This is a genomic window from Streptosporangium sp. NPDC002544 (assembly GCF_040295965.1).
Taxonomy (GTDB): domain Bacteria; phylum Actinomycetota; class Actinomycetes; order Streptosporangiales; family Streptosporangiaceae; genus Streptosporangium.
Genome location: NZ_JBEOWJ010000006.1, coordinates 56,865 through 114,535, shown reverse-complemented (window position 1 = coordinate 114,535; position 57,671 = coordinate 56,865). Strand labels below are relative to the sequence as shown.

The 57,671-nt window shown below is 71.5% G+C and carries 49 protein-coding genes (1 of these 49 only partly in view); 31 read left to right on the top strand and 18 right to left on the bottom strand.

All coding sequences use genetic code 11. The features are described from left to right. The 12 genes from ABT061_RS10930 to ABT061_RS10875 all read left to right on the top strand — a co-directional run. Positions 1 to 445 carry the 3' portion of an ABC transporter permease gene (locus ABT061_RS10930; protein ID WP_350915110.1) on the top strand. Its footprint begins 566 nt before the window's first position, so 445 of the gene's 1,011 nt are visible here — the last part of the coding sequence; its start codon lies beyond the left edge, outside the window; the stop codon is at positions 443 to 445. Then, a complete protein-coding gene (locus ABT061_RS10925) occupies positions 445 to 1,296 on the top strand; it encodes an ABC transporter permease (RefSeq protein ID WP_350915109.1) in 852 nt (283 codons plus the stop codon). Before ABT061_RS10930 ends, ABT061_RS10925 begins: the two co-directional genes overlap by 1 nt. Before the next feature lie 6 nt (positions 1,297 to 1,302). Then, positions 1,303 to 3,315: a dipeptide ABC transporter ATP-binding protein gene (locus ABT061_RS10920; RefSeq protein ID WP_350915107.1), complete on the top strand. Its 2,013-nt coding sequence runs from the start codon at positions 1,303 to 1,305 to the stop codon at positions 3,313 to 3,315. Positions 3,316 to 3,323: 8 nt separating this feature from the next. Then, positions 3,324 to 5,381: a hydantoinase/oxoprolinase family protein gene (locus ABT061_RS10915; protein WP_350915105.1), complete on the top strand. Its 2,058-nt coding sequence runs from the start codon at positions 3,324 to 3,326 to the stop codon at positions 5,379 to 5,381. Continuing rightward, positions 5,378 to 7,054: a hydantoinase B/oxoprolinase family protein gene (locus ABT061_RS10910; protein ID WP_350915103.1), complete on the top strand. Its 1,677-nt coding sequence runs from the start codon at positions 5,378 to 5,380 to the stop codon at positions 7,052 to 7,054. Before ABT061_RS10915 ends, ABT061_RS10910 begins: the two co-directional genes overlap by 4 nt. Further along, entirely contained in the window at positions 7,047 to 8,759 is a 1,713-nt protein-coding gene (locus tag ABT061_RS10905) for a hydantoinase B/oxoprolinase family protein (RefSeq protein WP_350915101.1), read from the top strand. The genes ABT061_RS10910 and ABT061_RS10905 overlap by 8 nt, the downstream gene beginning before the upstream one ends. Continuing rightward, on the top strand, positions 8,756 to 10,030 hold the full coding sequence (locus ABT061_RS10900) for an amidohydrolase family protein (protein ID WP_350915099.1): 1,275 nt from the start codon (positions 8,756 to 8,758) through the stop codon (positions 10,028 to 10,030). Before ABT061_RS10905 ends, ABT061_RS10900 begins: the two co-directional genes overlap by 4 nt. Positions 10,031 to 10,079: 49 nt before the next feature. Further along, positions 10,080 to 10,505 (top strand): DUF4440 domain-containing protein, encoded by a 426-nt coding sequence (locus ABT061_RS10895; protein WP_350915097.1) that lies wholly within the window; start codon positions 10,080 to 10,082, stop codon positions 10,503 to 10,505. Continuing rightward, positions 10,502 to 10,882 carry a TIGR04076 family protein gene (locus ABT061_RS10890; RefSeq protein ID WP_350915095.1) on the top strand — a complete coding sequence of 127 codons (381 nt, stop codon included), beginning with the start codon at positions 10,502 to 10,504 and terminating at the stop codon, positions 10,880 to 10,882. Before ABT061_RS10895 ends, ABT061_RS10890 begins: the two co-directional genes overlap by 4 nt. 12 nt (positions 10,883 to 10,894) lie before the next feature. Continuing rightward, on the top strand, positions 10,895 to 11,914 hold the full coding sequence (locus ABT061_RS10885) for an LLM class flavin-dependent oxidoreductase (RefSeq protein ID WP_350915093.1): 1,020 nt from the start codon (positions 10,895 to 10,897) through the stop codon (positions 11,912 to 11,914). A 387-nt stretch (positions 11,915 to 12,301) separates the two neighbouring features. Beyond that, on the top strand, positions 12,302 to 13,618 hold the full coding sequence (gene kynU / locus ABT061_RS10880; RefSeq protein ID WP_350915091.1) for a kynureninase: 1,317 nt from the start codon (positions 12,302 to 12,304) through the stop codon (positions 13,616 to 13,618). Continuing rightward, entirely contained in the window at positions 13,615 to 14,955 is a 1,341-nt protein-coding gene (locus tag ABT061_RS10875) for an FAD-dependent oxidoreductase (protein WP_350915089.1), read from the top strand. Before kynU ends, ABT061_RS10875 begins: the two co-directional genes overlap by 4 nt. Positions 14,956 to 15,057: 102 nt before the next feature. Here the strand turns inward: ABT061_RS10875 and ABT061_RS10870 are convergent, their stop codons facing one another. The 4 genes from ABT061_RS10870 to iscB form a co-directional block, all read right to left on the bottom strand. Next, positions 15,058 to 15,687, bottom strand: a complete 630-nt coding sequence (locus ABT061_RS10870; protein ID WP_051753275.1) for a helix-turn-helix domain-containing protein — start codon at positions 15,685 to 15,687, stop codon at positions 15,058 to 15,060. A 128-nt stretch (positions 15,688 to 15,815) separates the two neighbouring features. Beyond that, entirely contained in the window at positions 15,816 to 16,475 is a 660-nt protein-coding gene (locus ABT061_RS10865; protein WP_350915087.1) for a DUF47 domain-containing protein, read from the bottom strand. Then, positions 16,472 to 17,452, bottom strand: coding sequence for an inorganic phosphate transporter (locus ABT061_RS10860; protein ID WP_350915085.1), 981 nt, complete (start codon positions 17,450 to 17,452; stop codon positions 16,472 to 16,474). Before ABT061_RS10860 ends, ABT061_RS10865 begins: the two co-directional genes overlap by 4 nt. 67 nt (positions 17,453 to 17,519) lie before the next feature. Further along, positions 17,520 to 18,875, bottom strand: a complete 1,356-nt coding sequence (gene iscB, locus ABT061_RS10855; RefSeq protein WP_350915083.1) for an RNA-guided endonuclease IscB — start codon at positions 18,873 to 18,875, stop codon at positions 17,520 to 17,522. 678 nt (positions 18,876 to 19,553) lie between these two features. On the opposite strand from iscB, the gene ABT061_RS10850 reads away from it, so the two are divergent. The 4 genes from ABT061_RS10850 (at position 19,554) to ABT061_RS10835 (ending at position 23,626) form a co-directional block, all read left to right on the top strand. After that, positions 19,554 to 20,252 (top strand): RibD family protein, encoded by a 699-nt coding sequence (locus ABT061_RS10850; protein WP_350915081.1) that lies wholly within the window; start codon positions 19,554 to 19,556, stop codon positions 20,250 to 20,252. Between the two features lie 26 nt (positions 20,253 to 20,278). Beyond that, entirely contained in the window at positions 20,279 to 20,776 is a 498-nt protein-coding gene (locus ABT061_RS10845; RefSeq protein ID WP_350915079.1) for a cytidine/deoxycytidylate deaminase family protein, read from the top strand. Positions 20,777 to 21,176: 400 nt separating this feature from the next. Next, positions 21,177 to 22,400 (top strand): glycosyltransferase family 9 protein, encoded by a 1,224-nt coding sequence (locus ABT061_RS10840; protein ID WP_350915077.1) that lies wholly within the window; start codon positions 21,177 to 21,179, stop codon positions 22,398 to 22,400. After that, positions 22,397 to 23,626 (top strand): glycosyltransferase family 9 protein, encoded by a 1,230-nt coding sequence (locus tag ABT061_RS10835; RefSeq protein WP_350915075.1) that lies wholly within the window; start codon positions 22,397 to 22,399, stop codon positions 23,624 to 23,626. Before ABT061_RS10840 ends, ABT061_RS10835 begins: the two co-directional genes overlap by 4 nt. A gap of 595 nt (positions 23,627 to 24,221) precedes the next feature. Here ABT061_RS10835 and ABT061_RS10830 read toward each other — a convergent pair. The 7 genes from ABT061_RS10830 to ABT061_RS10800 all read right to left on the bottom strand — a co-directional run bounded on the left by ABT061_RS10830 (position 24,222) and on the right by ABT061_RS10800 (position 32,166). Further along, the gene (locus ABT061_RS10830; RefSeq protein WP_350915073.1) at positions 24,222 to 24,725 is read right to left on the bottom strand and encodes a GNAT family N-acetyltransferase; all 504 of its coding nucleotides are present in this window, start codon (positions 24,723 to 24,725) and stop codon (positions 24,222 to 24,224) included. Positions 24,726 to 24,817: 92 nt separating this feature from the next. Next, positions 24,818 to 25,999 (bottom strand): ROK family protein, encoded by a 1,182-nt coding sequence (locus ABT061_RS10825; protein ID WP_350915071.1) that lies wholly within the window; start codon positions 25,997 to 25,999, stop codon positions 24,818 to 24,820. A 142-nt stretch (positions 26,000 to 26,141) separates the two neighbouring features. Then, positions 26,142 to 27,605: a hypothetical protein gene (locus tag ABT061_RS10820; protein ID WP_350915069.1), complete on the bottom strand. Its 1,464-nt coding sequence runs from the start codon at positions 27,603 to 27,605 to the stop codon at positions 26,142 to 26,144. Positions 27,606 to 27,790: 185 nt separating this feature from the next. Then, positions 27,791 to 29,293 carry a S1 family peptidase gene (locus ABT061_RS10815; protein ID WP_350915067.1) on the bottom strand — a complete coding sequence of 501 codons (1,503 nt, stop codon included), beginning with the start codon at positions 29,291 to 29,293 and terminating at the stop codon, positions 27,791 to 27,793. An 85-nt stretch (positions 29,294 to 29,378) separates the two neighbouring features. Beyond that, positions 29,379 to 30,338, bottom strand: coding sequence for a LysR family transcriptional regulator (locus tag ABT061_RS10810; protein WP_350915065.1), 960 nt, complete (start codon positions 30,336 to 30,338; stop codon positions 29,379 to 29,381). Between the two features lie 420 nt (positions 30,339 to 30,758). After that, positions 30,759 to 31,337 (bottom strand): P-loop nucleotide/nucleoside kinase family protein, encoded by a 579-nt coding sequence (locus ABT061_RS10805; protein ID WP_350915063.1) that lies wholly within the window; start codon positions 31,335 to 31,337, stop codon positions 30,759 to 30,761. 7 nt (positions 31,338 to 31,344) lie between these two features. Continuing rightward, complete coding sequence (locus ABT061_RS10800) at positions 31,345 to 32,166, bottom strand: patatin-like phospholipase family protein (protein WP_350915061.1); 822 nt, start codon at positions 32,164 to 32,166, stop codon at positions 31,345 to 31,347. A gap of 134 nt (positions 32,167 to 32,300) precedes the next feature. On the opposite strand from ABT061_RS10800, the gene soxR reads away from it, so the two are divergent. From soxR to ABT061_RS10765, 7 genes are all read left to right on the top strand, one after another. After that, positions 32,301 to 32,777: a redox-sensitive transcriptional activator SoxR gene (soxR, locus tag ABT061_RS10795; RefSeq protein ID WP_350915059.1), complete on the top strand. Its 477-nt coding sequence runs from the start codon at positions 32,301 to 32,303 to the stop codon at positions 32,775 to 32,777. Between the two features lie 233 nt (positions 32,778 to 33,010). Continuing rightward, positions 33,011 to 35,950: a cellulose binding domain-containing protein gene (locus ABT061_RS10790; protein WP_350915057.1), complete on the top strand. Its 2,940-nt coding sequence runs from the start codon at positions 33,011 to 33,013 to the stop codon at positions 35,948 to 35,950. A 462-nt stretch (positions 35,951 to 36,412) separates the two neighbouring features. Next, positions 36,413 to 36,949: a TIGR02611 family protein gene (locus tag ABT061_RS10785; protein ID WP_350915054.1), complete on the top strand. Its 537-nt coding sequence runs from the start codon at positions 36,413 to 36,415 to the stop codon at positions 36,947 to 36,949. A 219-nt stretch (positions 36,950 to 37,168) separates the two neighbouring features. Continuing rightward, a complete protein-coding gene (locus ABT061_RS10780) occupies positions 37,169 to 37,543 on the top strand; it encodes a hypothetical protein (protein ID WP_350915052.1) in 375 nt (124 codons plus the stop codon). Positions 37,544 to 37,934: 391 nt separating this feature from the next. Further along, on the top strand, positions 37,935 to 39,134 hold the full coding sequence (locus ABT061_RS10775) for a PucR family transcriptional regulator (RefSeq protein ID WP_350915050.1): 1,200 nt from the start codon (positions 37,935 to 37,937) through the stop codon (positions 39,132 to 39,134). A gap of 340 nt (positions 39,135 to 39,474) precedes the next feature. After that, on the top strand, positions 39,475 to 40,620 hold the full coding sequence (locus ABT061_RS10770; protein ID WP_350915048.1) for an AI-2E family transporter: 1,146 nt from the start codon (positions 39,475 to 39,477) through the stop codon (positions 40,618 to 40,620). Positions 40,621 to 40,665: 45 nt separating this feature from the next. Next, complete coding sequence (locus tag ABT061_RS10765) at positions 40,666 to 40,872, top strand: hypothetical protein (protein ID WP_350915046.1); 207 nt, start codon at positions 40,666 to 40,668, stop codon at positions 40,870 to 40,872. A 13-nt stretch (positions 40,873 to 40,885) separates the two neighbouring features. On the opposite strand, the gene ABT061_RS10760 is transcribed toward ABT061_RS10765, so the two are convergent. Continuing rightward, positions 40,886 to 41,674 (bottom strand): TetR/AcrR family transcriptional regulator, encoded by a 789-nt coding sequence (locus ABT061_RS10760; protein ID WP_350915044.1) that lies wholly within the window; start codon positions 41,672 to 41,674, stop codon positions 40,886 to 40,888. Positions 41,675 to 41,800: 126 nt separating this feature from the next. Here ABT061_RS10760 and ABT061_RS10755 point away from each other — a divergent pair, with 126 nt between their 5' ends. From ABT061_RS10755 to ABT061_RS10740, 4 genes are all read left to right on the top strand, one after another. Beyond that, entirely contained in the window at positions 41,801 to 42,793 is a 993-nt protein-coding gene (locus tag ABT061_RS10755) for an ATP-binding cassette domain-containing protein (RefSeq protein WP_502991415.1), read from the top strand. Positions 42,794 to 42,944: 151 nt separating this feature from the next. Next, entirely contained in the window at positions 42,945 to 43,775 is an 831-nt protein-coding gene (locus ABT061_RS10750) for an ABC transporter permease (protein WP_350915042.1), read from the top strand. 199 nt (positions 43,776 to 43,974) lie between these two features. Further along, the gene (locus ABT061_RS10745) at positions 43,975 to 44,247 is read left to right on the top strand and encodes a hypothetical protein (protein ID WP_350915039.1); all 273 of its coding nucleotides are present in this window, start codon (positions 43,975 to 43,977) and stop codon (positions 44,245 to 44,247) included. 116 nt (positions 44,248 to 44,363) lie between these two features. Then, complete coding sequence (locus ABT061_RS10740) at positions 44,364 to 45,311, top strand: TolB-like translocation protein (protein ID WP_350915037.1); 948 nt, start codon at positions 44,364 to 44,366, stop codon at positions 45,309 to 45,311. A gap of 119 nt (positions 45,312 to 45,430) precedes the next feature. On the opposite strand, the gene ABT061_RS10735 is transcribed toward ABT061_RS10740, so the two are convergent. Beyond that, entirely contained in the window at positions 45,431 to 45,751 is a 321-nt protein-coding gene (locus ABT061_RS10735) for a GroES family chaperonin (protein ID WP_350915035.1), read from the bottom strand. 119 nt (positions 45,752 to 45,870) lie between these two features. Between ABT061_RS10735 and ABT061_RS10730 the strand changes: the two genes are divergently transcribed. Then, on the top strand, positions 45,871 to 47,478 hold the full coding sequence (locus ABT061_RS10730; RefSeq protein WP_350915033.1) for a DUF885 domain-containing protein: 1,608 nt from the start codon (positions 45,871 to 45,873) through the stop codon (positions 47,476 to 47,478). An 80-nt stretch (positions 47,479 to 47,558) separates the two neighbouring features. Here ABT061_RS10730 and ABT061_RS10725 read toward each other — a convergent pair whose 3' ends face one another. Beyond that, positions 47,559 to 48,203 carry a GntR family transcriptional regulator gene (locus ABT061_RS10725; RefSeq protein WP_350915031.1) on the bottom strand — a complete coding sequence of 215 codons (645 nt, stop codon included), beginning with the start codon at positions 48,201 to 48,203 and terminating at the stop codon, positions 47,559 to 47,561. 79 nt (positions 48,204 to 48,282) lie between these two features. Here ABT061_RS10725 and ABT061_RS10720 point away from each other — a divergent pair, with 79 nt between their 5' ends. From ABT061_RS10720 to ABT061_RS10710, 3 genes are read left to right on the top strand one after another with little or no spacing between them, the layout of a single operon-like run. Then, entirely contained in the window at positions 48,283 to 49,647 is a 1,365-nt protein-coding gene (locus tag ABT061_RS10720; protein ID WP_350915029.1) for an FAD-dependent oxidoreductase, read from the top strand. Further along, positions 49,644 to 51,386, top strand: a complete 1,743-nt coding sequence (ilvD, locus tag ABT061_RS10715; protein ID WP_350915027.1) for a dihydroxy-acid dehydratase — start codon at positions 49,644 to 49,646, stop codon at positions 51,384 to 51,386. Before ABT061_RS10720 ends, ilvD begins: the two co-directional genes overlap by 4 nt. 34 nt (positions 51,387 to 51,420) lie before the next feature. Continuing rightward, entirely contained in the window at positions 51,421 to 52,773 is a 1,353-nt protein-coding gene (locus ABT061_RS10710; protein ID WP_350915025.1) for an MFS transporter, read from the top strand. A gap of 32 nt (positions 52,774 to 52,805) precedes the next feature. On the opposite strand, the gene ABT061_RS10705 is transcribed toward ABT061_RS10710, so the two are convergent. The 4 genes from ABT061_RS10705 to ABT061_RS10690 all read right to left on the bottom strand — a co-directional run bounded on the left by ABT061_RS10705 (position 52,806) and on the right by ABT061_RS10690 (position 57,444). Next, positions 52,806 to 53,609: an ABC transporter ATP-binding protein gene (locus ABT061_RS10705; RefSeq protein WP_350915023.1), complete on the bottom strand. Its 804-nt coding sequence runs from the start codon at positions 53,607 to 53,609 to the stop codon at positions 52,806 to 52,808. Continuing rightward, positions 53,606 to 53,941 carry an iron chelate uptake ABC transporter family permease subunit gene (locus tag ABT061_RS10700; protein WP_502991414.1) on the bottom strand — a complete coding sequence of 112 codons (336 nt, stop codon included), beginning with the start codon at positions 53,939 to 53,941 and terminating at the stop codon, positions 53,606 to 53,608. The genes ABT061_RS10705 and ABT061_RS10700 overlap by 4 nt, the downstream gene beginning before the upstream one ends. A gap of 392 nt (positions 53,942 to 54,333) precedes the next feature. Continuing rightward, positions 54,334 to 56,730 (bottom strand): helicase-associated domain-containing protein, encoded by a 2,397-nt coding sequence (locus ABT061_RS10695; protein ID WP_350915021.1) that lies wholly within the window; start codon positions 56,728 to 56,730, stop codon positions 54,334 to 54,336. A 282-nt stretch (positions 56,731 to 57,012) separates the two neighbouring features. Continuing rightward, on the bottom strand, positions 57,013 to 57,444 hold the full coding sequence (locus tag ABT061_RS10690; protein ID WP_350915019.1) for an ATP-binding protein: 432 nt from the start codon (positions 57,442 to 57,444) through the stop codon (positions 57,013 to 57,015). Positions 57,445 to 57,671: the final 227 nt, after the last annotated feature.

Sequence of the window (57,671 nt, the reverse complement as noted above, 5' to 3'; positions counted from 1 at the left end):
GCTGACCGCCAACGGCCCAGCGTTCGTCTCCGCACTGGAGCACCTCGCGCTGCCGGTGGCCACGCTGGTCATCGTCATCGTCGCGCCACTGCTGCGCAGCGTCCGGGCCTCCGCGCTCGAGGTACTGGCCTCCGAGGCGTACACGGCCGCCGCCGCGCACGGCCTGAAGGACCGGCTGCTGCTCCGCGGCTACCTGGTGCGGGCCACGCTGGTGCGGCTTCCCGCGCTGGCGGCCCTGGTGTTCGGCTTCTCCATCGGCTCGACGGTCCTCGTGGAGTACGTCTTCTCCTGGCAGGGCTTCGGGCAGTGGGCGCTGCGCGGCCTGCTCTACCGGGACTACCCGGTGGTTCAGGCGTCGGTGCTCGTGATCGCGCTGTTCTACGTGGTGGTCTTCCTCATCGCCGACGTGGTCCACGCGATCCTCGACCCGAGAGTGAGGATCTGATGGCCGCAGCGCCACGAGCCCGGGAGGCGGGCGCGGACCGTCGCTTCGCGTCGTCCCTGATCACGGTGGGCTCCGCCATCCTGGCCGTGGTCGCGGTGGCCGTCCTGTTCGCGCCGCTGCTGAGCTCCTGGGGTCCCGAGGAGATCGACCCCCTCGCCTCCCTCGCCCCGCCGGGCGGCGCGCACCTGCTGGGCACCGACCTCAACGGCATGGACGTGTGGAGCCGGGTCCTGCACGCCGCCCGGCTCGACGTCGGCATCGCCGTCGCCGCGGTCGCCCTGGCCGTGGTCGCGGGCAGCCTCGTCGGCCTGGTCGCCGGATACCGGGGAGGCTGGGCCGACGACGTGCTGATGCGGGTGCTCGACGTCTTCCAGGCGTTCCCCACCTTCATCCTGGCCCTGGCGGTGGCCGCGCTGCTCGGTGGCGGCACGGCGAACCTGATCGCGGTCATCGCCCTGGTGAACGCACCCGCCTACGCCCGGCTGGTCCGCGCCGAGGTGCGCTCCATCAGGGAGCTGCCCTTCGTGGAGGCGTCCCGCACCTCCGGCTCCTCCTTCTGGGGGGTGCTCTGGCGGCACGTACTGCCCAACAGCCTGACGCCGGTGCGGGTCATCGCCCCGCTGAACTGCGGCTGGGCCATGCTCACCCTGGCCGGGCTGTCCTTCCTGGGACTCGGCGTGCCGCTGCCCACCGCGGAGTGGGGCGCCATGATCAGCCTCGGTTCCGGTGACGTCGTCGCGGGCCGGTGGTGGACCTCGGTCCCGCCCGGCCTCTTCCTGCTGATCTGCGTCCTGGGCTTCAGCCTCCTCGGTGAGGGCCTGCAGGAACGCGCCGACTCCACAAGGAGGTGACAGACGATGACACTCCTGTCGATCGAGGACCTCTCCGTCGTGATCCGGCGGCCGGGACGCCGGGTCGCCGCGCTGAGCGGGGTGAACCTGAGCGTCGAGCCGGGCGAGGTGGTCGGCCTGGTCGGTGAGAGCGGCGGCGGCAAGAGCATGGTGGCCCGCTCGATCGTGGGCCTGCTGCCCGGCGGCTCCCAGACGACCGGACGGGTCATGTTCGACGGCGCCGACGTGCTGACGATGGACGCCGCCGAGCTGGAGGCCTTCCGCGGGCACGGCGCCGCGATCTGCTTCCAGAACCCGCGCGGCGCGCTCAGCCCCACCCGTACCGTCGGCCGCCAGCTCGTCGACCGGCTGGTCACCCACCGGTCGCTGGCCCCGGCTCCGGCCAGGGAGGTCGCCGCCGAGCTGTTCGAGTCGGTCGGCATCCGCAGCCCGAGGCGCCGCCTGGACGCCTACCCGCACGAGCTCTCCGGCGGCATGGCGCAGCGCGTCATGATCTCGCTGGCCACCGGGTGCGCGCCCGGCCTGCTGATCGCCGACGAGCCCACCACCGGGCTGGACGTCACGCTCACCAGGGAGATCCTCAACCGGTTCCGGCTCGCCGCGAACGCGGAGCGGCGCGGTGTGCTGCTGATCTCCCACGACCTGGCGTCGATCGCGGAGGTCTGCGACCGCGTCGTGGTGCTGTACGCGGGGACGGTGGTGGAGAGCGGCCCAGGCCCGCAGGTGCTCCACGAGCCCGCCCACCCCTACACGCGGGCGCTGCTGCGCTCGGTGCCCGACATCGACGGGCGCCCGGTGACCGCGACCCCCGGCGCGATGCCGCTGCTGACCGAGGCGCCGTCATCCTGCCCGTTCGCGCCGCGCTGCGCGCACGCGACACAGCTGTGCACGGCGGACCTGCCCGTCGCCGGGCCCCTGGCCATGGACTGGAGCGCCGCCTGCTTCCACCCCCGCTCGGGCCCACTCGACGACCCCGCCGAGCCGCCGGTCCCCGCGGAGACCCCGCCCGCGGGAACGGCCCCGTCCGCCGGTACGGCCACCTCGCCCGGTGCGCGGGAGAGCGTGCTGCGCATCGAGGACGCACACGTCGTCTACCGCAGCCGCTTCGGCGGCGGGGGGCACCACGCGCTGCGCGGGGTCAGCCTCAGCGTCGCCGCGGGCGAGCGGCTGGGCGTCGTCGGGGAGAGCGGCTGCGGTAAGAGCACCCTGGCCAGGCTGATGCTCGGCCTGGTGCAGCCCTCGCGGGGCAGGGTCGAGGTGGCCGGTCACGCCCTGTCCGAGCTGCGCGGCGCCCGGCTGCGCCGGCTGCGTACCCGCGCCCAGCTGGTCTTCCAGGACCCGATCGGGTCGCTCAGTCCCCGGCGGACCGTGCAGGACGCGATCGGCGAGCCGCTGCGCGCCGCCGGGGTGCCCGCCGCGGAGCGCGCCTCGCGCGTCGCCCGCGCCCTGGAGCGGATGGAACTGGACCCGTCGATCCTGGAGCGGCGCCCGCACGAACTGTCCGGCGGGCAGGCGCAGCGCGTCGGCATCGCCCGCGCGCTCGTCGGCGAACCCGACCTGATCGTCTTCGATGAGCCGACCTCGGCGCTTGACGTCACGGTACAGGCGCAGATCCTGAAGGTGATCGCCGAGGTGAGCGGCGACAGCTCGCGTGGCTCGGTCTTCATCTCCCACGACCTGGCCACCGTGCGGGGGTTCTGCGACCGCGTCGTGGTGCTCTACCTGGGACGGATCGTCGAGGAGGGGCCGGTGGAAGAGGTCTTCGGCAACCCCGGGCACCCCTACACCAGGGCGCTGCTGTCCAGTGCCCCCAGCCTCGGCGCCGGTTACGGCGGCCCGCAGGTCGAGTTGACCAAGGATCTGGAGGAGGCGGACGCCGCCGGGGGCTGCGCCCTCGCGCCGCGCTGCCCCTTCGCGACAGACGAATGCGGAGAGCAGGAGCAGGAGCTCCGCCCGTACGACGCGAGCCTGGTCGCCTGCCACCGCGCCGCCGAGATCCCCGCGCTGATCGAAAGGTGACACCCTCAATGCCCGACCCGAAGCACATCCGTCTGGCCGTCGACATCGGCGGCACCTTCGTCGACGCGATGGAGCTGAACACCCGCACTAATGAGGTGCGTTTCAGGAAGGCCTCGACCACCCCGGCCCGCCCCTGGGAGGGCGTGCTCGACGCGGTCACCGCGCTCGGTACCGACCTGTCGGAGGTGGAGCTGTTCATCCACGGCACCACCCTGGGCCTCAACGCGGTCCTGGAACGGCGCGGTGAGCCGACGGGGATCATCACCAACGACGGCTTCCGCGACATCTTCCTGATCGGCCGGGGCAACGTGCCCGCCGACCACATGTACGACTTCCAGTACGAGCGCCCCGAGAGCCTCGTGCGGCGCCGTCACACCGCGGGGGTGCGGGGACGGCTCGACCACCGGGGCCGCGTGGTCGAGGAGCTCGACGCCGAGGGGGTCAGGGAGGCGGCCCGGGTCCTGGTCGAGGAGGAGGGCGTGGTGTCGATCGCCGTCTGCTTCCTGCACTCCTTCCTCGACCCCTCCCACGAGCGCCAGGCCGCCCGGATCATCCGCGAGGCGTACCCGGACGTGACGGTCTCGCTCTCCACCGACATCGTCAGGGAGTACCGCGAGTACGAGCGGACCAGCACGACGGTCCTCGACGCCTACATCCGGCCGATCTTCGAGAGGTACGTCGACAGGCTGGAGCACGGGCTGGCCGAGCGCGGGTTCGGCGGGCAGTTCCTGATCATGAGGTCCGGCGGCGGTTCCATGACGTCCTCCGTGGCCAAGACCTCCCCGACGCACACGGTGCTGTCGGGCCCGGCGGGCGGCATCGTCGGCGCGGCGCACCTCGCCGCCGCCCTCGGCCGCCGGGACCTGCTCACCTTCGACATCGGCGGCACCTCGCTGGACGCGTGCGTGATCGAGCACGGGTCCCCGGTGGCCGCCTACGAGGCGCAGCTGGAGCACTTCCCGCTGCTGATCCCCACTTACGACATCCGCACGATAGGGGCCGGAGGGGGCTCGATCGCGTGGTTGGAGAGGGGATTGCTCAAGGTGGGTCCGCACAGTGCGGGTGCCGACCCCGGCCCGGTGTGTTACGGCCGGGGCGGCACCCGCCCCACTGTCACCGACGCGGCGGTGGTCCTCGGCTACGTGGACCCGGGCCGTTTCCTGGCCGGGACCATGGACCTGCACGCCGACGCCGCTCGCGCGGCGCTCGACGAGCAGGTGGCCCGGCCCCTGGGGCTGAGCACGGAGGCCGCCGCGGCGGGCGTCTTCGACGTGCTGCTGGCCAAGACCGTCGGCGCGGTCCGGCAGATCACCGTCGAGCGGGGGCACGACCCCCGGGGCTTCTCGCTGCTCGCGTTCGGCGGGGCCGGACCGCTGCTCGCCCCGCTGCTCGCGGCGGAGATGGGCATCGGCGAGGTCATCGTGCCGTTCGCGCCGTCCGGGTTCTCCGCCTGGGGCATGCTCAGCGCCGACATCGTCGACGACTTCTCCCGCACGGTGATGGCCACCCTGGACGACGCGGACCTCGACGAGCTGGAGACGATCTTCAAGGGCATCGAGGCCGAGGCCGTCGACTCCCTGGAGGCGCAGCGGGTCGCGGCCGGGCGCATGGTCCTTGAGCGCCAGTTCGAGCTGCGCTACCTGGGGCAGGAGCACTCGCTCATTGTCACCGCGGGCCGCGACCTCGACCGGGACGCGATCAGGCGGGCGTTCGAGGAGACCCACGTGGCGCGCTACGGCCATGCCATGGACAACCGGCTGCAGATCCTCAACCTGCGGGTGCGCGGCATCGGCCGCACCGACCGGCCGGAGTTGGTGGTGCGCCCGCCGGGCGACGGCGACGCGGGCCGGGCACTGTTCGCCCGCAGGGACGCCTACGACTTCGGCACCCGGGCCACGGCGTCGTTCGCCGTCTACGACCGCGCGCTGCTGGAGCCGGGCGACGCGTTCGACGGACCCGCCCTCGTCGACGAGGGCACCTCGACCACCGTGGTCCCCTCGGGGCAGCGGGTCGAGGTCGACGAGCACGGTTACCTGCTGGTCAGGCTTGTGGAGGTGGCATCGTGACCGAGCAACCGGGCGAGACCCTTGACGGGGCGACCGCCGAGGTGGTGCGCAGCTACCTGCTCGCCGCGGCGGAGGAGATGCGGGCCACGCTGATCCGTACGTCGTTCAACCCGGTCATCTACGAGGTCCACGACTTCGGCATGTCGATGTACGACGCGGACCTGCGGCTGATCGCCGAGGCCACCGGGCTCACCTTCTTCCTCGGCGCCAACGACTTCTCCCTGCGCAAGGGGGTGGAGTACGTGGGGCGGGAGAACCTGCGTCCGGGTGATGTGGTGCTGCTGAACTATCCGTACTGGAACGCGGCGCACGCTTATGACGCGACGTTGTTCTCGCCGGTGTTCCTGGGTTCTGAGCTGGTGGGTTTTCTGTGTGTGCGGGCTCACTGGATGGATCTGGGGGCCAAGGATCCGGGGTATGTGCTGGATTCCACGGACATGCATCAGGAGGGGATCATCTTTCCCGGGACGAAGGTGTTCTCGGGGGGTAAGCCGAACCGGGAGATCATCGAGTTGATCCGGTTCAACTCGCGGATGCCGGATCTGGTGATCGGTGATCTGAACGCGCAGGTCGCCGCGTTGCGCACCGGCGAGCGCCGGTTCCTGGAGATCCTGGAGAAGTTCGGCCGCCCGACGGTGGAGGCCGCCGTCGGGCGGATGATCGAGGACGGCGAGGCGCGCACCCGTGCCGCCCTCGCCGAGCTGCCGCAGGGCTCGTGGACCGCGGTCGACTGGGTCGACGACGACGGCATCACCGAGGACCCGGTCCGCATGCAGGTCACCGTCACCATCGCCGACGGCACCTTCACCGTGGACTTCGACGGTTCCGCGCCGGCCACGCCCGGTCCCATCAACATGCCGTTCGGCGCCACCGAGGCGATCTGCAAGGTGGTCCTCAAGTCGCTCACCTCGCCCGACGAGCCGTCCAACTTCGGCACGACCGTGCCCCTGCGGGTGCGGGCCGAGCCCGGCACGCTCTTCCACGCCGTCTACCCGCAGCCGACGTTCACCCTGTGGACCGGCATCGTCGCGGTCGAGCTCATTCTGAAGGCGCTGGCGCAGGGCATGCCGGACCGGTTGCCCGCCTCCTCCGGAGGGGACGTGCCGGGGTTCATGATGGTCGGGATCCACCCGGAGACCGGGCAGATGTTCGCGGTCAGCAACAACGACCCGGTCGGCTGGGGCGCCACCCCCTCCCATGACGGCATGAACGCCGCCACCCACGTCTCGGGCAGCACCGGGAGGATCACCCCGATCGAGGTCCTGGAGGCGCGGACCGGGATGTTCTTCGAGCGGATGGAGATGCGCGAGGACTCCGGTGGTGCCGGGCGGTTCCGCGGTGGGGTGGGTTTGCGGAGGGACATCCGGTTCGTCACGGAGGGGGAGTTCCTGTCGGTCATCAAGAAGACGCGGTCGCGGCCGTGGGCGCTGGAGGGCGGGCTGGAGCCCGAGCCCAACCAGGTGGTGGTCTTCCCCGAGACCGAGCGTGAGCATCGGGTCAGTACCAAGCGGACCAGGGTGCGGGTCGGTGACCGGATCAGGTTGCTGACCGCCGGGGGTGGCGGGCACGGGGATCCGTGCGAGCGCGATCCGGAACTGGTCCGCCGCGACGTCGCCGAGGGTTACGTCTCTCCCGACGCCGCCCGCAGGATCTACGGGATCGACGATGTCTGAGACGGTGCCTGAGACGGTCGCCGATCGGTCCGTTACGGCTCTGCCGCGGGTGGACGGCGCGACGGTCGAGGTGGTGCGCAGCCATCTCGCCTCGGCCGCCGAGGAGATGCGGGCCACGCTCGTACGTACCGCCTTCAATCCGGTCATCTACGAGGTCTTCGACTTCGGCATCTCCGTCTACGACTCCGGCCTGCGCCTGGTCGCCGAGTCGACGGGGCTGAGCCGCTTCCTCGGCGCCAACGACTACTCCATCCGCAAGGGGGTGGAGTACGTGGGGCGGGAGAACCTGCGTCCGGGTGATGTGGTGCTGCTGAACTATCCGTACTGGAACGCGGCGCACGCCTATGACGCGACGTTGTTCTCGCCGGTGTTCCTGGGTTCTGAGCTGGTGGGTTTTCTGTGTGTGCGGGCTCACTGGATGGATCTGGGGGCCAAGGATCCGGGGTATGTGCTGGATTCCACGGACATGCATCAGGAGGGGATCATCTTTCCCGGGACGAAGGTGTTCTCGGGGGGTAAGCCGAACCGGGAGATCATCGAGTTGATCCGGTTCAACTCGCGGATGCCGGATCTGGTGATCGGTGATCTGAACGCGCAGGTCGCCGCGTTGCGCACCGGCGAGCGCCGCGTCCAGGAGTTGTACGCCCGCTACGGCAGGGCGGTCGTCGAGTCCGTCATCGAGACCGTGGTCGAGGCCGCCGCCGAGGCGGCGGCCGAGGCCGTCGCCCGCCTCCCGCAGGGGTCGTGGACCGCGGTCGACTGGCTGGACGACGACGGCATCACCGAGGACCCGATCCGGATGCAGGTCACCGTCACCGTCGCCGACGGCGCCTTCACCGTCGACTTCGCCGGGTCGTCCGGCGCGACCGCCGGGCCGGTCAACCTCCCGCTCGGCGCGACCATCGCGACCTGCCGGGTCGCGTTCAAGGCGATCACCACCCCGGGGGAGCAGACCAACGCCGGGCACTTCGCCCCCCTGCGGGTGCGGGCCGAGCCTGGAACGCTCTTCCATGCCGTCTACCCGGCGGCGACCTTCACCCAGTGGACGGGGACCGTCGCCCTGGAACTGATCTACAAGGCGCTGGCGCAGGGCATGCCGGACCGGTTGCCCGCCTCCTCCGGAGGGGACGTGCCGGGGTTCATGATGGTCGGGATCCACCCGGAGACCGGGCAGATGTTCGCGGTCAGCAACAACGACCCGGTCGGCTGGGGCGCCACCCCCTCCCACGACGGCATGAACGCCGCCAACCACCTGTGCCAGACCCAGGCCCGCAACACCCCCGTCGAGGTCCTGGAGGCCAAGACCGGGATGTTCTTCGAACGCGTCGAGATGCGCGAGGACTCGAGCGGTGCCGGGCGGTTCCGTGGTGGGGTGGGTTTGCGAAGGGACATCCGGTTCGTCACGGAGGGGGAGTTCCTGTCGGTCATCAAGAAGACGCGGTCGCGGCCGTGGGCGCTGGAGGGCGGGCTGGAGCCCGAGCCCAACCAGGTGGTGGTCTTCCCCGAGACCGAGCGTGAGCATCGGGTCAGTACCAAGCGGACCAGGGTGCGGGTCGGTGACCGGATCAGGTTGCTGACCGCCGGGGGTGGCGGGCACGGGGATCCGTGCGAGCGCGATCCGGAACTGGTCCGCCGCGACGTCGCCGAGGGTTACGTCTCTCCCGACGCCGCCCGCAGGATCTACGGGATCGAGGCCGTCCGATGAACGACGTGGTCATTGTCAACTGCACGGTCACCGACGCCCGCGCCGGCGGTGCTCCGTCGGCCAATGCGTCGGCCGGGGCTCCGAAGGGCGCCGAGGGGCGGATCGCGGACGCGGCGGTGTGGATCCGGGACGACCGGATCGCGGCCGTGGGTCCTCGCGAGCAGGTCCTGGAGCGGGTGGGGGAGACCCCGCGGCTCGATCTCGACGGCGCGTACGTCACCCCCGGCCTGGTCAACATGCACACCCACCTGTCCCTGTCGCTGCCGGGCCAGGGAGGCGACAGCGTCAAGAACATGACGGCGCACGAACTCGTCCTCTACATGGCCGACGGTGCCCGTCGTACTCTGCACTGCGGGGTCACCACGGTGCGGTGCGTGGCCGAGAAGGAGCACGCCGACTTCGCGCTGCGCCGGGCCATCGAGTCGGGCAGGGCGACCGGGCCGCGCATCTTCACGGCGGGCCAGGCCCTGGTCTGCACCGGCGGCCACGGCCACGAGGCGAGCGACACCATGGAGTGCGACGGAGTCGACGGGTTCCGGCGCGGGGTGCGTACCCAGGTCAAGGCGGGTGCCGACCTCATCAAGATCATGATCTCCGGTGGCATCGCCGGGGAGCACGAGAGCATCGACACCCCGCAGTTGTTCTCCGACGAGATGGCGGCGGCGCTGCAGACCGCGCACGCCTGGGGCCGGAAGGTCACCGCGCACGCGGGGCCGGCGGCGGTGATCGCCGAGGCCGTCGAGCTGGGCCTCGACTGCGTGGAGCACGGCTACCAGCTCACCCCCGAGGTCGCGAAGAGGATGGCCGAGCGCGGCACGGCCCTGGTGCCGACGCTGCTCGTCACCCGCTGCAAGGAGTTCTTCGACGAGCTCGGGGTGCCGCAGTGGATGCAGTGCCGCTCGCTCGGCGCGGGTCCCCGGCATCTGGAGAGCTACGCCATGGCCCTCGACGCCGGGGTGGAGGTCCTGCTGGGCAGCGACATGCCGCCGTTCTGGGACTTCGAGGGGACCAACGCCTCGGTACGCGAGCTGGAGTGCATGTCCGAGGGAGGTCTCGGCCCGGCGGGAGCGCTCTACGCGGGCACGCTCGGCCCGGTGCGCTGGCTCGGCGCCGACGCCGACCTCGGCACCGTCGAGGTCGGCAAGTACGCGGACCTCATCGCCATGGACGCGGATCCGCTCGCGGACACCTCGGCCTTCCGGGGGGTCCGCTGGGTGATGAAGGGCGGCCGGGTCGTCCGCGACGACCGGTCGGGATGGGAGAAGCAGTGAACGCGGTTTTCCCGGGGTCTGAAGACCGGGGCATCTGGGTGAGGTACCGGTGAACGGCCCGATGAACGGCTCGACGAACGGCTCTGTGAACGACGCGGAGGCCGCCGCGATCGCGGCGGGCATCGACGACATGTACGACGCCTTCCTCGCGGCGGACCGGCGCCGGTTCGACAGCCACCTGCACGCCGAGGTGACCACCTGGGAGACGCACCTGCCGGGACCGCTGCGTACCCGGTCGGAGCTCGACGCCTACCGCGACGAGAGGGACGGCTCGGGTGCCCGTCCCGCACTCGACAGGCTGGCGGCCGAGGACAAGCGGATCGACGTGTGGGGCGACGCCGGGGTGGCGCGCTACCTGCTCGTCGCCGAGGCGCCGGGTGAACCCGCGCAGTACAGCCGGGTGACCGACGTGCTGCGCAGGACCGGCGGCGACTGGCTCATCGTGCACCACCACTCCGAACTGCTCGTGCCATGAGCGGGGGCACGGGCGAGGACATCGGCGAGGGCACGGGCGAGCGAGGGGCGGGCATGGCGGACGACGGCGACATGGAACTGTACGACCTGCGGGTCGTGGTCGACCGCATCGAGGGCAGATCCGTCTGCGGCATGGAGGTGGGCGACTGCTTCACGCTGGAGCGGAGCGCGCACCTGCGCCTCCCCGACGGTGAGCACTTCTGCGTCTACGCGCTCGCCTCGGTCCTGCCGTTCCTCGCCGCCAAGCAGCGCGACCTCGCCCAGGGCGACTGGCTGGCACAGGACTCCCACTTCAGCTGCCCCGACCCGGAGGAGCGGCTGGTGATGCGGGTCGAGCGGACCCGCCGCCGCCGGATGAACTCCGCCGACCTGACCTGAGGTGATCCCCCGATGAGCACTACCGAGATCGGTCTGGGCCTGCAGAGCGACAAGCGGGCCGGTGACTACGCGCGGCTCGCGCGCCGCGCCGAGGAGCACGGCTTCGACGTGCTGAGCGTGTTCGGCGACCTGATGTACCAGCCGCCGATCTTCCCGCTGCTGGAGATGGCCGCCGCCACCGAGAGGGTGCGGCTCGGCGCGGCCTGCCTCAACCCGTACTCGGCGGCGCCGTACGAGATCGCCGGGCAACTCGCCGCCCTTGACCTGGCCTCACACGGCCGCGCCTACCTGGGCCTGGCACGCGGTACCTGGCTCGGCGCCGTGGGCATCGCCCAGCCACGGCCGCTGACCGCGCTGGCGGAGGCCGTCGAGGTGGTCTACCGGCTGCTGGCCGGCGACGCCGGAGGGTTCGAGGGGGAGATGTTCCGCCTGGCGCCTGGCACCCGGCTGCGCTACCCCGTACACCGCACCCGGCCGCCGCTGCTGCTCGGCGCGTGGGGGCCGAAGGGCGCGGCGCTGGCCGGGCGGATCGCCGACGAGATCAAGGTGGGCGGCAGCGCGAACCCGGCGATGGTCGGGGTGATCGGTGAGCGGGTCGCGGCCGGGGCGACGGCGGCCGGACGTGACCCGGGCGAGGTGGGCGTCGTCCTGGGCGCGGTGACGGTCGTGGACGTCGACGGTGCCGCGGCCAGAGCCAGGGCGCGCAGCGAGGTCGCCATGTACCTCGCGGTGGTCGCCGACCTCGACCCGACCGTGGAGATCCCCGCCGACCTGCTCGGCCGGGTCAAGGAACTGGTCGACGACGGCAGGGACGAGGCCGCCGGGCGGCTGATCCCCGACGACCTGCTCGACCTGTTCGCCTTCTCCGGTGACCCGGAGCAGGTCGCCGCGCAGGCACAGGCCCTCATCGACGCGGGCGCGCACCGGGTGGAGTTCGGCACGCCGCACGGTCTCACCGACGACCGTGGCGTGGAGTTGCTGGGCACCGAGGTGCTGCCGCTGCTGAACCGCTCAGCGAGGGGGGCGGCGTAGCTGTTCCGTCCCGTGGATCCGACCGGCCGCGACAGGCAGGGAGGCCAAGAGAGGCAGGGCCTGACCGTGGTGCCTTCGGGTGACGCTCCGTCATCCTGAAACCGGATCCCCGTAGAACCTTTCGTCTGCAAAGCGCACTGCCCGAATCATCTCGTACTCCTAATTTCACTTGAGTTCAGCATGAGTGAACATTGGCGGGGAAGAAGGAGACGATGTGACGAGCGAGCGTGCCGGAGGTCCGGCGATCAGGACGTCGGCGTGATGGCCACGCGGGCCGGGGACCTCCGTGATCCGAGCGGAACCGGCTCGGCAGGACCCGGCCGGGGTGGACCTGACCAGGGCGGATCCGACGGTTCCGCCGGGCGCGGCGCGTCGCGCGCTCCCGGCGTGTTCGGCGAGGACGGCGAGTTCGGCGAGCGGGCGGCGCTGGCGGCCGACGCCGAGGACTCGGTCTGCCGTCGCGAGGAGTTCCTGCTGCCGCCCGCCCCCGCCTCCTGCCGATACCCCGAGGTCGCCTACTTCGCGGGCAACTCGCTCGGCCTGCAGCCCCGCGCCGTCCGCGCCGCGCTCGCCGCCGAGCTGGACGACTGGGCGCTGCACGCGGTCGAGGGGCACCACCGGGCGGCACACCCCTGGCTGCCCTACCACGCCGAGCTGCGTGAGGACGCCGCCGCGCTGGTGGGCGCGGCCCCCGAGGAGACCGTGGTGATGAACTCCCTCACGGTCAACCTGCACCTGATGATGGCCACCTTCTACCGCCCGGCGGGCGAGCGCACCCGCATCGTCATCGAGGACCACGCCTTCTCCTCGGACAGCTACGCGGTGCGCAGCCAGGCGGTCCACCACGGCCTCGACCCCGACGAGACGGTGGTCCGGCTGCGCCCCCGCCCCGGCGAGGACTGCCTGCGCACCGAGGACATCGTGGACTACCTGGCCCGCGAGGGACACCGGGTGGCGCTCGTGCTCCTCGGCGGGGTCAACTACCTGACCGGAGAGTTCCTCGACATCCCCGCCGTCACCGCCGCCGGTCACGCGGCCGGCTGCGTCGTCGGCTGGGACCTCGCGCACGCCGCGGGGAACGTGCCGCTGGCGCTGCACGACTGGGACGTGGACTTCGCGGCCTGGTGCTCGTACAAGTACCTCAACGCCGGTCCCGGCGCCGTCGCGGGCTGCTTCGTGCACCGGCGCCACGTGACCGACCCCGAGCTGCCCCGGCTGGCCGGGTGGTGGAGCACCGAGCAGGCGACCCGCTTCGAGATGCGGCCCGAGCTCGTCCCCGTGCCCACCGCCGACGCCTGGCAGATCTCCAACCCGCCGATCCTGGCCATGGCCCCGGTCAGGGTCTCGCTGCGGATGTTCGCCGAGACCGGGATGGCGGCGCTGAGGGAGCGGAGCCTGGCGCTCACCGGCTACCTGGAGCGGCTGCTCGCCGAGGTCGTCCGCGACCGCCCGCTGGAGATCGTCACGCCCGCCGACCCGGCCAGGCGCGGAGCGCAGCTCTCCCTGCGGGTGATCGGGGGTACGGACGTCGCGGACGCCACCGACGCCGCGACCCTTGCCACCCGGCTGCACGAGGTGCACGGCGTCCTCGCCGACGTGCGGCGGCCGGACGTCATCCGGCTGGCCCCCGTGCCGATGTACTCCACGTTCCACGACTGCTGGCGGGCGGCCGCCGCGCTCGCCGAGGAGGTGAACCCGGTATGAGCTCCCGTGGCGAGGTCGCCGTGGTCGGCGCCGGGCTGGTCGGCTGCCTGACGGCCTGCTACCTGGCCCGCCGAGGCTACGAGGTCACCCTGTACGAGCGCAGGCCCGACCCGCGCCAGGCCACGCCGGAGCGCGGGCGCTCGATCAACCTGGCGATCTCCGAGCGGGGGATCGACGCGCTGCGCCGGATCGGGCTGGAGGAGGCGGTGCTGAAGGCCGCGCTGCCGATGCCGGGCCGGATGGTGCACGCCCCGGACGGCACGCTCAACTTCCAGCCGTACAGCGCCGGAGGGCAGCGGGCGATCAACTCCATCAGCCGCTCCGAGCTCAACCGCACGCTGCTGGAGGCGGCCCTCGCCATGCCCGGGGTCCGCGCCCTCTTCGAGCACCGGCTGACCGGGCTCGACGTCGACTCGGGGCGGATGGACTTCGACACGCCCACCGGGCCCGTCACCCACGGCGCCCCGGTCGTGCTCGGCGCCGACGGCGCCTACAGCGCGGTACGCGGGCGGCTGCAACTGCTGCCCGGCTTCGACTTCAGCCAGGACTACCTCGACTACGGCTACAAGGAGCTGACGATCCCGGCGCGCGACGGCGGGTTCGCCCTCGATCCCGGCGCGCTGCACATCTGGCCGCGCGGCAAGGCGATGATGATCGCGCTGCCCAACCCGGACAGGTCCTTCACCTGCACGCTGTTCTGGCCCAAGTCGGGGCCCGGCAGCTTCGAGGAACTGGACACCGCGGAGCGGTTCGAGGAGTTCTTCGCCGCCAACTACGCCGACGCCCGCGCGCTCATGCCCGACCTCGCCGGAGACTACGCCCACAACCCGATCGGGCACCTGGTCACCGTGCGGGCGCACCCCTGGCAGGTGCGCGGCACCGGTGCCGTGGTCGGCCTGCTCGGCGACGCCGCCCACGCCATCGTCCCCTTCTACGGCCAGGGCGCCAACTGCGGCTTCGAGGACTGCGTGGAGCTCGACCGCTGCCTACAGGAGACCGGCGACGACTTCCCCGAGGCCCTCGCCCGGTACGGTGCCCGCCGCAAGGAGCACGCCGACACCATCGCCGAACTCGCGCTCGCCAACTTCGTCGAGATGCGCGACAAGGTCGCCTCCCGGACGTTCCTACTGGGCAAGCGCGTCGAGCACGGCCTGGAGCGGCTGCTGCCCGGCCGCTACACCTCGCGCTACGAGCTCGTCTCGTTCAGCACCGTGCCGTACGCCGAGATCCAGCCGCGCATCTCCCGCCAGCGCCGGGCGGTCGCCGCCGGGGCGCTCGGCGCGCTGGCCGCGGTCGGGCTGGCCGCGTCGGCGATCCGCGCCCTGCGCCGTCACTGACCGTGGCCCCGCGAGTCCTGGTCGCGCGGGAGGGGAGGGGCCCGTAGGTCATCGGCGGTCACCCCACCACTCGCGAGGCGAGAGCGCGGGCGGCGGAGAAGGTCAGAACAGCCGGGGGGTCACCACGGACACGACGGTGGTGACCCGGTCGGTGTCGTTGAACATGCTGTGCGGGACCGTCGACCTCAGGTGGACACTGTCGCCCGGATGCAGCCGGTGCTCGACGCCGTCGACCTCGTACAGCAGCTCGCCCTCCAGCACGAAGGCGAACTCCTCACCGGCGTGCCCGTAGGAGTTCTCCCGCCTGCCGCCGGGTGCGATGTGCACCAGCAGCGGTTCGAGCACCAGGTTCGGCCCCCTGGCCGAGAGCATGCGGTAGGTCTGCTGGCCCGAGATGTACTCGGTGGCGGCCGTCGCGGAGCGGGTGAGCGTGAAGTGGCTCGGCAGCGGGGAGACCGATGGCTGCCTCTCCTCGGTCTCCCCCTCCGGCGGCGCGTCGTTGAAGAACTCCGCCACGCTCCGGTCGAGCGCCGTGGCCACGCTGTTGAGCGCGGTCAGGCCGATGGAGGAGATGCCCCGCTCGACCTGGGAGAGGAACCCGATGGAGAGCCCGGAGTGGGTGGCGAGACCGCGCAACGTCAGGCCGCGCTCCTTGCGGAACTGCCGCATCCGGGCTCCGACGGCGTCTTGGCGGTCCGGCTCCTCACCGCCATGACGCTCCGATGTGCCCACCCGCGGCTCCCTCCGTCAAGCGGCGTGGCCGCCTGTTCGCTCTAGCTAAACATATTTCATAACAAGAGTCGTCCTTCGTCAAAAGGGAGTGGGGAATGGCGGACGGTGATGGGTAAGGCGGCGCGGTTTCAGTGGCTCCGCTTGAGCATCGCGTCCGCGAGCGCGTCGGCGGCCTCGCCGAGCCGGCGGCCCACCGCGTCGAGCCGTGACAGCAGCTCGCGCCTGCGCAGGGTGTCCATGTCCAGCGGCTCGGCGAACAGCTCGGCGAGCCGGGCCTGGTAGAGCTGGCGGACCCGGCTGCACGCCTTGCGCGTGTCCAGCACGGCCATGGTGACCGAGCCCGGGGCGTCGATCATCTTCAGCACGGCGCCCTCCAGCTCGTCGAGGCCGTCGATCACCGCCTGCAGGGGCTCGACCGCGAACCGCAGGTCCTCCGGACCGAACAGGTCGAGCTCGCGCACATAGTCACGGAGCTGGTCCAGCACGTCGTCGATCGAGCGCGAGAGCCGGAACAGGTCCTCCCTGTCGATGGGGGTCGCCAGCACCCGCCGCAGTATCCGCACCAGCTCGGCCCGCGCCTCGTCCCCCTCGTGCTCCACCTCCGCCATCCGGGCGCGCGCGGCGGACCGCTCGACCTCGCCGGCCGCGGTCGAGCGGGCCAGTTCGGCGCCCGCCCGCGCGACGGCGACCTGGCTCCGCACCAGTCCGACGACCCGCCGCCCCGACCTGCCGCGCAGGTCGTCCCAGGCGCGCGCGAACCTCCGGGTGCGGCCGTCCTTGCCGCTCACATCAGTCTCAGCGCGAGACCGCCGAGGCAGCCCAGCGCCATCGACGATGGCAGCGTGACCAGCCATGCCGTACCCACGTTCACGACGCCCTGCCATCGCACTCTCCTCATTCCCTCACTTGCCGCCGAGCCGACCACCCCTGCGGTGATCGACTGAGTCATGCTCACCGGGCTTCCCAGAGCCGAGCTGCCGAGGACGGCGCCGGTGGCCGCCGCCTCCGCGGAGACGATGTGCAGCGGGCGGGTGATGACCAGCCCACGGCCCAGCCGCCCGCCGACACGGATCAGGCTGGTCAGCGCGCCGGCGAGGAAGAGCGCCACCAGGACCGCCATCCACGCCGGCGGGACCTCGATGGGGCCGACCCCGCCGAGCCCGCCGCGGCCCACGCCGACCGCCACGCTCACCACCGCGATCATCTTCTGTCCGTCGTTCAGCGCGTACGCCACGCACTGGGCCGTGTAGGCCAGCAGGTGGGTGCCGGACACCAGCCGCGACATGCGGCGGTAGGAGGGCACCCGGCGCGAGACGGCCCCCAGCAGGTAGCCCAGGATCAACCCGGCCACGGGTGCGCAGGCCCCGATCGCCAGGACGGTGCCCAGGTCGGTCCAGGAGACCGGTAGTCCGGCACCGAGCCCCGCGCCGCCGATGCCTCCGATCACCGCGAGGGTCAGGCTGGTCGGCAGCCCTCTGCCGGTCAGCACCGTGACCACCGCCACCGCGATCACCACCCCCACCAGGAACGCCGCCGCGCCGCCGCTCGTGCCGAGCCCGGCCAGCCGCTCGGTGAAGGTGCGCGCGACGGTCACCCCCAGCAGGTAGGGGACGGCGAAGAGCACGACCACCAGGATCGTGGCGGCGGCCCATCCGGGGAAGCGGGGGAACCTGAGCCCGAGACCGATGAGGGTGGCGCCGTCGTTGGCACCGCTGACCAGCACGAAAAGGATCGCCACGGCGGCGAACGCCAGAGTCCATCCCATCAGAGGCGGTGCCGCCGGTCGTGCTCGGCGCCTGCTGGACACTCGCGTACCGGGTGGCCCGCCGTCATCAGTTACCTTCAGCGTGGAGGCCCGGTCCTTCAGGGCCGGGAGGAAACGCGGCACGGTGCCGCACTTCTGGGTGGGTGGTGTAGCCGTAGCCGTCTGCTCGTTGGAGCAGCCGGACGTGGCGGTGGTGGATGCCCTGCACGGTGCCGTGCCGGGTGGTGATGTTGAAACTGCCGGTGCTGCGGACCGCGACACGGCCGGAGTGGACACCGGTCTTCTTGCCGCTCGGGACGACGGCGCGGACCAGGTCGCCGGTGGCGAACCCCTTGACCTGCTTGGTCCGGGGTAGCCGCAGCCGGGGGAAGCCGTAACGGTCGGTGCGGGTGCGGGCGTAGGTGCCGCGGCCGGTCGCCGTGACCACCAGGACCGTCGAGGGCCAGGCGGTGACGGTCTCCAGGTGGCCGACGTGCAACGCGTCAAGGGTGTGTGACTTCGGCGCTTGGGTGCGGGAGCGGTTCCACTTTGTGCGGCCTCCGGAGGAGGTGTGAACGGGCAGAGCGGTCGCCACCAGTGCCCGCCATAGCGCCCACCTGGTGGTGTTGACGGCGGCTGCGTCTCGCAGCGGAGTCTTCGCCTGCTTGAGGATCTTCGCCAGGAGGGCGGGCTTGCCTTTCAGGAACTCCTCCACCGGGGTGGCGTTCTTGCCTTGGTTGCACGGGATGCACGCCAGGGTCAGGTTGCTGATCCGGTCGGAGCCGCCCCGGGAACGCGGGTGGATGTGGTCGAGGTTGAGCGGCACGTCCTGCTTGCCGCAGTACGCACACACCCGGCCCCACTTGGCCAGCAGGTATTCGCGGACTTCGTACCCGGCGAGGGTGCCCTGCTGGTATTCCGCTCCTTCGAGCGGCCGGCCCGCCGACATGCTGTGGGTGTCGAACGCGACCCGCTCCACGTGCACGGCAGTGACCGGCGCCCAACGGGTGAGCCGGGTCACCCACGACATGGTGGTGTCGACGCGGTGTTGCAGGGACGGCGCGAGCCATCCCTGCGGCTTGGTGCGGTTGAGGAACCGGGGGGAGCGGTAGCGCAGGTTCGCGCTACGGCGTCGCCGTCGATACCGCGAGCGGGCGGTGAGCTTGTCGCGGATCGCTGCGCCCCGGTGGTCGAGCTGGAGCGCGTATCTGCCGGTCCGGCTCCCGTCGTGGCCGGTGAACACGGCCAGGCCGGTGTGCTTGGAGCCGGGGTCGATACCGACCTGCAGGCCTGTCACGGTGGAGTCGGCAGCCGACCGGTCTTTGAGGCGGATGACGAACGGGGTGTGACGGGCCACGACCGCTCGCCCGGCCGCCAGCAGGCGGCGGGCGCGGGCGGGGTGGCAGGGGTCGAGCGGGTGGCCGCGGGCGTCCAGGACGAACACGACGGGGTGAACCTCACGGTTCGCTCCCTCGGGCGCCGAGGCGCCCTTGGGGTGACGCCGGTGCGGCGGTGCGGCCGGACCGGTCTCCCCTCGCCCATGGTGAACACCAGGTACCGCCTGGCGGCGGTGTCCGTGAGCCGTTTCGTGCCCACCCTCGGGCGTGTCTGCTCCCACGGATTCCAGAGCGGCAGGCTGAGGAAGCACCTGCCGGTGGGTCTGCGATCTCGTGTTCAACGTAGCCATCAAAACGCACCTCCTTGAGCTGATGACTAGGGCTGGTCAACGCGGGGCTTGTCAAGCGCATCGCTGCACCTCAAGCCCCCTCCTGCAGGAGAGGGTCGTTGACGTGCCTTCCCCGCCCCGGCCGGTGTCGGTCGTGCGGACGGTGGTTCCCGGCGGCACACCGGGGTCGTGGAGGTGGCGGCCGATCGGCTCCTCGACAGGAGCGGAGCAGGCGCCTTTGTGACCAAGGTCCGGCAGAACCGCACGCATGATGAACTCCTCACCCCGGGAAGCTTCAGTTTCAGGTTAACAGAAGGTAAACAGATGGGGGCGTGTGCCGATATGTCAGGGCGGTCTGTCATGGCGGTCCACCAGGGGAAACCGGGAGTGCCGACAGTGCGGGGAAGGTGGGCGCCGCCGCGAGCGGGCCGGGCGGGAGGTTGTTACGATCGGCCGGTGCCTGACCAGGGGAGGCGGGGAGTGGGCGAGCGCCCGTACGTGCTGCTGAGCTGCGCGATGTCCGTCGACGGCTACATCGACGACCGCACGCCGCAGCGGCTGCTGCTCTCCAACGACGAGGACTTCGACCGGGTCGACGAGGTCCGCGCCGGCTGCGACGCGATCCTGGTCGGGGCGGGCACCGTCCGCCGCGACAACCCCCGGCTCCTGGTCAGGTCGCCGGAGCGCGGGCGGGAGCGGGTCGCGCGCGGCCTGCCGCCGTCCCCCGCGAAGGTGACGCTGACCGCCACCGGGAACCTCGACCCGGCCGCCGCCTTCTTCACCGCCGGTGACGCGGAGAAGATCGTGTACGCCGCGTCGCCCGCCGTGGCGAAACTCGCCGCCCGCCTCGCGGGGGCCGCGGAGGTGGTCGACGCGGGAGAGCCGATCGACCTCGGCCGGGTCCTCGCCGACCTGTACGGGCGGGGAGTGCGCCGTCTGATGGTCGAGGGCGGCACCTCCGTCCACACCCGTTTCCTGCGCCAGGACCTCGTGGACGAGCTCCACCTCGTCGTCGCCCCGTTCTTCGTCGGGGACTCCGCCGCCCCGCGTTTCGTCCTGGACGGGGACTTCCCCCGGGACCGCCACCGCAGAATGGACCTGGCGGAGGTACGCAGGATGGGCGACGTCACCCTGCTGCGCTACCGGCTGGCCTGACACGCACCGTCTACCGGGAGGTCCGGATGAACGACCACGACTGGCTGGGGCTGGCGTGCGACCTGGCGAGGCTGTGCCCGCCCTCCGAGACGGCCTTCTCCGTCGGCGCCGTGGTCGTCTCCGAGGACGGCGAGGAGATCTCCCGCGGCTACTCGCGGGAGGGCGACCCCCACGTCCACGCGGAGGAGTCGGCGCTCGGCAAGATCTCCCCGGACGATCCCAGGCTGGCCGGGGCCACGGTCTACAGCAGCCTGGAGCCGTGCAGCGCGCGCAGGTCGCGCCCCAGGACCTGCACCCGCCTGATCCTGGACAGCGGCGTCCGGCGAGTGGTGCTGGCGTGGCGGGAGCCGCTGCTCTTCGTCGACTGCCACGGGGCCGAGGAACTCGCGGGGGCGGGGGTGACCGTGGTGGAGATCCCCGAGCTGGCGGACCGCGCCCGCGAGCCCAACGCGCACCTCCTCCCCGATGCCCCCGACGCACCCGATGCCCCCGGCGTCCCTGACGCCCCCGGCATCCCCGGCTGACCGGCTTCCCGCCCCCACTTCGGGCCCTTCGCTTCTCGCGGTGGGGGCTGTGGTCGCGGGGCGGCCTCGGCCGGCACCCACCGGGCTGCGCGAGCCGGCCGCCTCGTCCCCTGTCTCGCGCGGTGCTTCGCCCGGGCCGGCGTCCCGCTCGCTGCCCGGCGGAGAGGGCTGGTAATCCTCAAAACAATTACTTGTAGTGATAAAAGCGGTCGGCCGATGCTCTTAACTACCTCTATATCCGATTTTTCGGTTTAAGGGGCGCCACTCTCGGTAGTCACTAGATATCGAATGAGAGGCCCGGCTCCATGAGGTTTCTTGGAAAAAACACGATATTTCGTGATTTAACGACCGCTCCGTTGGCGGCTCACGTACCGCATCCAGGGCGCGCCGGAGGCCGGCGGTGACCGGCACCGTTCTCGTCGCCCGCCTGGACAACGCGGGCGACGTCCTGCTGGCGGGGCCCGCGATCCGCGCGGTGGCCGCGGAGGCGCGGCAGGTCGTGCTGCTCACCGGGCCGCGGGGCCGGCCCGCGGGCGAGCTGCTGCCGGGGGTGTCGCGGGTGGTGGAGTGGCGCGCGCCGTGGATCGACCCCACCGCGCCGCCGGTGACCGGCCCGCACGTGCTGAGACTGCTGCGGACCATCCGGGACACGGCTCCCGAACAGGCGCTGATCCTCACCTCGTTCCACCAGTCCGCGTTGCCGCTGGCCCTGATACTCAGGCTGGCGGGTACGCCGAGGGTCGCCGCCGTCTCCATCGACGACCCGGGCTCGCTGCTCGACGTACGGCACGTCGTCGACGAGGAGGTGGACGTGCCGGAGAGCGAGCGCATGCTCGGACTGGCCAGGGCGGCGGGGTTCGAGCTCCCGCACGGAGATTCGGGGGGGCTCGCCGTACGGCACCCGTTGCCCGAGGTCCGCCACCTCACCGGGCCACCGGGTTACGTGGTCGTACATCCCGGCACCTCGGTCCCCGCCAGGGCATGGCCCGCGGAGCGGTGGGCGCGCGCGGTTCAGGACCTCGTCCGCTCGGGCCGCAGGGTCGTCGTGACCGGTGGCCAGGACGAGCACGGGCTCACCGCGCGGATCGCCGCGGGTGCCGGGCAGCACGGTCTGTCGCCGGGACCCGTCTTCGCGGGCGGCTGGATGGGCGGGGGACCCGCCCGGCTGCGCGGCTGGAGGGTGGACGAGCCCGCCTTCACCGCCGGCTGGGTCGACGGGACGTGTGCCGCGACGGGCGGCCGGAACTGGAACGGCCCCCCGGCCACGTACGGCGGGCAGCGGGGAAGGTCCGTCGTCGACCTGGGCGGCAGGACCACCTTTCCCGAACTCGCCGCGGTGCTCGCCGGGGCGTGCGCCCTGGTCGTCGCGGACGCGGGGCCCGCCCACCTCGCGGCGGCGGTCGGCACGCCGGTCGTCAGCCTGTTCGCCCCCCTGGCCCCCGCCGCCCGCTGGGCGCCGTACGGCGTGCCGGTCGTGATCCTCGGTGACCAGCGGGCCCCCTGCCGGGTGACCCGGGAAGGTGCCTGCGCCGTCGCCGGTCATCCCTGCCTGTCGTCGGTGCCGAGCGCGCGGGTCGTCGAGGCGGTCGACCACCTGACCTCCATCAAGGAGACGATCAGATGAGCACCGCTCCGGCCTGCGTGAGTCTCCGCGAGACCGGTGCCGGCGACGGAGGGCGGAGCGCCCCCGCCGGGCCCGAGGCGGACCGCCCGGTCATGGTGGTACTGCGCGGGCTGGGACTCGGTGACCTGCTCACCGCGGTCCCCGCCCTGCGCGCCCTGCGCCGCTCCCACCCCGGCCACCGGATCGTGCTGGCCGCGCCTTCCGCGCTGGCGCCCCTGGTGCCGCTGATCGGCGCGGTGGACGAGGTGTGCGACGTGTCGGGGCCCGGTCACGTACCGCCGCTCGGCCGGCGCGTGGACATCGCGGTCAACCTGCACGGCGCCGGCCCGCGCGGTATCGCCGCGCTCCACCGCACCGGCCCGGCCCGGCTGCTGACCCACTCCCACCCCGCCTTCCCCGGCGCGCGCGGACCGGTCTGGCGGGACGGCGTGCACGAGGTGCGGCGCTGGTGCGACCTGCTCGCCTGGTACGGCATCACGGCCGACCCCGCCGATCTGGGGCTCCGGCGTCTCGCCTCTCGCGAGGAGGAGTCCCGGCCCGTCGTCATCCACCCCGGGGCCGGGTACCCGGCCAGGCGCTGGCCGCCGGAGCGGTTCGCGCTGGTGGCCGCGGACCTGCGGAGGAACGGGCACGAGGTGGTGGTCACCGGGAGCGCGGGGGAGCGGGACCTCGCCGAGCGGGTGGCCATGCTCGCCGGGCTGCCGCCTTCGTGCGTGCTCGCCGGGCGCACCGGGCTGCGCGAGCTGGCCGCGCTGGTGGCCAGGGCCAGGCTGGTGGTCTGCGGGGACACCGGGGTGACCCATCTGGCGGCCGCGTTCGCCACGCCCTCCGTGGCGCTGTTCGGCCCCGTCGCACCCGCCGTGTGGGGACCTCCGGAGACGGGACCGCACGTCGTCCTGTGGGCGGGCGGCCACGGCGACCCCTACGCCTACCGGCCCGATCCGGGTCTGCTGGAAATCGGCGTCCGGGACGTCCTCGGCGCCGCGGCACGGCTGCTGGAGGCGGCGCCCCGGGCGTGGCGCGGGTCAGGCCTGGCCGTGGGCGTCGGCTCGGACCAGGCGCAGGAAGGCCTTGAGCCCGGTGATGACCTCGTGGTTGTCGGTGAGACCGTCCACGGTGTCCTCGAAACGCCGGGCGAGCCCGGTGATCCGGCGCTCCAGGGCCTCGTCGCCGTTGCGCAGGTCGGCGCCGAGCGTCTCGACGTCGTCCCGGAGCCGCTCGGCTGACCTGGTCAGCGCGGTCACCTCGGCGGCCAGGTCGTCCACCCTGGCGACGAGCGAGACGATGTCCTCGCGGGGGTGGTATGCCTCCTTCATCAGCGTGGTGACCCGCTCGCGCAGGTGGGACAGGTAGGCGCCGGCCGGCCGGAAGCAGGTGCTCAGCAGGTAGAAACCGGCGAAGTAGTAGCCCACGAAGGCGCCGGACAGGTAGGTGATGACGGCCAGGAGCACCGCGGAGACGATGTGGCCGCCGATGGCGAACCGGCGCATCCGCCCGGCGATCTCCAGCGCCTCGGCCTCGTGCCCCTCGGGCACCCGGATGCCGCGCTCCCTGGACACGTGGATCTCGTGGACCACCTGGCGCGCCCCGAAGTAGAGGTTCCACGGCAGGGTGAGGAGCACGATCAACCAGACGAGGCTGATCGCGCCGAGCCCGAGCGACAGGAACGTGGCGAGCGGGACGTCGGCGTACACGAGCAGCCATGCCGCGACCACCGTGCTGACGAGCGCGACCAGGAAGATCCACCATTTCATGACCCGAGGATTTCGAGGATCGACAAGCCGGGGGAGAGCGTACGCACTCAGCGGCGGCTGAGCACTCCTACTCAGGTTCGCGTCCGCCGTATCTCCAGACGATCTCCCCGTCCACCCGGTCGCCGGTCGGTACCAGCCCTGCCCCGCGGGCCACGGCCGACGAGGCGGCGTGGTCGGGATGGATGGTGGCGACGACGGCCGTGCCGCGAGCCCTGAGCCAGTCGACGAGGGCGACCGCGGCCTCCCCGGCGATGCCCCGGCCCTGCCAGTGGGTTCCCACCACCCAGGCCACGGCCGCGTGGTCGCGGGTCACCGTCGCCTGGACGTAACCGACCAGCCGACCTGGGCCGTCGAGGCGGATCACCCAGTTGAGCCACGACTCGTCCCGGCCCGGTGGCGGCCCGGCGACCAGGCGGGCGTAGCGGTCGCGGAGTTGTTCGGGGGGCTCCGGAGAGCCACCGATGAAGGTGTGCAGGGCCGGATCGCCGAGCACCTCGGCCATCTCGGCCGCGTGGCGCACCGCCAGCGGTTCGAGCGTGAGCCGGGCGGTCCTGATGGTTTCGGTGTCCATGGCCGGACGAGTGTCCCACAGCCGCCGATCGGTCCGGGTTCGACGGTGCGCGGGCCTCCTCGGCGGAACCGCGGCGCCGGAACCGCGCGCGGTCAGGCGGGGCTGACGGAGCGGTCGACGCTGCCGGGGGCCAGGACGTGTTCGATGACCATGACGGCGGCGCCGATCACGCCCGCGCGGTCGCCCAGCTCGCTGCCGGTGATCGTCAGATGCTGGGTGGCCAGCGGCAGCGACCGGCTGTAGATGACCTCGCGAAGGCCGGCGAGCACCTGCTCCCCGGCCTCGGAGATGTCGCCGCCGACCACGATCACCGAGGGGTTGAAGAAGTTGACGATCGAGGCGAGCACGTCGCCGACCTCGCGGCCCGCCTGCCGGATGAGCTGGACGGCCTGGGTGTTGCCGCTGCGCACCAGACGGACCACGTCGCGGCTGTCCTCGGCGGTCACCCCGGCCGCGCAGAGTTTGGCCGAGATGGCGGCGCCGCTGGCGACGGCCTCCAGGCAGCCGACGTTGCCGCAGCGGCAGACGGTGTCGAGGGCCGAGGCCACCTGGATGTGGCCGATGTCGCCCGCCGCGCCCTGGGCGCCCCGGTGCAGGCGGCGGTCGCTGATGATGCCGCAGCCGATACCGGTGCCGATCTTGACGAAGATGAGGTGGTCGGCCTCGGGGCGGGCGGCCCAGTGCTCGCCCAGCGCCATGATGTTCACGTCGTTGTCGACGAGGACGGGCGCGCCGAGGCGCGAGCCGAGCCATTCCGGAACGGGGAAACCGTCCCAGCCCGGCATTATCGGCGGGTTGACCGGGCGTCCCGAGCTGTGCTCGACCGGGCCGGGGAGACCGACGCCGATGCCGCAGATCTCGTCCGGGCGGTGGCCGGTCTCGGCGAGCATCTCCTCGAAGGTGTGCTGGAGCCAGCCGAGCGTCTCCTCGGGGCCGCGATCTATCGGCACCTCGGCCGCGCGCTCCGCCAGGACCGTGGTGCCGAGGTCGGTGACCGCCACCCGGGCGTGGGTGGCGCCGAGGTCGGCGGCGAGGACGACACGGGCGGTGCGGTTGAACGTGAAGGCGACGGCGGGCCGGCCTCCCGAGGAGATGGCCTCCTCGGTCGGCACGATCCACTGCCGGCTCAGCAGCGCGTCGAGGCGCTGGGCCAGCGTGGACCTGGCCAGCCCGGTCAGCTGGATCAGTTCGGCCCGCGTCCTGGCCCGACCGTCGCGCATGATGTTCAGAAGCGCCCCCGCGCCGGCGATCGAGCCGTTCGCTTCGCTAAGCATGCGCACAGTCAACACTCCTTGTTTCCGCCACGTCAAAGCGACTTACGCCCTCCGCCTGCTCCATTATGCCTATCGGTGATTTTCTTTTGCTTAACCATCGACATAAGGAAGCCTACGTGCCCGGCGGGAGAGGGCCGGTCTTTCAGCGCCCGGAGTCCTCGCCCGCCGCGCCGGGGGCCCGGCCGAGGCGCCTGAAGAAGGCGGCCACCGCGTAGGGGTCGACGGGGTCGGTGAGCAGGTCCAGCATCTCCTGCCTCCGCTCCGGGGCGACCTTGAACGGGTGGCCGAACACGTGCGGGCCCGCCCCGTCGCTGAGCAGCCGGGTCAGCATCAGGTCTCCCGGCAGCGCCTGCCCGGAGAGCAGCTCGTCGGCCAGCGTCACCCGCCCCCCGTCGCCGTCCCCGCCTCCGGCGGCGGCCACGGTGATCTCGTCACCGGAGACGTCGAGGACCTCCCACAGGCGCAGCGGCGTCCGCCGCCACGACTCCAGCAGCATCACCTCGTCGTCGCGCAGCCACTCGGCGCGCGCGTCCAGGAACTCGCCGACCACGTCGTTCTCGAACAGGGCCAGGTCCGCCAGGGCGGGTTCGGCCACCCGGACGCTCAGCGCGACCAGGTCCTCGATCAGCCGCCTGCGGGCCGGGCGATAGGCGTACGCGAGCAGCTGCCGGTACAGGTGCGCGGCGCGCTCGGGCAGCGGGGCGCCCGGGTCGGTGCGGCACGCGGCGTACTCGGCCGCGTCGCGCACGGCCGGAGCCAGGCCGGGGGAGAGGGAGAGCACCTCGGAGATCAGCCCGGACGCCTCGAACGAGCGGCCCTCGCCCTCGGCCGACCTGGCGATCAGCAGCAGCGCGGCCGGTTCGGTGCGGGGCAGTGCCGAGGCCGGCGCCAGGCCGAGCGGCTCGCGCTCCACCTCGTCGGCGATCCTCGCCAGCACCGTCTCGGAGCGGGACAGGTAGGTGACGGCCTTGGAGAGGTCGGCGCCCTCGCCGTAGGTGCGCAGCGCGCTGCGCACCAGGGCCAGCCTGATGATGTCCAGCGGCGCCAGGTCGGCGACCGACGCCGTGTCCCACGGCGCGCCCACGATGCCCACCCTGCCGCCGTGCACATCCAGCGAGGCGTTGCGCAGCAGCGGGGAGAGCGGCGGCAGCGGGTCGGCGAAGGTCTCCGGAGCCTTCATCAGCAGCTCCAGGACCACCACGTCGACCGGCACGCCCGGACTGGGCTCCAGCCCTTCCGCGAAGGCGCGCAGCGCGTCGAGGGCCTGCTCCCCGAACTCCTGGACGACCCGCATCACCCGCTCCGCCGGAACGTCGTCCAGTTCGACGGCCGACAGCTCCAGGACGCCGTCGCGCAGGCGCAGCGCGATCACCTGCTCGGGTTCCAGGTGGGCCAGCCAGCCCTCGGGGCCGGTCAGGACGGGCTCTCCGGTGTCGAGGGAGGTCAGCACCCGGCCGCCCCCGGCAAGCGGCACCCCGTCGCCGTCGGCCAGCCGCGCCCACAGCCGCAGGTCGTCGGAGGCCGGCAGCACCCCGCTCGCCAGCTCGGCCCGGGTGACGAGGTGCGTCAGCACCGCGCCCTCGCTCAGCGTCAGAAGGTCGCTCATCACACCATTGTTCTCGACGTCCGGGGATGACGGCGCCGCCCTCCCCGCCACGAGGTCGCACGGCCTCGTGGCGGGGAGGGCGGCCGGGACACCTCTCCGGGGTCCGCTCGGGATGTGCGATCGCCGGGGCTCGCGTGCCCGGTGTGTTCCCGGCCGGACTCGATCGGGTCCGGCCGGGCAGGCCCTTACGGTCTGGTCAGGCCGAGGGTGTAGGAGCCGGAGCCGCTGTAGGCGTGCACCCGTACGCGGTAGGTGCCCGCGGTGCCGCTGTAGGTGAAGGCCTCATCGGGGTTGGGGGAGGTCCCGCTGGCCACGGTCGTCCAGGTGGAGCCGCTCAGCTTCTGCAGGTAGGCGTCGTAGTCGGTGCCGTTGGGCCCGTCCAGGCAGACGCGGTGGACGCCCGCGGCGGCGCTGTAGCCGGCGGTGCCGGGCTGGTAGGCGTTGGCGTTGGACGTCAGCGAGCCGGTGTAGGAGCTCTGGTAACCGCTGCACCCGGTGGGCGGCGGGGTCCCGTTGGTCACCAGGGTGAGCCCGTACGCCGAGAGGATCTCGTTGATCGGCTGGTGGTAGGTGGTGCCGCCGACGGTGCAGTTGCCCGAGCCGCCGGAGGTGACGCCCTGGGCCTGGCTGCCGGAGATGTAGGAGCCGCCGGAGTCGCCGGGCTCGGCGCACACGGTGGTGCGGGTCAGGCCGGTGATGGTGCCCTCGGGGTAGGTGACGCTCGTGTTGTGCTGGCTGATGGTGCCGCAGCGGTACTGGGTGGTGGAGCCGGAGCGGCAGATGGAGCTGCCCACGACCTGCTGGGTGGAGCCGGTCACCGGAAGGATGCCCGCGCTGTAGCCGTTCACCACGCCGGTCGGGGTCCAGTTGGAGTTGACCGCGACCCACGCGTAGTCGTTGCCGGGGAAGGACGAGCCCTGGAAGGTGCCCTGGGCGACCTGGTTGTAGCCCTGGGTGGCGGTGCCGGCCGTGCCGCAGTGGCCGGCGGTGGCGAAGCCGCCCTGGCTGCCGCGGGTGACCGAGAAGCCGACCGAGCAGCGGCCGCCCATGTAGAAGGCGTCGCCGCCGCGGACGTCGTAGAGCGGCTTGGGCCTCTCCTGCGAGGCCTCGATGCGGACGAGCGACTTGTCCACGCCGCTGCCGTCCACGAACGCCTGCGCCTCGGCGACGTCACCGGCCAGCACGACGACGCTGTTGCTCCGCACGTCGACGTACCAGGACGGGATCGACTTCGGCGCGGAGGCCACGAGCTGGTCGAGCCGCTCCTTGGCCGTGTCGAGCGTGGCCAGGGAGTTCTTGAAGAGCTTGACCTCCGCGCCCGACCTGGCGAGCGAGGCGATCCTGGTGGAGTCGCTGGTGGCGATCACGAGGTTGGAGGTGGGGCCGGTCACCCAGGCTCCGGCGAAGGAGGTGCCGAGCTGCCCGCGGAGGGCGGGCTCGACCTTGGCGGCGGCGGCCTCGTTGATCAGCCGGGCCGAGGCCTGCTCGCTGGTGCCGCCGAGGTCGCGCCGGATGGCGTCGACCAGGCCCGGAGCCGGCTTGGCAGTGGCCTCCACCAGTGTCCGGGCCTCGGCGAGGGTGTAGGGGGCGGCGGCGGTCTCGCCAGGTCCCTGATGGGCGATGGCGGGGGTGGCCACCATGGCGACGGCGAGCGCGAAGCCCGCTGTCACGGCACTTCTGCGGAGCATGGGTTCTCTCCTCATGTGGGGGGTGCCGTCAAGGTAACGGTGTGCACATGAGGCGCGCCTCTACCGAATGTCCCCTACCGTCACGTTATGGAGAGGTGCCCAACCCGGGGTTCTCGGTCAGCCACGCGGCATATCGTCTGCTCCGCCCGACCGCGTCGGAGTGCGCGGCCTTCGCGTGTTCGAAGATCGCCGTGGCGGCTCCGGCGGTGGCCGCCTCCGGGTGCCAGCCGAACAGCTGCCGCCAGCGCAGCGGGGCACCGGCGAGCGGCACCAGCTTCAACCCCTCGGCGGGCTGGAAGGTCGCCTGGCAGAGCGCGGCGGCGCGGCCGACCTTGGCCAGGTGCATGCAGGTGGCCACGTCGGTCTCGTAGATGGTCTTGGGGGTGAAGCCGGCGCGGGCGCAGGCCGTGACGAAGCAGTCGCCGAAGCAGCTGTCGCCGGGGGTGACGGTCCACTGCTCGTCGGCCAGCTCGGCCAGTTCCACCTCCTTCCTGTCGACCAGCGGATGGTCCTCGTTGAGCAGTACGAAGACCGGGTCGGTGCCCACGGTCGACCACACCACCGGTCCCTCCACCGGCGGTGGGCTCTCCCCGCAGGCGCCGATGAACGCGAAGTCGATCCGGCCCAGCATCACCATGGTGGTGAGCTCCTTGGCGGACCAGGAGGTGTGGGTGCTCACGGGAGTGGACGGCCAGGCGGTGGCGAGGCGGTCCATCAGGCCGCCGAGTATCGGGCCGTTGGTGGCGCCCAGCCGGTAGCTGGGGACGTCGGCGTTCGCGTTGGCGAATCGAAGCGCCTCCTCCTGGAGTTCGCGGGCCGCGGGCAGAAGCACCATCGCGCGTGACAGGACCAGCTCCCCCAGGGGCGTGGGCCGCGCGCCGTTGTGATCGCGTTCGAAAAGAGCTCCCCCGAGAACCCGCTCTATCCGTTTGAGCTGTGCTGTCAGTGCGGGTTGGGCCAGTCCGAGGTGGGTGGCGGCCTTGGTGACGCTACCGGCCTGTGCCACCGCGCGCACGATCTTGAGGTGTCGGAGCTCGAGATCCATACCGGGAACGTAAGGCCGCTACGTTATGCCTGCAATGCAAACTTGTCATGAAATATGACTCAATTTTGTCGAATCGTTCCAAATAGGGTTCTGGTCCGGAAATACAGGGCGGCTTGGGGTGACCGTTGACGCCTGCCGGGGCCGAATTCGGAAGATCCCGATTCCCATGGTCGAGAGCCGGCGCCGGTGTCCGGCATCCGAGATTCCCGCGATTCGGGTTTCACCTGCGTTTCGGACGCCGGGCACGCCGATATCCGGCGTCCGGGATTCCCGTACGGACGCGAGAGGCGGAGGCGCCGGTGTCCGCCGGCCGCCCGAGCCGATGGCCTCGCCCGTCGCCGGGGAGATTCCCGGCGGTGAACAGGTGTCCCGGTCCGGGAGGCAGGCCGGTCAGGGCTGGGGGACGCCACGGCGGGCGGCCTACCCGGAGGCGATGATCCTCTCCAGCTGTGCCGTCAGGGAGGGTGCCCCAGGACGGTTGTCGATCTCGTCGTGCGGCACGACGGGTGGTTCGTCCACCCTGATGGCCCGCAGGTAGTCCGCGAAGCGGCCGAGCTTGCCCGCGTCCCTGGCGAGCCCTCTGGCCTCCAGCCGGGAGCGCAGCGCCGCACCGTCCGAGCGGACCCAGAGGAGGTGCACGGGCGGCCCGCCCAGCCGCCCGACCCAGCGCTCCCACACCGCCGCGTCGTGTACCTGGGTGGTGAAGGGGCCTTCCAGCATCACCGGGCAGCCGTGCGAGCGGATCTGCCGGGCGACCTCGGTCAGCCCGTCGTACTCGTACCGCTTGATGTGTTCGTCATACCAGGGGCCTTCGCGTTCCCCGTCGTCGCGGCCGTGGGCGCGGAGGGTGGCGGCGACGAAGCCGCCGTAGACGGTGTCCTTGTCGAGCAGCGCGGGAGGTGGGTCGAGCAGCGCCAGCAGCGCCGCCGCGACCGTCGACTTCCCCGCTCCCGGAGGCCCGCTCACCACCCAGAGCGGCGCCGCCCCGCCCGCGCCCACGTCGTTCTCAGTCCTGCCAGGCCCTGGCCACGCTCTCCGCGACTGCGGGAGCCTGGGCGAGGCCGGCCTGGAAGGCGGGGCGCCACAGGGCCGGGTCGAGGACGTTGGCGCCGAACACGGCGACCGAGGCCTCGTCGGGGACGATGTGCGCGACCGCCGCGTCCCCCAGTTCGGCCAGCTCGGCCTCGAAGCGCGCCCTCGGTGAGACGTGCGCCAGCGGTTCCAGGATGACCACGGCCGAGCTGCCCGCCGCCAGGTCGGCGTTGGTCGCCGAGCGCACCCCGCCGTCCATGTAGCGGCGCCCGCCGATCTCCACCGGCGGGAACACGCAGGGGACCGCGCAGCTGGAGGCGACCGCCGACACCAGCGGCGCCCCCGAGTCGCGTTCCCAGACCACGAACTCGCCGGTCGCCGCGTCGACCGCGGTGATCAGCAGGCGGCGCTCCGGCCACTCCTTGACGGGCAGCCGGTCGCCGATCGTCTCGATCCTGGCGCCGGTGTCCCGCACGGCCAGGGCCAGCTCGCCGACCCTGCGCCGGGCCTCCCGCGGTTCCAGGGACGGGTCGTACAGCACGCCGAAGGCGGCCATGACCGCCTCCATGTCCACCGCGGAGACGGTCGCGGTCTCGGTGTCCGCCTGGACGCCGACCGAGCTCTCCAGGTCGACCTCGGTGGCGATCAGCGTCCCGACCACCGAGCCGGCCGAGGTGCCGACCACCAGGTCGGCCTCTCCCAGCTCCAGTCCCGCCTTGCGAAGACCCGTGACGATCCCCGCCTCCCAGGCGATGCCCGCCACGCCTCCGCCACCCAGCACCAGTGTTCTCGTCATGCGGCCTATTCTTACCCGAACATCCCTCTGCGGCCGAGGGGGAGACACCTCGAGGCTCCGGGCCGGGCGAGCTCCCGTGAACGGCACGCCACCCGACAACCTCAATGTAACTTGAGGTCAAGATAGACTGCCGCATGCCCAACAATCCGGAGATAACCGTCGGCCAGCTCTCCTCGCGCAGCGGGGTCGCCGTCTCAGCCCTGCACTTCTACGAGTCCAAGGGCCTGATCCGCAGCCGCCGCACCGCGGGCAACCAGCGCCGCTTCTCCCGCGACACGCTGCGCAGGATCGCCTTCATCCGGGTCTCCCAGCGGGTCGGGATCCCGCTTCGGACGATCCAGGAGGCACTGTCCGCGCTCCCCGACGAGCGGACCCCCACCAGGGAGGACTGGGCGAGGCTCTCGGGGATGTGGCAGGACGAGCTCGACGACCGGATCAGGCAGCTCGAACGTCTCCGGCACGGGCTGACCGAGTGCATAGCCTGCGGCTGCCTCTCGCTGGACCGTTGTGCGCTGGCCAACCCCGACGACGTGGCCGCGGCGAGAGGGCCGGGTTCGCGGCTGATGATCGCTTCCCGCCGGGAGTGCGCCACCGACTGTGATCCGGAGTAGGTCCTGGAAGGCGCCACGTGCGGGACGCCCGCGTACGCCGCGCCCTCTCCGCGCGGCACGCTGCGGTCGGACACCGGTTTGTTAGTTGTCTGTTCAAACTATTGACGGAGCGGGGTCCGGCATGTGAACCTCTGGGCGTTCATGCACGCGCATCATGGGCGGTCGAAGGTCAGGGTCCCGTCACCTGATCGTGCATGGCGGTTTGTCCGTTGCATTGCGAAGGGAAGCCGTACATGCGAAGAAGGTTGTTCAGCATGCTCACCGCCGCGGCGGTGGCGTGCGCGTCGGTCGGCGTGGCCGTCGCGGGCGGGGCCGCTCCGGCGTCCGCGTCCGGGACCGCCGCCGCTGCCGCCGCCGAGACGTACACCTGGAAGAACGTCAGGATCGACGGTGGCGGGTTCGTGCCGGGGATCGTGTTCAACCAGAAGGAGAAGAACCTGATCTACGCCCGCACCGACATCGGCGGCGCCTACCGCTGGGAGCAGGCGAGCAAGACCTGGACTCCGCTGCTCGACTGGGTGGGCTGGGACAAGTGGGGCTACAACGGCGTGGTCAGCCTGGCCACCGACCCGGTGGAGACCAACCGGGTCTACGTCGCCGCCGGGATGTACACCAACAGCTGGGATCCCAACAACGGCGCCATCCTGCGCTCCGCCGACAAGGGCGCGACCTGGCAGGCCACGGCGCTGCCGTTCAAGCTCGGCGGCAACATGCCCGGCCGGGGCATGGGTGAGCGGCTGGCCGTCGACCCCAACCGGAACAGCATCGTCTACCTCGGCGCGCCCGACGGCAACGGCCTGTGGCGCAGCACCGACAAGGGCGTGACCTGGGCCAAGGTCACCTCCTTCCCCAACCCGGGCAACTACGCCGCCGATCCCTCCGACCCCAACGGCTACCTCAGCCACCGTCCCGGCGTGGTCTGGGTGACCTTCGACCCGTCCTCGGCGACCGCGGGCAACACCACGCAGAAGATCTACGTCGGCGTCGCGGACAAGGCGAACACCGTCTACAGCTCCGCCGACGGCGGGACCACCTGGACCAGGGTGGCCGGCCAGCCCACCGGCTACATCGCGCACAAGGGTGTGCTCGACCACGTCAACCACACGCTCTACATCGCCACCAGCGACACCGGCGGCCCGTACGACGGCGCCAAGGGCGACGTGTGGAAGCTCAACACGACCACCGGCGCGTGGACCCAGATCAGCCCGGTGTCCTCCAGTTCGGCCGACGACTACTTCGGCTACAGCGGCCTCACCATCGACCGGCAGAACCCCGGCACGATCATGGTCGCCACCCAGATCGCCTGGTGGCCGGACGTCATCTTCTTCCGCTCCACCGACTCCGGGGCGACCTGGACCCGGGTCTGGGACTTCACCTCCTACCCGAACCGCAGCTTCCGCTACACGATGGACGTCTCCTCCTCGCCGTGGCTCACCTTCGGGGCCAACCCGCAGCCGCCGGAGACGACGCCCAAGCTCGGCTGGATGACCGAATCGCTGGAGATCGACCCGTTCGACGGCAACCGCATGATGTACGGCACCGGCGCCACGCTCTACGGCACCGAGGACCTGAAGAAGTGGGACACCGGCGGCCAGTTCACCATCAAGCCGATGGTGAAGGGGCTTGAGGAGACCGCGGTCCTCGACCTGATCAGCCCGCCCTCGGGGGCTCCGCTGGTCAGCGGTCTCGGCGACATCGGCGGCTTCCGCCACACCAACCTCGACGCCGTACCGCCCATGATGTTCACCTCGCCCGTCTTCACCTCGACGACCAGCCTCGACTACGCCGAGACCAACCCGTCGGTCATGGTCCGCGCGGGCAACTTCACCGACTCCGACCGGCCGAACGACAGCCACGCCGCGTTCTCCACCGACGGCGGCGCCAACTGGTTCCAGGGCACCGAGCCGAGCGGGATCAACGAGGGCGGCACGATCGCGGCCGCGGCCAACGGGTCCAGGTTCGTCTGGGCGCCCAAGGACGTGGGCGTGCACTACTCGGTCGGCTACGGCAACTCGTGGACCGCCTCCACCGGGCTCCCGACCAATGCCGTGGTCGAGTCCGACCGGGTGAACTCCAACAGGTTCTACGGCTTCAGCGCCGGAAAGTTCTACGCCAGCACCAACGGCGGCGCCTCCTTCGCGGCCACCGCCGCGACCGGGCTGCCCACCGAGGGCAACGTCAAGTTCAAGGCGGTACCCGGCCGCGAGGGCGACATCTGGCTGGCCGGGGGGTCGACGACCAGCTCGGGCATCTGGCACTCCACCAACGGCGGGACGTCGTTCACCAAGCTCTCCAATGTCACGAGCGCCGTCAACATCGGCTTCGGCAAGTCCGCCACCGCCTCCGGCTACCAGGCGCTGTACGCGGTCGCCACGGTCGGCGGCGTCAACGGCGTGTTCCGCTCCGACGACGCCGGCGCGAGCTGGGTCAGGATCAACGACGACCAGCACCAGTACGGCAACGCGGGCGAGGCGATCACCGGCGACCCGCGCGTCTACGGCCGCGTCTACCTCGGCACCAACGGCCGCGGCATCCTGTACGCCGACAACGGCGGGGGCGTCCCGCCGGTCGACACCGTCCCGCCGACCAAGCCGGGTACCCCGGTCGCCTCGGCGATCACCTCCTCGGGGGCGACGCTGTCCTGGACGGCTTCGACGGACGCCGTCGGGGTGAGCGGTTATGACGTCTACCGTGAGGCGGGGGCGACGGATGTCAAGGTGGGTTCGCCGGTCTCGGCGTCGTTCGCGCTGACCGGGCTGACCTCCGACACCTCGTACACCTTCTACGTGATCGCCCGGGACGCCGCGGGGAACAGCTCCACCGCCTCCGATCCGGTGACCTTCAGGACCCTCACCGGGCCGGTCGGCGGCGGCTGCACCGCGACCTACACGGTGTCCAACTCCTGGCCCGGCGGCTTCCAGGGTGAGGTGACCGTAAAGAACACCGGCACCTCGGCGACCACCGGCTGGACCGTCAAGTGGTCGTTCCCGAACGGTCAGACGATCACCCAGCTCTGGAGCGGCGTGCACACCCAGACCGGCGCCGACGTCACCGTGAAGAACGCGAGCTGGAACGGCGTCCTGGCCGCCGGAGCCGCCACGTCGTTCGGCTTCGGCGCCTCCTGGACCGGTACCAACGGCGTTCCCTCCAACGTCACCTGCACCGCCCCCTGACGGCGCTTTCCGCGCCCCCGAACGGTGCTTTCCTGACGGCCTGGTCACCCCGGAGGGGCGACCGGCAAGGGAGACCTGCCGGTGCGACCCGTCGCCGAGGCCGGGGGGTCCAGGCTGTCGGACGCACCGGCGCTTCCGGTGCCCCGTGAGGAACCACGGGGCACCGGGAGTCCGTACGGCCCCGCCCACGCCCCGAACGGGCGCGGGCGGGGTCGTTCCGCTTCCGCCGTTCCGGTGGGTGATTCACGGCGTAAGTGCTACCTGTCGTCCTATACGTTGTTCGCGGGTATATCCGGCTGAACGAGGGGGGCCGGGTATCGCGGCCGAGCCGCAGGCGGGGTCTCGCGGCCTTCGCCTGGAGAACCCCATGGCCTCAGCCTTAAGGATGATGTAAGGCGTCAACGGCGGCCGGGCCGCTCGGCAGACCCTATTGTGAAGGAAACCGATTGTCCGGGGGAGAGTATGGCGGTCTCAGACGGGGTGTGCAGCCCTCAGGACGAGACGGGGCGCCCGTCGGAAACCGGCGCCACCGACACTCCGAACGAGATCGTTGACAGGCGAAGTGAGGCCCGCGAGACCGGTGACGCCGACGTGCTGAAGGATGAGGCCGCCGAGCGGTCCGGTATCCACGGCTGGCTCGACGGGATCAGGTCCACCCGCACCGGACGTCTCACCCTGAAGATCGTCATCGGTACCATCGGCGCGGTGCTGGTCGTCGGTGGTCTCATCATGGTGCCCTTCCCCGGCCCCGGCTGGCTGGTCGTCTTCGCGGGGCTGGCGGTGCTGGCCACCGAGTTCCACTGGGCACACCGGCTGCTGGAGTTCGGCAAGCGGACCCTGTCGGCCTGGACGGCCTGGCTGGGCCGCCAGGGCTGGAGCGTCAAGGTCCTGGTCGTCCTCGTCGCCGCGGTGACCGCCACTGCCATCGTCTACTACGGCCTCAAGCTCAGCCTCAACCTCGACCTGATCGTCGAGGCCCAGAAGCTCCTCACCCGATAGCCCGCCTCCAACGCGAGGCGGCGCCCTCTTCGATGACGGCAAGGGGCGCCGCTCTGAGTGGCAATGACGCGGTACGTACGGGAAGCAGAACCGTACTCCCAGGAGTTTTACCCGGACTCGGTCACCTCGTTAGCATCCCTGGATGTGACTCTCCGTAGTGTCTCCACGTCCGATCCGCAGGGACGGATCGGCAGAGACGAATAAGGAGAGTGACGTTCGATGCGCGCCCTGTCCTCGATGTTGGTCCTGGTGGCCGCCGGAGCCGTCGCCCTGACCGGCACCCCTGCTCACGCCGATGATGTCAACCTGTCCGCGAGGGTGCAGCCAGGCGAGGAGGTGTTCCTCACGCCCGAGCTCGTCCCCGGGCGCCAGTACAACGGAAACGTGCTGGTCAAGCTGGACAACAACAGCGTGCCCGTCAAGGTCAAGGTCGGCAACTGCCGCGGCCGGTACATCGGGTCGGTGCCGATCGCCGCCAACGACCACGCCGCGTACGTCGCCGCCAATACTCCCCAGCCCGCCCAGTGCATCCGCTACCGGGTGAAGAACATGGGTGACACGACGGCCGCCATCACGGGCACCGGCTACTTCTAACCCGGGTTGACTGCGACGCTGTACTGACTGCGACGCTAACGCGTCGCGGTGAGGCCGCTGGGATCCGGCTCCTTCCCTCGTCGAGAGGGGTCGTTCGTTCCTCACGACCCCTCTCTCCTCAGTCCAGTCGCCGGCGCGGCCTCACGGGTAGTCCCTCAAGGGCAGAGAGCGTGGAATACGTCCCCAGGGTGGTTCTTGGGCGGCTCGTCGGCTTGGTGCGAGGGGGGTGTGGCCGGGGGCTGGGGGGATGTGGGGGCAGCCTCACGGGAGGTGGTCGCGGGGGGTGATTTCTTGTTACGGGGGTGAGTGGGGGCGCCGGGGAAAATGTGCGCTCCGGTCAGAAGACGGCTTCCTGACATCGGAGTAGCGTCCGAGACCAGGAGGAGCCCCCGTGAGCCTTGCCCGTGTCGTCGAACAGCCGCAGGCGGACATCCCCCGGGAGTTCGCCGAGGCCCTCCGCCCCTATCTGGACGTCCTGGCCGAGGAGATGATCGGCGAGATCCGGGCCAGCGTGCCGGAGTACTCCCGGCAGAGCGGCGCCTACGCCCGTATCGTCAGGCACGCCGTCGAGGAGGCACTCGCCGGATTCGTGAACCGGGTCGGTGACCGGGGGGCGAGCCGGTCCCGGCTGCTGGAGGTCTTCCGCGCCGTCGGCAGCGGGGAGGCCGCGGAGGGGCGCCCCCTCGACTCGCTCCAGTCCGCGCTGCGGATCTGCGCCAGGGTGGCGTGGCGACGGCTGGCCGAGGAGTCCGAGCGGCTCGACCTGTCCCGGCAGCGCATGTGCGACATCGGGGAGGCGATCCTGGTCTACCTCGACGAGATCGCCGCCGCGGCGGCCGACGGCTACTCCGAGGCCCAGGTCCGGGTGGCGGGCGAGCTCGAACTCCGGCGCCGCAGGCTGCTCGACCTGCTCGTCGCCCACCCGGCCGCCGACTCCCGCGCGGTGGCCGATCTGGCCAGGTCGGTGCGCTGGACCATGCCGCGCACCCTGGCCTGCGTCGCCCTGGCCGCCCGTGCCCAGGGCGATCTGCCCAGGCCGGGTCTCCCGCCCGACGTGCTCGTCGACCTCGACCGCTCCGACCCCTGCATGGTGGTGCCCGACCCCGAAGGCCCGGGGCGGCACGGCCTGCTGAACGCCATGGCGGCCGACTGGACCGTGGCCATCGGCCCCGCGGTCGCGGTGGGGGAGGCCGGTCTCTCGCTCAGGCTCGCCAGGGACGCGCTGGCCCTGGCCAGGCGCGGGGTGCTGGACGGCCGCCGGATCATCCGGGTCTCCGACCACCTCGCCACCTTGATGATCTTCCAGGACGAGTCGCTGATCCAGATCATGGGCCGGGCACGGCTGGAACCCCTGCTCGCCCTGCGCCCCGCCCAGCGCGACCGGCTGGCCGAGACCCTGCTGGCCTGGTTGCAGAGCGGCAACGCCACCGAGGTCGCGGCCAGGCTGCACATCCACCCGCAGACCGTCCGCTACCGCCTCCGCCAGGCCACCGAACTCTTCGCCGACCAGCTCGGCACCTCCGGCGACCGCTTCGAACTGGAGGTGGTCCTCCGCGCCCGCGCCGCCGGTCTCACCCCCGCGTCGGGCTGACCCGGCTTCACACTCGCCCGGCACCCGGGGCGGATGCCCCGTCCTTCAGGACTTCGCCGCCCGATTCGGCGTCTCTCCTCGCGGTGATCGTTCTCAGCCGCAGGGTGCCTGAGATGAGGAGAGTGTGATGTCGACGCGGTCGCGTCCGTGGCCTGGGATCCCGGAGAACGACGGCGCGGGTGCCCCCTCTGCCGGATTTCCGCGAGAAACGGACATATAACTCCTTTTACTATGAAGCGGGGCGCCGCTTCGACAGGGCAGCGCAGCGCCGAACCAGCCTGAATCCGCCCGAATCCTGCGCGTCGACGCGGGCCCGATCGAGGATGCATAAGGTGATCACATGCCTGCCACGCTGAGTGCCACGAAGACCCGGGCCGCGCTGCGCTCCTCGGCGCGCATCTCCGCGGAGATGCTGCTGGTCCTGCTGATGAGCGCGGTGACCCTGTGGGTCGTGGGCCAAATGTGGTCCGTGGTCTGGCCGCTCATGGTCGCCCTGCTGCTCACCACGCTGACCTGGCCGGTAACCCGTCTCCTGCGCCGGTACGGCTGGCCTCCCGCCCTGGCCGCGTCGGCCGTGACCCTGTTGTTCCTCCTGGTCGCCGCGGGCATCGTGGTCCTGATCGTCGTGCCCGTCGTGTCACAGTCCGGAGAGCTGGCCACCGGCGTGGTCAACGGCATCAAGCAGGTGCGCGAATGGGCCGCCGGGCCGCCGCTGAACATCGGCAACGACCAGGTCACCAGCGTGCTCGACACCGCGATCGCCCGTATCCAGGACAGCGTCGGCGGCATCGTCACCGCCACCGTGACCGGGGTGGGCACCGTCGTCAACGGTCTGGTCACCACCGTCCTCGCGCTCTTCCTGATGTTCTTCTTCCTCAAGGACGGCCCGCGCTTCCTGCCGTGGCTGACCCGTCAGCTCCCCGGCCGCCTCGCCGTGGACGTGCCGGCCGTGGCCGAACGCGGCTGGGACACCCTCGGCGCGTTCGTCCGCTCCCAGGCGTTCGTCGGCCTGCTCGATGCCGTCTTCATCGGCCTCGGCCTGTGGATCGTGGGCGTGCCGCTGGTGCTCCCACTGGCGGTCCTGACCTTCGTGACGGCGTTCATCCCCATCGTCGGCGCCCTGTTCGCCGGCCTCGTCGCCGTGCTCATCACGCTGGTGTCGAACGGCCCGACGGACGCGCTGATCGTGCTGGCCATCATCGTCGCGGTCCAGCAGCTGGAGGGCAACGTGCTCCAGCCGATGGTGCAGAGCCACGGCCTGGGCCTGCACGCGGCGGTGGTCCTGCTCGCGGTGACGCTGGGCGGCAGCCTGGCCGGCATCGTGGGCAGCCTGCTCGCCGTACCGGTCGCCGCCCTGATCGCCGTGGTCTGGAACTACCTGCGCGAACAGCTCAGCGACCCGCCCCGGGAGCTCGAAGCCGCCGCGGCCGTACCGGCGCAGGAGCCCGAAACCGCCGCAGCCGTACCGGCGGAGGAGCCCACCTGATTCACCAGGGCCGTCTCACTCCCTCGCGTCCGTCACGGCGTGACCATGCGCCTGCCGATCCTCCCGGTCAACGCATCGCGGTCACTCGCCGACGCCACGAGATCCGGTGTATCCGCCCGCGGACCGTCCGCCACCGCCTCCGCCGGGCCACCGGACTCCTCGCCGACCAGGCTCGGCACCCCCGGTGACCGCTTCGAGCCGGAAGTCGTCCTCCGCGCCCGCGCCGCCGGTCCCACCCCGGCCGCGGGCTGACCCGGCTTCCCGATCAGCGGTCCTGTCTCCCGTTCGCCGGGTTCCGGCTCGCGATCAGGTCGGCGACGCCGTCCAGGATGCGGTCCAGGCCGAAGGCCAGGGCGTGTGCGGGGTCGGAGATCGCATGATGGGCCTGGCCCGCGGCCTGGCCGACGCGGGAGGCGACCGGGAAGCGGGTGTCGTCCATGATCTTGTCGAGCAGCGGGGCGTTGGACAGCCACCACTCGACGTCGGTCATCCCGCTCTCCTGCTGGACCCGTGCCTGGTTGGCCGCGGCCCTGGCGGTGCTCTGCACGTGGCTGAGGACCAGGGCCAGCACGGAGTCCATCTCGACGTCCGTCAGGCCGACGCCGTCCAGCGGGCGTAGCTCGGCCTCGTACTTGAGCGACGCGTTCGGCCCCAGCGTGGAGCGGGCGTCGATGACCTGCAGCAGCCACGGGTTGCGCCGGTAGAGGTCCCAGTTGCGGGCGGCGACGAACTCCATCGCGCCCCGCCAGCCGCCTGTCTGCCGGGACGGGGCGTCCACGTCGGCGTACAGCTCCCCGTACGCGGTGTCAACCATGAGGTCGGTCAGCTCGCCCTTGCCGGGGACGTGGGTGTAGAGGGACATGGTCCCGACCCCCAGCCGCTCGGCGACCTGGCGCATCGAGACCGCTTCGAGCCCCTCGGCGTTGGCCAGCTCGATGGCCGCCAGGACGATCGAGCGCACGGTCAGCCCGGAGCGCCCCGGCCTGCTGTGCGAGCCCCACAGGAGCGCCAGGCTGCGTGCCGGGTCGGCGTCGGAAGCTTTCTTCGCACTCAAGGGAACAGTCTCCAGATTTTCGTCGTTGGGACCACCGTAGCTGAGTCGTACGGTGTACGGTACGGTCTACGCCACGGAGGCGCGACGGCGCCGGGTGGGAAGACAGGCGAAACAGGGGTGAAACAGGTGGTTGTGAGAGCGACGGAGTTCGCGATCGCCGCGCACGACGTGCGCAAGAACTACGCGGGTGCCGCCGAGGGGACGGGTCTCAACGGGTTCGACCTGGAGGTGGCGGCCGGCACGGTCTGCGGCCTGCTCGGGCCCAACGGCGCGGGCAAGACCACGGCGATCAGGATCCTGTCCACGCTGCTGCGCCCGGACTCGGGCCGGGCGAGCGTCGCGGGGTTCGACGTCCGCACGCAGGCGCGGCAGGTGCGCGAGCGGATCGGGCTGGTCGGCCAGTACGCGGCGGTCGACGAGATCCTCAGCGGGCGGCAGAACCTGGTGATGTTCGGCAGGCTGAACCACCTGTCGGCGGCCGGGGCGCGGAGGCGGGCCGGCGAGCTGCTGGAGCGCTTCTCGCTGGCGGACGCCGGGGCCAAGCCGGTCGGCGAGTACTCCGGCGGCATGCGCAGGCGGCTCGACCTGGCGGCGAGCCTCATCGTCGCACCCCGGGTGCTCTTCGTGGACGAGCCCACCACCGGCCTCGACCCGGCCGCCCGCCAGGAGGTGTGGTCGGCCATCCGCGACCTGGTCGGCTCCGGCACGACCGTGCTGCTCACCACCCAGTATCTGGAGGAGGCGGACCGGCTGGCCGACCGGATCACCATGCTCGGGGCGGGCCGGGTCGTCACCGAGGGCACCCCGGAGGAGCTGAAGTCGGCCATCGGCGGCGACTGGCTCGATCTCGTCCTCGCCGATCCGGCGGACGTGGCCAGGGCGGAGGCGCTCGCGGCGCGGGTCGCCTCCGGCGGGATCTTGGTGGACGCCGAGTCGCGCCGGGTCAGCATCCCGGTCGCCGAGCGCACCCGGGCGCTCGTCACCATGGCCACCGCGCTCGGCGACGCCGGGATCGAGCCGGTCGACGTCACGCTGCGCCGCCCCACGCTCGACGAGGTCTTCCTGCACCTGACGGGCGGTGCCGAGCACACGGCCGCCCGTACCGGGGCGTCCGCGTGAACGCCGCGACCGGGCTCTCCGGCAGGGGGCCCGGATGGGCACCCCCGGCATGGACGTCGCCGCCGTGCGCCCTGGTGCGGGCGGTCACCGTCTCCGACAGGGGCGCCCCGGTGACTACGACGATCCCAACCCCCGATACGGAGGCATCCGCGTGAGTACGACGACCTCGACCCTGCCCGCCACCTCCCCGCTCTCCAGGTTCGGCTGGGCGCTGGCCGACTCCTGGACCATCACCCTGCGCGACCTGGGCCACTGGGCCCGCCGCCCGGGAACGGTCGCCGTCGGATGGCTCTTCCCGGTCATGATGGTGCTGATGTTCGGCGGCCTGTTCGGCGGCGCCATCGGCGTCCCCGGCGGGGGCGGCTACTTCGACTTCCTGATCCCCGGCATGTTCGCGATGACCATGCTCTTCGGCCTGGAGAGCACGATGATGGCGGTCACCACCGACGCGGCCAAGGGGGTGACCGACAGGTTCCGCTCGATGCCGATGAGCGCCTCGGCGGTCGTCATGGGCCGCGGGATCGCCGACATGCTCAACTCGGTGGTCGGGCTGGCCGTCATGATCGGGGCCGGGCTGCTGCTCGGCTGGCGTGCCGAGGGCGGCCTGGCCGAGGCGCTGGCCGCGGTGGGTCTGCTCCTGCTGCTGCGCTTCGCCCTGCTCTGGGTGGGGATCTACATCGGCCTCGTATCGGGAGGGCCGGAGGTGGTGACGTCGGTGCAGATCCTGGTCTGGCCGGTCGGCTTCCTGTCCAGTGTGTTCGTCGATCCCGCCACCATGCCCGGCTGGCTCGGTGCGATCGCGCAGTGGAACCCGTTCTCGGCCACCGCCACGGCCACCAGGAGGCTCTTCGACAACCCCGGCTGGGCGGGAGAGTCGTGGATCGTGCAGAACGCCACCCTCATGGCGGTGCTCTGGCCGCTGCTGCTGATCGCCGTCTTCCTGCCGTTGTCGGCGCACAGGTTCCGCCGGCTCGGCGGCTGACGGAGTCGGCCTCCCGGCCGCCGGCTCTTTGTGCGGGCGGGGGAAGTCCTGTTTCCCGATGGATCACAACGTTTGCCGCCACGAGAAGATGCTCCGCGTTTTACATCGCCGCTCCGCGTTTTACATCGCCGCTCCGCGTTTTACATCGCGGTGACGGAATCCGTCGGGGCCTGTAACTGACCGTAGTGAATCTGGGGGCATGAGTGAGACGGAACGGGAACGATCCGCCTCGGGGTGGACGCTCAACAGGGAACTGCTCAACGTCGGCGCGATCATCGTCGCCGCCGGTATAGCCCATCTCGTCATGGGCCTGATCGGACATGAGAAGTACGGGCCGTTCATGCTCCTGCTGCTCGGCGGGGTGCTCGTCGCGGCGGCGCTCGGTCACCGGTTCTACGAACACCGGCGCCATCGCCTCCCCGTGGTCAGGGAGTGCCTGAGGTGCGGGACCGCGCCGGGTGAGGGGGCATGACGCGGCATGGCCCGAGAGGAGGACGACCCTTGACCACCGCAGGCCTCTCTTACACCTGTTCTAACCGATTCGGTCTAGATCGGGATCTTGAGAGCTTTCCGGCTTAGGATTCCGGCGTGTCCGTGACTCCTGGGATTTACCGGTTCCTCGGCTGCCTTGTCGTTCTGGCCTCGGCGATCGTGCCGCTCCCCGCGCACGCCGCGGCCGCGCCCATCGATACCGTGCTGCCCGGTACCAGGGTCACCGTACGGGAGGACGCCACGGACCCGCTCAGGGTGACCTCGTACTCCTCCGGAAAGATGACCTACCTGCGCAGGGGTGACGGGTTCACCCGGCAGGCCGCCTACCAGGAGATCACGGTCGCGCCGAAGGGGGGCAGCGCGCTGGCGGTGCCCACCTCCTACAAGAGCGGCTACGACTCGGTCGTCCTGCTCGACCTGGCGACCTCCAAGGGCACCCGGATCCGTACGGTGCGGAAGCCGCTCGTCGCGCACTACGCGCACTGGAGCCGCGACGGCGGCAAGGCGGTGCTGACCACCGAGCGGAAGAGCGGCTCGGCGTGGGTGACCTCCGGGTTCGTGGTCGTCGACGTGTCCGCGAAGAGCGCCAAGACGGTGACCGTGGCCGATGTCGACAAGGCCGCGCGCTTCCGCTGGAGCTCCGACGGCACCGAGGTGGTGGCCGAGTACCAGGGCGGTGCCCGCTTCTACGGGCAGGACGGCACGATCCGCCGCACCCTGGCCAAGACCGGCAGGCCCGCCGGTGGTGAGGACGCCTTCACCCCCTCGGGCAAGGGCCTGATGACCTGGTGCCCGTCCAGCTACACCGAGCACGTCTGTGTCTGGGATCGCACCTCGGGCAGGCTCGCGGCCAAGGTGCCCGGCATCCGGCCGAAGGCCCTGTGGGGATGGTGGGACGAGAAGCACTTCATCGCGGTCATCCCCTCCGGGAACCACTACCAGGTGGTCCTGTCGACCCTCAAGGGCAAGACCACGCGGGTGCTGGCCGCCTTCTCCGCCGAGGATTGGAACAACAAGCTCTATCTCGGATACACCCGGAAATGACCGGCGCGGCCCGAGGGCGGGTTCAGGGATGGCCGTACTGAGCCAGGAGGCGATCCGCGCGGTAGGGGTGGCGCAGCGGAGACCGGGCGGTGGTGACGCCCTCCGTGGAGCCGTGAAGCTCAGAGGTAGAGGCCGGTGCCGTTGTCGGTCTGCGGGGTGGCGATGGCGTGCAGGTCGCGCTCGCGCATGACCAGATAGATCTGGCTGTGGACCTCGACCTCGTACTGGTCCTCGGGGTTGAACAGGACCTTGTCGCCGACCTTGACCGCCCGGACGTTCTGGCCCGCGCCGCAGACCTCACCCCAGACGAGGCGGTTGGCCATCTTCACCGTCGCCGGGATGACGATGCCAGCCGTGCTGCGCCGTTCCTCTGACTCCTGCTCGACCTTGACCATGACGCGGTCGTGGAGCATCTGGATCTCGAACTTCGGGTCACCCACGTCATGAAGTTTATGGGAACGGCGGAGCCGCGCCTGCTTGTCCGCGGACTCGGAGGGGGCGAAGGCCGGCCGGTGACCACATCGGTGGTGAAATCGCCTGCGAAGTAGGATCTCGCGGTATGACGTCCTCCCAGCTGGTAAGCGAATTTCTCGACTGGTACCTGGCGGAGAATCCCATCTATGCCGCCCTCGCGGGCGCGCCGGGGTACGACAGGACCCTCGGTGACTTCACCGAGGCCGGCATCCTGGCCAGGGAACGGGAGTCGCGCCGCCGGCTGGAACGACTCCAGGGGGCCCAGGACGCCGGGGACTTCGAGGACGAGATCGACCGGGAACTCGTCATGTCCACGCTGCGCGGCGGGATCGCGTACGAGTCGTGGCCGCTCTGGCGGCGTGACCCGGCCGCCTACGTGGGCCCGATCTTCTCCTCGATGTTCAGCCCGTTCCTGCAGCGGCTCTCCGGTGAGGCCGAGTTGGTGGACGCGGCCGTCGCGCGGCTGGCCGAGGTGCCGGACGTCCTCGCCGCCTGCCGGGCCAACCTCGACCCCGCGCTGGCGGCCCCGCTGCTGGTCGAGCGGGGGCTGGGCCAGGCGCGGACCGCTCGCCGCTTCCTCACCGGGACGGTCCCCGGCCAGGTGTCCGACGAGGCGCTGCGGGCCCGGCTGGCCGCGGCGGCCGAGCCCGCGGCGGCGGCCTTCGACGAGCTGGTGGAGTTCCTCGAAGGGTTCCGGGCGGAGGGCACCTGGCGGATGGGGGAGGAGCTCTACTCCACGCTGCTGCGCGAGCGGGAGATGCTCGGCTACGGCGCCGACGAGCTGCTCAGGCGGGGACAGGCCGCCTACGACGAGCTGGACGCGCGGATGCGCGAGGTCGCCGCCCGGCTGGACGGCGGCTCGGGCGACTGGCACGCGGTCATCACCGGGCTTCAGGACGACCACGCGCCGACGCTGGAGGACATGCGGGCCGAGTACGAGGCCGAGACGGAGCGGGCCAGGAGGTTCGTCCGCGAGCGCGGCCTGGTGACCTTCGCAGAGGGCGAGGAGTGCCTGGTCGTCCCGTCGCCCGAGTTCCAGCGGCCCATCCTCGCGGTCGCCTCCTACCTGTCGCCGCCGCCCCTGTCGGCCTCCAGGATCGGGCACTTCTTCGTGCCCTTCACCCCGTCCTCCTTCACCGGGGAGCAGGTCCGCCAGCGGCTGCGCACCAACGCCAGGGCCCAGATGCCCTCCATCGCCGTCCACGAGGCGTACCCCGGTCACCACTGGCACCTGTCCTGGATGGCGGGCAACCCACGCCGGGCCCGCAGGCTGTTCCGCACCCCGTACTTCGCCGAGGGCTGGGGCCTGTACGTCGAGAAGCTCATGCACGAGCAGGGCTACTTCACCACTCCGGCCCAGGAGCTCGCCCACCTGGACTTCCGGCTCTTCCGGGCGGCGCGCATCGTCGTGGACACCTCGCTGCACTGCGGTGACATGACGATCGAGCAGGCCGAGGAGTTCATGACCACGAGGTCCTCGCTCACCCCCGGCACGGCCAAGGGGGAGGTCAACCGCTACTGCGCGTGGCCCACCCAGGCGCCCTCCTACCTGACGGGGGCACTGGAGATCGACCGCATCCGCGACGACTACCTGGCCGCGGGCCGCGGTGACCTGCGCGCCTTCCACGACACGCTGGCGGGTTCCGGCGGTCTCCCGCTGGGCCTGGCCCGCCGGGTCGCGCTGGAGGGCTGACGACCCGGCCCCCGCGCTCCACGGGCCGGGTGTCGTCGTCCGCGGCGCCCGGCCCTTTTCCCGAGCCAGGGGGGAGCCGCTCAGGCCGGCGGGTGCAGGGTGGCGTAGGCGAAGTCGACCAGATAGTCGTTGAGCCTGGTCGAGGCGTTCACCGCCTCGGTCTCGTCGCCGTGGCAGATGGCGCGGAGGATGTCGCCGTGCAGCCGTGACGCCGTGCGCAGTTCCTCGGCGGAATCCTTCAGGTGTGCGAACCAGAACCTGCGGGAGAGCCCCTGGAGGGGCGCCATGGCCACCGAGATGTACTCGTTGTGAGCGGCGGCGACGATCAGGTCGTGGGTGCGCTTGAGGATCGTCGCGAAGGAGCGCACGTCCGGCTCGCAGTCCCTGAAGTGCTCGACGACCTCCTGCATCTGGCGTTTCTGCTCGGGGACGGCGCGGTGGGTGGCGAGCTTGACCGCCAGGGCCTCCAGGGTGCGCCTCAGCTCCAGGAGTTTCAGCTGGGCCTCGATGGAGGTGGGCGGGACGAACACCCCCCGGTTGGGGTGGATCTCCACCATGCGCTCGCGGGACAGCCGCTGGAGCGCCTCACGGACGGGCGTCCTGCCGAGGCCGGTGCGCTCCATGAGCATGGACTCGGATATGAGTGACCCCGGCACGAGCTCCTGAAAAGTGATCATGTTCTCGATCGCGTCGTAGGCGCGGTCGGATTTGTTCGGCAGGGACACCCGTCACCCCGTGTCTGCGATGTTTCAAGAGGATTTCCGGACTGGACAATAGTACCGCCTTGTGATGTACGGTCAATACATGACCGATATATCGGTGGTCCATTGGCGACTACCCGCAGTGGTGTCCCCCGACGCGGACTACCCCGTCGTGGCCGACGTCGACGTGCTCGTGGTCGGCGGCGGGGCCGCGGGAGTGGCCGCGGCCGTGGTGGCCGCGGAGGCCGGCAAGAGCGTGCTGCTCGTCGAGAAGTACGGGTTCGCGGGCGGCGCCGCGGTGGCCGGCATGTCCGGAACCGTCTGCGGCATGTACCTGGCGACGGAGACCGGCACCTCACCGGAACAGGTGGTGTGGGGTTTCACCGAGCGCTTCCGGCAGGGGCTGTCCAAGCGAGGCGGCCTGACCCGTCCCCAGCGGTACGGCAAGACGTGGACGAGCGCCCACGACCCGCTGGTCTGGCGGGAGACGGCCGACGACCTGCTGGCGGCCGCCGGGGTGCGGGTGCTCTTCCACACCTCCGTCGTCGGTGTGGTGATGGAGGGGGACGAGTACCGGGGCGCCGTGCTCTCCTCGAACGCCGGGGTCGGCGTCGTGCGCGCGGCCCGTACCGTCGACGCCTCCGGGGACGCCGCGGTCGTGGCCCGTGCGGGCGGCCGCTACGTGTTCGGCGACGACGGGCGGATCCAGAACCCCACCATGTTCTTCCGCCTCGGCGGGGTCGACGTCGAGGCGTTCCTGGACGGCTACGGCGAGGACACCATCTGCCCGCCCTGGGTGACCGAGCGGATCAAGGAGGCCAGGGCACTCGGCGCCGACCTGCCCCGGCAGAAGATCTGGATCTTCACCACCCCCCGCCCCGGCGAGCTGATGGTCAACGCCACCCGGCTCACCGGGGCCGACGGGCGCATGCTCAACGTCATCGACCCCGCCGACTTCACCGAGGCGGAGGTCGGGGGCCGCCGTCAGGTCAGGGCGTACGCCGACTTCCTCATCGAGACCATGCCGGGCTGCGCGGGCGGTTTCGTCGTCGACACCGGCGTGGAGGCGGGCGTTCGCCAGACGCGCAGCGTCGTCGGCGTCGAGACCCTGAGCAACGAGGCGGTCGTGACGGGGCGCAAGGACTCCTCGGGCATCGTCCGCAGCCCGTGGCCGATCGAGCTGCACGACGGAGACCGGCCCAAGCTGCACTGGCTGATCGACGACTACTACGAGGTCCCGTACCTCACCCTCGTGCCCGAGGCGGGGGAGAACGTCATCGTCGCGGGCCGCTGCCTGAGCGCCCAGCACGAGGCGCTCGCCTCGGCCAGGGTCACCGCCCAGTGCTTCGAGTACGGCCACGCCGCAGGGGTGGCCACCGTCCTCTCCCTCGACGAGGGCACCCCCTACCGCCGTCTTGACGGGGCCAGGGTCAGATCCGCGATGACACAGAACGGGAGCGCGCTGTGAGCCACAACGCCGACAGTAACGCCGGCAGTAACGTCGACGGTGCGGCCAACGCCGCAGATGTCCCCAGGGGGGACGGCACCGTACTCCGCAGCAACTTCACACCCGGCACCTCGCGCTGGGCCGTGCGGCGGGCGCAGTGGAGCGCCATGGGCATCAGCCTGGAGGACCAGCTGAAGCCGAAGATCGCGATTGTCAACACGTCGTCGAAGCTCTCGGTGTGCTTCATCCACCTCGACGACGTGGCCACCCGGGTCGCCGACGCGGTACGCGAGGCGGGTGGGCTGCCCTTCGAGATCCGCACCACCGCGCCGAGCGACTTCATCACCACCGCCGGCCGCAACGGCCGCTACCTCATGCCCACCCGCGACCTCGTGGTGAACGACGTGGAGGCCGCGGTCGAGGGCGCCGTGCTGGACGGCATCGTCTTCCTGTCCTCCTGTGACAAGACCACGCCGGCGCACCTGATGGCCGCCGCCAGGCTCGATCTGCCCTCCGTGGTCGTCATCGGCGGCTACCAGCGCGGCGGGACCTACGCGGGTTGCTCGGTCGACATCGACACCGTCTACGAGTCGGTGGGCGCGGTCGCCGCGGGCACCATGGGCGTCGACGAGCTGGGGGACCTGGCGGACGCGGGCATCACCGGGCCGGGTGTCTGCGCGGGGCTGGCCACCGCCAACACCATGCACTGCCTGGCCGAGGCGCTCGGCATGACCGTGCCGGGCTCGGCGCCGACCCGGGCCAACTCCGAGCGGATGCTGGCCAGGGCCGAGGAAGCCGGGCGCCGGGTGGTCGAGATGATCCACGAGGGGCTCACCGCCAGGAAGGTGCTGACGGCCGAGGCGATCGAGAACGCCGTCGAGGTCGCCCTCGCCCTGGGCGGGTCCGTCAACTGCGTCCGCCATCTGTCCGCGATCGCCGCGGAGGCCGATCTGGGTCTCGACGTCGTCGCGACGGTCGAGGCCAGGGGGCGGGACGCCGTGCAGCTGGCCGCCATCCGCCCCAACGGCACCGACCAGGTGTGGGACCTCGACGAGATCGGCGGCGTGCAGACCGTCATGCGGACGCTTCTGCCCCGCCTGCACTCCGGCGCGCTCACCGTCTCGGGCCGCACGGTCGGCGAGCTGGCCGCCGAGGCCCGCGCCGCGGACGGCAAGGTGCTGCGGGAGCTGAACGACCCGGTGAAGCCGGAACCCGGCCTGCTCATCGTCCGCGGCTCGCTGGCCCCGGATGGCGCGATCGTGAAGCTCGCGGGGGTGAGCGCGGCGACGAGCCGCAGGTTCGAGGGCCCGGCCAAGGTCTTCGTCGGCGAGGACGAGGCGATCGCGGGGCTCGGGAACGGGGAGATCGTGCCCGGACAGGTGATCGTGCTGCGCGGCATGGGCGTGCGCGGCGGCCCCGGCACGGTCTTCGCGGCCAACTTTGTCGCGGCGCTCAACGGCGCCGGCCTCAGCGGCCAGGTCGCCGTCGTCACGGACGGAGAACTCTCCGGGCTCAACTACGGTCTGGTCGTCGGCCAGGTCATGCCGGAGGCCGCCGACGGGGGACCTCTCGCCGGGCTTCTGGACGGTGACCGCGTCACGATCGACCTTGACGCCCGCACCGTGGACACCGATCCGGTACGCCAGGGAAATCCTGTTCTGTCCCACGAACCCGGGACGGATTCCGGCCTGCTCGGGCAGTACGCCGAGCTGGTCGGCCCCATCCAGGGTGGCGCCGTGACCCGGCGACCGCCCAGGTAGAACCACCCCTCATGTGATCGAAGGAACTGGCGCCATGGCGACAACCGCAATACCGCACGACAAGCAGCAGGCACGACGAGCCGGGATCGCCGCGCTCGTCGGCACGACCCTGGAGTGGTACGACTTCCTGATCTACGGGACGGCCGCCGCCCTCATCCTCAACGAGCTGTTCTTCCCGAACGGGGACCCGCTCGTCGGCACGCTGGCGGCGTTCGCCACCTACGCGGTCGGTTTCATGGCGCGGCCGATCGGCGGGATCGTGCTGGGCAACCTGGGCGACCGGGCCGGTCGCAAGAGGATGCTGATCCTCACGATCACGCTGATGGGCGTGGCGACCACGCTGATCGGCCTGCTGCCGTCGTACGACCAGATCGGCTTCTGGGCGCCGGTCCTGCTGATCGGGCTGCGCCTGCTGCAGGGGTTCGCCGCCGGAGGGGAGTACGCGGGCGCGGTCGTGCTGTCCGTGGAACACGGTGACCAGACCCGCCGCGGCGCCGCCGGCGCCTGGGCGCCCACCGGGTTCGCCGTCGCCACCCTGCTGTCGACGGGTGTCTTCCAGCTCATGCTCCTGCTGCCCGACGACGCGTTCCGCTCGTGGGGCTGGCGTGTGCCGTTCCTGCTGGGCGCGCTGCTGCTGCTGGTCGGCTACCTCATCAGGCGCCGCATCGACGAGACGCCCGCCTTCGAGGAGGCGGAGAGGGCCGAGGCCAGGGGAGCCGTACAGGCCACCAAGACGCCGGTGCTCGCCGTGCTGCGCAAGCACCCCCGCAGCTTCCTGGTGGTCGTCGGCGCCCGGTTCGCCGAGAACTCCTTCGCCTACCTCTTCCCCGTCTTCGGTGTCGCCTTCGCCGTCAACCAGCTCGGCATCGACCGTTCGTTCACCCTGCTGGCGGTCGTCATCGCCTCCGCGGTACAGATCGTCGCCGTCCCCCTGTGGGCGATCCTGTCGGACCGGGTCGGCCGCAGGCCCGTCTACGCGGGTGGGGCGATCGCCTCGCTGCTGTGGCTGGTGCCGTACTTCATGTTGCTGGAGACCCTGTCACCGGTGCTGATCGTCATCGGTTTCGTGGTCGGCCTCGGCGTCTTCTACCCGGCCATGCTGGCCCCGCAGGCGGCCTACTTCGCCGAGCTCTTCGACACCAAGACCCGGCTGTCCGGCTTCGCGTTCGCCCGCGAGCTCGGTTCGGTGCTCGCCGGCGGCTTCCTGCCGCTGATCGCCACCGCGCTGCTGGCCTGGACCGGCCACTGGTGGGCCGTCGCGGTCTACCTGGCGGTGCTGACCACCATCACCCTCATCGCCCTCGCCTTCGGACCGGAGACACGCGGGCAGGACATCGTCACGGTGTCGGCCGCCGAGAACGAGCCCGCGGGGCGGGTCACGGGCTGACCCTCCTGACCGGCCGCCGCGCAGGACAGGACCTAGCCTCGCCCCAGCGGCGCGGGAGCGCGGCGGCGGGTCTCGGGGACGATCAGCGGGGTGCCGCTCTGCGGGTCCTCGATGATCTCGCAGCGCAGCTCGAAGACCTCCCTTACCAGGTCGGCGGTGACGATCGCGGAGGGATCGCCCTCGGCGACGATCCGGCCGTCGCGCATCACGATCAGGTGGGTGGCGTAGCGGCAGGCCTGGTTCAGGTCGTGCAGCACGGCGACCAGGGTCCTGCCCTGCTCGTGCAGGTCGGCGCAGAGGTCGAGCACCTCGATCTGGTGGGCGATGTCCAGGAAGGTGGTCGGCTCGTCGAGCAGCAGGATCGGGGTCTCCTGGGCCAGCGCCATGGCCAGCCAGACGCGCTGGCGCTGGCCGCCGGAGAGTTCGTCCACGCAGCGGTCGGCCAGCTCGGTCACGTCCGTCGACTCCATGGCCGCCGCCACCGCGGCCTCGTCCTCGCGGGACCACTGGCGCATCATCCGCTGGTGTGGGTAGCGGCCCCGGCCCACCAGGTCGGCGACCGTGATGCCGTCGGGCACGATCGAGCTCTGCGGCAGCAGGCCCAGCCTGCGCGCCACCTCCTTGGACGGCAGCGAGGTGATCACGGATCCGTCCAGGTGCACCGCCCCCGCGCGGGGCTTGAGCATCCGGGCCAGGGCGCGCAGCATCGTGGACTTGCCGCACGCGTTGGGGCCGATGATCACGGTGAACGACCCGTCGGGGATCGTGACGTCCAGGTCCCTGGCCACCACGCGCTTGTCGTAGGAGAGGGTCAGGCCGGTGCCGTACAGTCTCAACGTCGTTCCCTCCGCAGGAGAAACACCAGGTATACGCCGCCGATCGCGGCGGTCATGATTCCCACCGGCAGCTGGACCGGCGCGAAGAGGCGCTGCGCGGCCAGGTCGGCGCAGACCAGCAGGGTGGCGCCGGTCAGCGCCGAGGTGACCAGGGTGACGCCGGGGGAACGACTGATCCGCCGGGTCGGCTGGGGAGCGGCCATCGCCACGAAGGTCACGGGTCCGGTGGCGGCGGTGGCGACACCGCACAGCAGCACGCCGACCCCGATGCCGACCAGGATCGCCAGCCCGGCCAGCAGTCCGGCCGCCAGCACGGGCGCACGCCGTTTCACCGGCGGTGGCGTGCCGTCCGGTTTTCCGGCCGTCTGGGACCACGCTGTCTCGGACCCGGTCGTCCTGGACCCGGCTGTGGTCACACCGGCCCTGCTCACCGGGCTCCCTCCCTGTCGACATAGCTAAGGTAAGGCTAATCTAATGAAGAAGCCATTGGCAGGCGGAGGAGCGCTACAGCTACCAGGGCTACGCCGGGCGTGCTGGAGAACCTGAACGCTAATCTCGCCAAGTCCAAGAAGCTCTAGCGGGCCGTGATCGCGGGCCCGGGAGACGTGGGCCTGGAAGACATCGGCCCAGGAGACGCCGGCCCGCGCGTTCGGTCGCACCGGACGGCCGGGGCGACGGCGTTCGGCTCGGCCGGGCGGCGGCCGGACCAGGCCTGTGGGACGGATCAGGCGTAGGCGCCGCGGACCTCGATGATGTCGGCCAGCGGGAACTCCAGATAGTCGCCCGCCTCCTCGCACCACGCGTCGAGCACGCCGCTGCGCAGCTCGCCGTGGCTGATGGTGGCGGTCAGGCCGTCGGCCAGTGTGATCGCCGCCCGCACACCCCGATCGACGACGAAGCCGAGCAGCGACTGCTGGGCGGTCGGCAGGCGGGAGGCCATGCGGCCGATGACCGCCCACGTCCTGCCGCCGGACTGGGTGGCCTGGCCCTCGGCGACGAGCAGGCGCTGGGCGTGCTCGCGGGGGTCCGGCGGTGGCTCCACCAGCGGGTACGGGGGCTGTTCGAACTCGGCCACCCTGCCCCCGGGCAGCAGGATCAGCCGCCCGTTCCGCGGTTCCTCGACACGGGCCCTGCGGATGGTGATCTCTCCGGTGTCCTCGATGGGCACCGGCGCGTAGCCGTTCTCCCGCAGCGCCGCCAGGGTCCTGTCGGCGGGCATCGCGCTGGCCAGCACGGTCGGGGCGAGCAGCCGCAGGCCCAGCCTGCCCAGCCGCCGGTGCCCGGCGATCTCGGCCAGCAGCACCGGGTCGGAGGCCTGCACGATGCAGGCGACGGTGGTCACCGTGACCTCGCCGTGCCGCCTGGCCACGTCGTGAATCAGGTACTCGAGGGGCTGCGGCACCCTGCCCACCTCGGCGAGGTCCGTCAGCAGACCCTCGGCGGTGTAGCCGGCGTCCATGGCCCGGCGCACGCTGGCCGGGGTGAACCGCCAGACCGAGGCCGCGCCGCGCGACTCGCGCTCGGCGGCCCGGTCGAGCAGCTCGGCGAGCTCGCCGGCGGGCGGGCCGGTCACCACCGCGGTGAGGTCGGCGCCGAAGAGCGCGCTCCGCCGCACGCTGGCCAGCGCCCTGGTGGAGCACTCGACCAGCACGGGGTCGTTCTCCACCAGGGGCGCGGAGTCGTCGATCTCGTCGCCGGGGAAGGCGTCCAGCCCGGCCATCGCGCGGCCGAGGTCGGTGATCGTGTCGAGGGCGACCAGCCCGAGCATCCGGGCCTCCTCCAGCACGGCGGGAGCGCACTCGGCCAGCAGCGACCGGTCCAGCAGCGGGGCGTGCCAGTACGCGGACTCGACCAGCCCGGCCAGGTCGACGCACGCGGTGCTGGCGGGCAGGCGGGCCAGCACGCCGAGCACCGCCCGCCGGGCGCGGGCGACCATGGCCCCGGCGGGATCGTCGCCGAGCACCGTGCCGTACTTGCCGTCGACCTTCCGGAGCGACGAGCGCTCCATCCGCCACCACGCCGACAGCAGCACCCTGAGCCTGGCGGCCGCGTCGTCCAGCCGCCAGCGGTCGAACTTCTCGGTGGGCACCAGCCCGCCGGCGGAGTCGTCCCAGGCCAGCAGCCGGGCCACCGCGCAGACCTCCAGCAGCAGCCGGGTCTCGTCCTCGTCGCAGCCGGTGTCCTTGGCCACCCGCCGGACCTCGCGCACACCCACCCCACCCGCCTTGAGCAGCGGCAGCGGGAACTTCGCGGTGTTCTCCAGCATGGCGGCGCAGCGCTCCACCACGTGCGGCGCGGCCAGGGTCATCAGGTGGTCGACGGCCTCGGGGTCGACGGGGAGCGTGGCGAGGTCGGGCGGGACGGGGGTGAAGGGCGGGTGGTAGTCGGGGCCGCGCAGCGCGAGCGCCACCTCACGGGGCATCTCGGCCACATTCCAGCTGGGGCGGAAGAGCAGCCCGTGATCGGCGGCCCACTTCTCGGGAGACCCCGGCACCACGAACTCGCCGCCGTCCACGTCGCGGACAGGACCGTCCCAGGCGAACTCCTCAAGCAGCCGCCCCGTGCCCTCGGGAGCCTTCTCCAGCAGCGCGGTCACCCGGTGGGGGTCGGAGAGGATCTCGGTGACCCTGGCGACCGTACGCCGCTTCGGGCCGTGCGGCAGGCCCAGGGTCCTGGCCAGCGCGCGCAGCGCGTCGGCGCTGACCGTCCAGGAGTTCAGGTAGTTGGGGAGCGGTTCACCGAGCCCGCAGGGGGCGGTCCACCACCGGGCGAGCCCCTCGGCCACCCGGATGCGGCCCTCGCTGTCCGGCCACGCCAGGGCGTGGTCGAACAGCAGGTCGAGCCAGGGCGCCACCTCGGCCTCGGGCACGCCCATGAACCGGGCCACCGTCTCCGGCCCGGCCTGCTCGCCGAGGGTCAGTGCGGCCTGCGCCACCTCCAGGGAGGGCAGCGGCAGGCCGCGCATGACCTCCATCACCGCGAACCCGTTGCCCAGTCGCTGCGCCAGGGTGTCCAGGCGGCGCGGCCACGGCGGGGCGATGGCGTCCGGCCGGTTGGCCAGAACTCGGGCGAGCCGTTCTTCGTCGAGGGTTTTCAACCAGCCGAGCAGGTGATCGTCCATCTCGCAGCTCTCTCAGGAATCTCGCGCGGGGACTCTCCGTGAGCCATAAACATCCACGGTAATGCAGAGGGCATCTCTGACGGCATCTACCGCGCAGAATGCGACGCGTTATATGAGGTCTCCATCCGGTTCTAACCGGTCCCGGGGCCACCGGGAGGGAGGAGCGGCGGCCCCGGGACCGATTGGCGCCCTTAAGGGGAAGAGGCGGCGCCGTCCGGAAGAGGTCGGTGGAGGCGGTGAAGGAGCGGGGCGGGGAACGGCACGCGGCGGGCGTTCGTGGGTCTACGGGCGGTCGAGGGGGGCGGGATCCTCACGAAGGCCGGTCCGCAGGACGGCCCAGACAATCTTGCCGTACGGGGCCAGCGGTGCCCAGCCCCAGCGAAGACTCAGTGACTCGACGATGTGCAGTCCGAGGCCGCCGATGTCGAGTGGCGAAGGATCGCGGAGCGCGGGGAAGCCGGCTCCCGGGTCGTTGAGCGTGCAGGTGACCAGATTGCCCCGCCGGATCAGGGAGAGCCGGATCGGCTCCCTGGCACGCGACTCGGCGAGCCGGAGGCCGTGTCTGAGGGCGTTGGTCGCCAGTTCCGAGACGACCAGCTCCATGTTCTCGCCCAGCTCGCCGAGGTTCCAGCCGGTGAGGGTGCCCGTCGCGAAGCTGCGGGCGGAGTGGACGGACTCGGCGTGTGGCGGGAGCACGAAGGTGGCGCTGGCCATGACTGCCGGGGATCCGGGGAGAAGATCGCGCGCGGAGTCGGGCCACCAGCCTGCGGGGGGCCACCAGTCGAGCGCCGTCCATGACGTTGACGCTCGGGGGGGCGCGGTTTGGGCGGACTGCACAGCCGCAATCATGGTGCAAACTCCCGTGCAGGTGCAAGAGCGAATGCACGTGCATAAGGTGTGTGCAACCGCTACCGTTACCGGTGATTGGGTAATTTCGTACG

What these genes read in the sequence shown, in the direction of transcription:
- ABT061_RS10925 (WP_350915109.1), top strand. Translation starts at nt 445, where the DNA reads ATGGCCGCAGCGCCACGAGCCCGGGAGGCGGGCGCGGACCGTCGCTTC.
- ABT061_RS10920 (WP_350915107.1), top strand. Translation starts at nt 1,303, where the DNA reads ATGACACTCCTGTCGATCGAGGACCTCTCCGTCGTGATCCGGCGGCCG.
- ABT061_RS10915 (WP_350915105.1), top strand. Translation starts at nt 3,324, where the DNA reads ATGCCCGACCCGAAGCACATCCGTCTGGCCGTCGACATCGGCGGCACC.
- ABT061_RS10905 (WP_350915101.1), top strand. Translation starts at nt 7,047, where the DNA reads ATGTCTGAGACGGTGCCTGAGACGGTCGCCGATCGGTCCGTTACGGCT.
- ABT061_RS10900 (WP_350915099.1), top strand. Translation starts at nt 8,756, where the DNA reads ATGAACGACGTGGTCATTGTCAACTGCACGGTCACCGACGCCCGCGCC.
- ABT061_RS10890 (WP_350915095.1), top strand. Translation starts at nt 10,502, where the DNA reads ATGAGCGGGGGCACGGGCGAGGACATCGGCGAGGGCACGGGCGAGCGA.
- ABT061_RS10885 (WP_350915093.1), top strand. Translation starts at nt 10,895, where the DNA reads ATGAGCACTACCGAGATCGGTCTGGGCCTGCAGAGCGACAAGCGGGCC.
- ABT061_RS10875 (WP_350915089.1), top strand. Translation starts at nt 13,615, where the DNA reads ATGAGCTCCCGTGGCGAGGTCGCCGTGGTCGGCGCCGGGCTGGTCGGC.
- ABT061_RS10860 (WP_350915085.1), bottom strand. Translation starts at nt 17,452, where the DNA reads ATGGGATGGACTCTGGCGTTCGCCGCCGTGGCGATCCTTTTCGTGCTG.
- ABT061_RS10845 (WP_350915079.1), top strand. Translation starts at nt 20,279, where the DNA reads ATGAACGACCACGACTGGCTGGGGCTGGCGTGCGACCTGGCGAGGCTG.
- ABT061_RS10835 (WP_350915075.1), top strand. Translation starts at nt 22,397, where the DNA reads ATGAGCACCGCTCCGGCCTGCGTGAGTCTCCGCGAGACCGGTGCCGGC.
- ABT061_RS10830 (WP_350915073.1), bottom strand. Translation starts at nt 24,725, where the DNA reads ATGGACACCGAAACCATCAGGACCGCCCGGCTCACGCTCGAACCGCTG.
- ABT061_RS10825 (WP_350915071.1), bottom strand. Translation starts at nt 25,999, where the DNA reads ATGCTTAGCGAAGCGAACGGCTCGATCGCCGGCGCGGGGGCGCTTCTG.
- ABT061_RS10820 (WP_350915069.1), bottom strand. Translation starts at nt 27,605, where the DNA reads ATGAGCGACCTTCTGACGCTGAGCGAGGGCGCGGTGCTGACGCACCTC.
- ABT061_RS10815 (WP_350915067.1), bottom strand. Translation starts at nt 29,293, where the DNA reads ATGCTCCGCAGAAGTGCCGTGACAGCGGGCTTCGCGCTCGCCGTCGCC.
- ABT061_RS10810 (WP_350915065.1), bottom strand. Translation starts at nt 30,338, where the DNA reads ATGGATCTCGAGCTCCGACACCTCAAGATCGTGCGCGCGGTGGCACAG.
- ABT061_RS10800 (WP_350915061.1), bottom strand. Translation starts at nt 32,166, where the DNA reads ATGACGAGAACACTGGTGCTGGGTGGCGGAGGCGTGGCGGGCATCGCC.
- soxR (WP_350915059.1), top strand. Translation starts at nt 32,301, where the DNA reads ATGCCCAACAATCCGGAGATAACCGTCGGCCAGCTCTCCTCGCGCAGC.
- ABT061_RS10790 (WP_350915057.1), top strand. Translation starts at nt 33,011, where the DNA reads ATGCGAAGAAGGTTGTTCAGCATGCTCACCGCCGCGGCGGTGGCGTGC.
- ABT061_RS10785 (WP_350915054.1), top strand. Translation starts at nt 36,413, where the DNA reads ATGGCGGTCTCAGACGGGGTGTGCAGCCCTCAGGACGAGACGGGGCGC.
- ABT061_RS10780 (WP_350915052.1), top strand. Translation starts at nt 37,169, where the DNA reads ATGCGCGCCCTGTCCTCGATGTTGGTCCTGGTGGCCGCCGGAGCCGTC.
- ABT061_RS10770 (WP_350915048.1), top strand. Translation starts at nt 39,475, where the DNA reads ATGCCTGCCACGCTGAGTGCCACGAAGACCCGGGCCGCGCTGCGCTCC.
- ABT061_RS10765 (WP_350915046.1), top strand. Translation starts at nt 40,666, where the DNA reads ATGCGCCTGCCGATCCTCCCGGTCAACGCATCGCGGTCACTCGCCGAC.
- ABT061_RS10745 (WP_350915039.1), top strand. Translation starts at nt 43,975, where the DNA reads ATGAGTGAGACGGAACGGGAACGATCCGCCTCGGGGTGGACGCTCAAC.
- ABT061_RS10730 (WP_350915033.1), top strand. Translation starts at nt 45,871, where the DNA reads ATGACGTCCTCCCAGCTGGTAAGCGAATTTCTCGACTGGTACCTGGCG.
- ABT061_RS10720 (WP_350915029.1), top strand. Translation starts at nt 48,283, where the DNA reads ATGACCGATATATCGGTGGTCCATTGGCGACTACCCGCAGTGGTGTCC.
- ABT061_RS10710 (WP_350915025.1), top strand. Translation starts at nt 51,421, where the DNA reads ATGGCGACAACCGCAATACCGCACGACAAGCAGCAGGCACGACGAGCC.
- ABT061_RS10695 (WP_350915021.1), bottom strand. Translation starts at nt 56,730, where the DNA reads ATGGACGATCACCTGCTCGGCTGGTTGAAAACCCTCGACGAAGAACGG.
- ABT061_RS10690 (WP_350915019.1), bottom strand. Translation starts at nt 57,444, where the DNA reads ATGGCCAGCGCCACCTTCGTGCTCCCGCCACACGCCGAGTCCGTCCAC.